At 62.7% G+C, this 56,358-nt stretch carries 55 protein-coding genes and 1 riboswitch (2 of these 56 running past the window's edge); of the genes, 25 read left to right on the forward strand and 30 right to left on the reverse strand.

Translation table 11 applies throughout. From position 1 onward, the window contains the following. Window positions 1-91 carry the end of a sulfite exporter TauE/SafE family protein gene (locus QN222_RS15430; RefSeq protein ID WP_283964229.1) on the forward strand. 656 nt of this gene lie to the left of the window's left edge, so only the last 91 of its 747 coding nucleotides appear in the window; the start codon falls outside the window, past its left edge; its stop codon occupies window positions 89-91. Between the two features lie 24 nt (window positions 92-115). Here QN222_RS15430 and trmD read toward each other — a convergent pair whose 3' ends face one another. The 7 genes from trmD to QN222_RS15465 all read right to left on the reverse strand — a co-directional run bounded on the left by trmD (window position 116) and on the right by QN222_RS15465 (window position 5,262). Continuing rightward, a complete protein-coding gene (trmD, locus tag QN222_RS15435; protein WP_283964249.1) occupies window positions 116-826 on the reverse strand; it encodes a tRNA (guanosine(37)-N1)-methyltransferase TrmD in 711 nt (236 codons plus the stop codon). A gap of 11 nt (window positions 827-837) precedes the next feature. Next, window positions 838-1,401, reverse strand: a complete 564-nt coding sequence (gene rimM / locus QN222_RS15440; RefSeq protein ID WP_283964228.1) for a ribosome maturation factor RimM — start codon at window positions 1,399-1,401, stop codon at window positions 838-840. Between the two features lie 155 nt (window positions 1,402-1,556). Then, window positions 1,557-1,931, reverse strand: a complete 375-nt coding sequence (rpsP, locus tag QN222_RS15445; protein WP_283964227.1) for a 30S ribosomal protein S16 — start codon at window positions 1,929-1,931, stop codon at window positions 1,557-1,559. Window positions 1,932-1,968: 37 nt separating this feature from the next. Further along, the gene (locus QN222_RS15450; RefSeq protein WP_283964226.1) at window positions 1,969-2,304 is read right to left on the reverse strand and encodes a chorismate mutase; all 336 of its coding nucleotides are present in this window, start codon (window positions 2,302-2,304) and stop codon (window positions 1,969-1,971) included. A 12-nt stretch (window positions 2,305-2,316) separates the two neighbouring features. Continuing rightward, window positions 2,317-3,885, reverse strand: coding sequence for a signal recognition particle protein (gene ffh / locus QN222_RS15455; protein WP_283964225.1), 1,569 nt, complete (start codon window positions 3,883-3,885; stop codon window positions 2,317-2,319). A 259-nt stretch (window positions 3,886-4,144) separates the two neighbouring features. Next, complete coding sequence (locus tag QN222_RS15460) at window positions 4,145-4,792, reverse strand: cysteine hydrolase (protein ID WP_283964224.1); 648 nt, start codon at window positions 4,790-4,792, stop codon at window positions 4,145-4,147. After that, window positions 4,789-5,262, reverse strand: a complete 474-nt coding sequence (locus QN222_RS15465; RefSeq protein ID WP_283964223.1) for a MarR family transcriptional regulator — start codon at window positions 5,260-5,262, stop codon at window positions 4,789-4,791. The genes QN222_RS15460 and QN222_RS15465 overlap by 4 nt, the downstream gene beginning before the upstream one ends. A gap of 122 nt (window positions 5,263-5,384) precedes the next feature. Here QN222_RS15465 and QN222_RS15470 point away from each other — a divergent pair, with 122 nt between their 5' ends. The 6 genes from QN222_RS15470 to QN222_RS15495 all read left to right on the forward strand — a co-directional run bounded on the left by QN222_RS15470 (window position 5,385) and on the right by QN222_RS15495 (window position 11,935). Continuing rightward, window positions 5,385-6,401, forward strand: coding sequence for an MBL fold metallo-hydrolase (locus QN222_RS15470; protein WP_284005495.1), 1,017 nt, complete (start codon window positions 5,385-5,387; stop codon window positions 6,399-6,401). Between the two features lie 93 nt (window positions 6,402-6,494). Then, the gene (gene dapF, locus QN222_RS15475; protein WP_283960948.1) at window positions 6,495-7,400 is read left to right on the forward strand and encodes a diaminopimelate epimerase; all 906 of its coding nucleotides are present in this window, start codon (window positions 6,495-6,497) and stop codon (window positions 7,398-7,400) included. After that, the gene (gene mtaB / locus QN222_RS15480) at window positions 7,397-8,671 is read left to right on the forward strand and encodes a tRNA (N(6)-L-threonylcarbamoyladenosine(37)-C(2))-methylthiotransferase MtaB (protein ID WP_283960947.1); all 1,275 of its coding nucleotides are present in this window, start codon (window positions 7,397-7,399) and stop codon (window positions 8,669-8,671) included. Before dapF ends, mtaB begins: the two co-directional genes overlap by 4 nt. A gap of 15 nt (window positions 8,672-8,686) precedes the next feature. Then, the gene (ftsY, locus tag QN222_RS15485; RefSeq protein ID WP_283960946.1) at window positions 8,687-10,480 is read left to right on the forward strand and encodes a signal recognition particle-docking protein FtsY; all 1,794 of its coding nucleotides are present in this window, start codon (window positions 8,687-8,689) and stop codon (window positions 10,478-10,480) included. 232 nt (window positions 10,481-10,712) lie between these two features. Continuing rightward, the gene (locus QN222_RS15490) at window positions 10,713-11,345 is read left to right on the forward strand and encodes a septation protein A (RefSeq protein ID WP_283960945.1); all 633 of its coding nucleotides are present in this window, start codon (window positions 10,713-10,715) and stop codon (window positions 11,343-11,345) included. Then, a complete protein-coding gene (locus tag QN222_RS15495) occupies window positions 11,342-11,935 on the forward strand; it encodes a DUF2585 domain-containing protein (RefSeq protein WP_283960944.1) in 594 nt (197 codons plus the stop codon). Before QN222_RS15490 ends, QN222_RS15495 begins: the two co-directional genes overlap by 4 nt. A gap of 160 nt (window positions 11,936-12,095) precedes the next feature. Here QN222_RS15495 and QN222_RS15500 read toward each other — a convergent pair whose 3' ends face one another. From QN222_RS15500 to ccmA, 5 genes are all read right to left on the reverse strand, one after another. Next, entirely contained in the window at window positions 12,096-12,704 is a 609-nt protein-coding gene (locus QN222_RS15500) for a DsbE family thiol:disulfide interchange protein (RefSeq protein WP_283960943.1), read from the reverse strand. Next, complete coding sequence (gene ccmD, locus QN222_RS15505) at window positions 12,701-12,877, reverse strand: heme exporter protein CcmD (RefSeq protein WP_283960942.1); 177 nt, start codon at window positions 12,875-12,877, stop codon at window positions 12,701-12,703. Before ccmD ends, QN222_RS15500 begins: the two co-directional genes overlap by 4 nt. Next, on the reverse strand, window positions 12,874-13,644 hold the full coding sequence (locus QN222_RS15510) for a heme ABC transporter permease (RefSeq protein WP_283960941.1): 771 nt from the start codon (window positions 13,642-13,644) through the stop codon (window positions 12,874-12,876). The genes ccmD and QN222_RS15510 overlap by 4 nt, the downstream gene beginning before the upstream one ends. 232 nt (window positions 13,645-13,876) lie before the next feature. After that, window positions 13,877-14,536: a heme exporter protein CcmB gene (ccmB, locus tag QN222_RS15515; protein WP_283960940.1), complete on the reverse strand. Its 660-nt coding sequence runs from the start codon at window positions 14,534-14,536 to the stop codon at window positions 13,877-13,879. Next, window positions 14,533-15,156, reverse strand: coding sequence for a heme ABC exporter ATP-binding protein CcmA (gene ccmA / locus QN222_RS15520; protein ID WP_283960939.1), 624 nt, complete (start codon window positions 15,154-15,156; stop codon window positions 14,533-14,535). The genes ccmB and ccmA overlap by 4 nt, the downstream gene beginning before the upstream one ends. Window positions 15,157-15,426: 270 nt before the next feature. On the opposite strand from ccmA, the gene acnA reads away from it, so the two are divergent. From acnA to QN222_RS15535, 3 genes are all read left to right on the forward strand, one after another. Then, window positions 15,427-18,117 (forward strand): aconitate hydratase AcnA, encoded by a 2,691-nt coding sequence (gene acnA, locus QN222_RS15525; protein WP_283960938.1) that lies wholly within the window; start codon window positions 15,427-15,429, stop codon window positions 18,115-18,117. Window positions 18,118-18,288: 171 nt separating this feature from the next. Further along, on the forward strand, window positions 18,289-19,062 hold the full coding sequence (locus QN222_RS15530; RefSeq protein ID WP_283960937.1) for a thioredoxin family protein: 774 nt from the start codon (window positions 18,289-18,291) through the stop codon (window positions 19,060-19,062). A 361-nt stretch (window positions 19,063-19,423) separates the two neighbouring features. Next, on the forward strand, window positions 19,424-19,825 hold the full coding sequence (locus QN222_RS15535; RefSeq protein ID WP_168799068.1) for a DUF2794 domain-containing protein: 402 nt from the start codon (window positions 19,424-19,426) through the stop codon (window positions 19,823-19,825). A 227-nt stretch (window positions 19,826-20,052) separates the two neighbouring features. On the opposite strand, the gene QN222_RS15540 is transcribed toward QN222_RS15535, so the two are convergent. From QN222_RS15540 to QN222_RS15555, 4 genes are all read right to left on the reverse strand, one after another. Continuing rightward, window positions 20,053-20,613, reverse strand: a complete 561-nt coding sequence (locus QN222_RS15540; protein WP_283960936.1) for an N-acetyltransferase family protein — start codon at window positions 20,611-20,613, stop codon at window positions 20,053-20,055. A gap of 149 nt (window positions 20,614-20,762) precedes the next feature. Beyond that, window positions 20,763-21,500 carry a Bax inhibitor-1/YccA family protein gene (locus QN222_RS15545; protein ID WP_283960935.1) on the reverse strand — a complete coding sequence of 246 codons (738 nt, stop codon included), beginning with the start codon at window positions 21,498-21,500 and terminating at the stop codon, window positions 20,763-20,765. A gap of 213 nt (window positions 21,501-21,713) precedes the next feature. Then, window positions 21,714-24,269 carry an ABC transporter permease gene (locus QN222_RS15550; protein ID WP_283960934.1) on the reverse strand — a complete coding sequence of 852 codons (2,556 nt, stop codon included), beginning with the start codon at window positions 24,267-24,269 and terminating at the stop codon, window positions 21,714-21,716. Continuing rightward, window positions 24,266-24,991, reverse strand: coding sequence for an ABC transporter ATP-binding protein (locus QN222_RS15555; protein ID WP_283960933.1), 726 nt, complete (start codon window positions 24,989-24,991; stop codon window positions 24,266-24,268). The genes QN222_RS15550 and QN222_RS15555 overlap by 4 nt, the downstream gene beginning before the upstream one ends. A 69-nt stretch (window positions 24,992-25,060) precedes the next feature. Between QN222_RS15555 and QN222_RS15560 the strand changes: the two genes are divergently transcribed. Both QN222_RS15560 and thpR read left to right on the forward strand, forming a co-directional pair. After that, window positions 25,061-25,702, forward strand: coding sequence for an arylesterase (locus QN222_RS15560; RefSeq protein WP_283960932.1), 642 nt, complete (start codon window positions 25,061-25,063; stop codon window positions 25,700-25,702). Window positions 25,703-25,816: 114 nt separating this feature from the next. Beyond that, window positions 25,817-26,407, forward strand: coding sequence for an RNA 2',3'-cyclic phosphodiesterase (gene thpR / locus QN222_RS15565; RefSeq protein ID WP_283960931.1), 591 nt, complete (start codon window positions 25,817-25,819; stop codon window positions 26,405-26,407). Here thpR and QN222_RS15570 read toward each other — a convergent pair. Beyond that, window positions 26,344-26,820, reverse strand: a complete 477-nt coding sequence (locus tag QN222_RS15570) for a low molecular weight protein-tyrosine-phosphatase (protein WP_283960930.1) — start codon at window positions 26,818-26,820, stop codon at window positions 26,344-26,346. The genes thpR and QN222_RS15570 overlap by 64 nt on opposite strands. 206 nt (window positions 26,821-27,026) lie before the next feature. Here QN222_RS15570 and QN222_RS15575 point away from each other — a divergent pair, with 206 nt between their 5' ends. The 7 genes from QN222_RS15575 (at window position 27,027) to QN222_RS15605 (ending at window position 33,478) form a co-directional block, all read left to right on the forward strand. After that, the gene (locus QN222_RS15575; protein WP_180939435.1) at window positions 27,027-27,344 is read left to right on the forward strand and encodes a 4a-hydroxytetrahydrobiopterin dehydratase; all 318 of its coding nucleotides are present in this window, start codon (window positions 27,027-27,029) and stop codon (window positions 27,342-27,344) included. 92 nt (window positions 27,345-27,436) lie between these two features. Then, on the forward strand, window positions 27,437-27,817 hold the full coding sequence (locus QN222_RS15580; RefSeq protein ID WP_283960929.1) for a YkvA family protein: 381 nt from the start codon (window positions 27,437-27,439) through the stop codon (window positions 27,815-27,817). 463 nt (window positions 27,818-28,280) lie between these two features. Beyond that, complete coding sequence (locus tag QN222_RS15585) at window positions 28,281-28,784, forward strand: invasion associated locus B family protein (protein WP_283960928.1); 504 nt, start codon at window positions 28,281-28,283, stop codon at window positions 28,782-28,784. A gap of 348 nt (window positions 28,785-29,132) precedes the next feature. Continuing rightward, window positions 29,133-30,368, forward strand: a complete 1,236-nt coding sequence (gene rlmN / locus QN222_RS15590) for a 23S rRNA (adenine(2503)-C(2))-methyltransferase RlmN (RefSeq protein ID WP_283960927.1) — start codon at window positions 29,133-29,135, stop codon at window positions 30,366-30,368. A 351-nt stretch (window positions 30,369-30,719) separates the two neighbouring features. After that, window positions 30,720-31,673, forward strand: a complete 954-nt coding sequence (locus QN222_RS15595; protein ID WP_283960926.1) for an ABC transporter substrate-binding protein — start codon at window positions 30,720-30,722, stop codon at window positions 31,671-31,673. Window positions 31,674-31,808: 135 nt separating this feature from the next. Then, entirely contained in the window at window positions 31,809-32,687 is an 879-nt protein-coding gene (locus tag QN222_RS15600) for an ABC transporter permease (protein ID WP_283960925.1), read from the forward strand. Further along, window positions 32,684-33,478 (forward strand): ABC transporter ATP-binding protein, encoded by a 795-nt coding sequence (locus tag QN222_RS15605; protein ID WP_283960924.1) that lies wholly within the window; start codon window positions 32,684-32,686, stop codon window positions 33,476-33,478. Before QN222_RS15600 ends, QN222_RS15605 begins: the two co-directional genes overlap by 4 nt. A gap of 13 nt (window positions 33,479-33,491) precedes the next feature. Here the strand turns inward: QN222_RS15605 and QN222_RS15610 are convergent, their stop codons facing one another. Continuing rightward, complete coding sequence (locus tag QN222_RS15610; protein ID WP_283960923.1) at window positions 33,492-34,133, reverse strand: LysE family translocator; 642 nt, start codon at window positions 34,131-34,133, stop codon at window positions 33,492-33,494. A gap of 228 nt (window positions 34,134-34,361) precedes the next feature. Here QN222_RS15610 and QN222_RS15615 point away from each other — a divergent pair, with 228 nt between their 5' ends. Further along, window positions 34,362-35,579, forward strand: coding sequence for an argininosuccinate synthase (locus tag QN222_RS15615; RefSeq protein ID WP_283960922.1), 1,218 nt, complete (start codon window positions 34,362-34,364; stop codon window positions 35,577-35,579). 22 nt (window positions 35,580-35,601) lie between these two features. Here the strand turns inward: QN222_RS15615 and QN222_RS15620 are convergent, their stop codons facing one another. The 5 genes from QN222_RS15620 to QN222_RS15640 form a co-directional block, all read right to left on the reverse strand. Further along, window positions 35,602-36,888 carry a multidrug effflux MFS transporter gene (locus tag QN222_RS15620; protein WP_283960921.1) on the reverse strand — a complete coding sequence of 429 codons (1,287 nt, stop codon included), beginning with the start codon at window positions 36,886-36,888 and terminating at the stop codon, window positions 35,602-35,604. Continuing rightward, window positions 36,885-37,376, reverse strand: a complete 492-nt coding sequence (locus QN222_RS15625) for a MarR family transcriptional regulator (protein WP_283960920.1) — start codon at window positions 37,374-37,376, stop codon at window positions 36,885-36,887. Before QN222_RS15625 ends, QN222_RS15620 begins: the two co-directional genes overlap by 4 nt. Before the next feature lie 137 nt (window positions 37,377-37,513). Then, window positions 37,514-39,340: an ABC-F family ATP-binding cassette domain-containing protein gene (locus QN222_RS15630; RefSeq protein WP_283960919.1), complete on the reverse strand. Its 1,827-nt coding sequence runs from the start codon at window positions 39,338-39,340 to the stop codon at window positions 37,514-37,516. A 4-nt stretch (window positions 39,341-39,344) separates the two neighbouring features. After that, entirely contained in the window at window positions 39,345-39,992 is a 648-nt protein-coding gene (locus tag QN222_RS15635; RefSeq protein WP_283960918.1) for a thiamine diphosphokinase, read from the reverse strand. A gap of 87 nt (window positions 39,993-40,079) precedes the next feature. After that, window positions 40,080-40,565: a GNAT family N-acetyltransferase gene (locus QN222_RS15640; protein WP_283960917.1), complete on the reverse strand. Its 486-nt coding sequence runs from the start codon at window positions 40,563-40,565 to the stop codon at window positions 40,080-40,082. A 194-nt stretch (window positions 40,566-40,759) separates the two neighbouring features. Further along, a riboswitch (TPP riboswitch) is annotated at window positions 40,760-40,875 on the forward strand. Between the two features lie 51 nt (window positions 40,876-40,926). Between QN222_RS15640 and thiB the strand changes: the two genes are divergently transcribed. The 5 genes from thiB to ampC all read left to right on the forward strand — a co-directional run bounded on the left by thiB (window position 40,927) and on the right by ampC (window position 47,535). Further along, on the forward strand, window positions 40,927-41,946 hold the full coding sequence (thiB, locus tag QN222_RS15645) for a thiamine ABC transporter substrate binding subunit (RefSeq protein ID WP_283960916.1): 1,020 nt from the start codon (window positions 40,927-40,929) through the stop codon (window positions 41,944-41,946). Between the two features lie 7 nt (window positions 41,947-41,953). Continuing rightward, complete coding sequence (gene thiP, locus QN222_RS15650; RefSeq protein ID WP_283960915.1) at window positions 41,954-43,582, forward strand: thiamine/thiamine pyrophosphate ABC transporter permease ThiP; 1,629 nt, start codon at window positions 41,954-41,956, stop codon at window positions 43,580-43,582. Continuing rightward, window positions 43,579-44,307, forward strand: a complete 729-nt coding sequence (locus QN222_RS15655) for an ATP-binding cassette domain-containing protein (RefSeq protein WP_283960914.1) — start codon at window positions 43,579-43,581, stop codon at window positions 44,305-44,307. The genes thiP and QN222_RS15655 overlap by 4 nt, the downstream gene beginning before the upstream one ends. 362 nt (window positions 44,308-44,669) lie before the next feature. Further along, entirely contained in the window at window positions 44,670-46,181 is a 1,512-nt protein-coding gene (locus tag QN222_RS15660; RefSeq protein ID WP_283960913.1) for a M48 family metalloprotease, read from the forward strand. 163 nt (window positions 46,182-46,344) lie between these two features. Further along, entirely contained in the window at window positions 46,345-47,535 is a 1,191-nt protein-coding gene (gene ampC, locus QN222_RS15665) for a class C beta-lactamase (RefSeq protein WP_283960912.1), read from the forward strand. A gap of 141 nt (window positions 47,536-47,676) precedes the next feature. Here ampC and QN222_RS15670 read toward each other — a convergent pair whose 3' ends face one another. From QN222_RS15670 to QN222_RS15700, 7 genes are all read right to left on the reverse strand, one after another. After that, window positions 47,677-48,543 carry an RNA polymerase factor sigma-32 gene (locus QN222_RS15670; protein WP_283960911.1) on the reverse strand — a complete coding sequence of 289 codons (867 nt, stop codon included), beginning with the start codon at window positions 48,541-48,543 and terminating at the stop codon, window positions 47,677-47,679. 590 nt (window positions 48,544-49,133) lie between these two features. Then, window positions 49,134-49,703, reverse strand: coding sequence for a CarD family transcriptional regulator (locus QN222_RS15675; RefSeq protein ID WP_180939455.1), 570 nt, complete (start codon window positions 49,701-49,703; stop codon window positions 49,134-49,136). Between the two features lie 410 nt (window positions 49,704-50,113). Then, window positions 50,114-50,452, reverse strand: coding sequence for a ferredoxin FdxA (fdxA, locus tag QN222_RS15680; protein WP_283960910.1), 339 nt, complete (start codon window positions 50,450-50,452; stop codon window positions 50,114-50,116). A 298-nt stretch (window positions 50,453-50,750) separates the two neighbouring features. Next, window positions 50,751-51,164 carry an RNA-binding S4 domain-containing protein gene (locus tag QN222_RS15685; protein WP_283960909.1) on the reverse strand — a complete coding sequence of 138 codons (414 nt, stop codon included), beginning with the start codon at window positions 51,162-51,164 and terminating at the stop codon, window positions 50,751-50,753. Between the two features lie 7 nt (window positions 51,165-51,171). Continuing rightward, window positions 51,172-54,147, reverse strand: a complete 2,976-nt coding sequence (locus QN222_RS15690; protein ID WP_283960954.1) for a helicase-related protein — start codon at window positions 54,145-54,147, stop codon at window positions 51,172-51,174. Between the two features lie 708 nt (window positions 54,148-54,855). Then, window positions 54,856-55,581: a beta-ketoacyl-ACP reductase gene (locus QN222_RS15695; protein WP_283960908.1), complete on the reverse strand. Its 726-nt coding sequence runs from the start codon at window positions 55,579-55,581 to the stop codon at window positions 54,856-54,858. A 178-nt stretch (window positions 55,582-55,759) separates the two neighbouring features. Beyond that, window positions 55,760-56,358 carry the 3' portion of an acetyl-CoA C-acetyltransferase gene (locus tag QN222_RS15700; protein WP_283960907.1) on the reverse strand. It continues 583 nt past the right edge of the window, so 599 of the gene's 1,182 nt are visible here — the last part of the coding sequence; the start codon falls outside the window, past its right edge; it ends in the stop codon at window positions 55,760-55,762.

Here is a 56,358-nt window from a genome sequence, read left to right on the forward strand (position 1 = left end):
GGCGGCGCGACGCGTTCCGCAGGCGATCATTCGGGCGCTTGTCGTTGCGGTCGGCCTGCTGCTTGCCGCCTATTATTTCTTCACCGGCTGACCGCCAAGCTTGATCCACGCGTGACTATTCCGAAAACCGGTTCCCACTTTTCGGATCACGCTTCAGCAGATCCGGCCGGCGCTCCGCCGTCAATTTTCGGGCTTCGGCCTCGCGCCATTTGGCGATGGCGCCATGGTTTCCCGAGGTGAGCACGGTCGGGATCTCGTGGCCTTCGAAGACCTGCGGCCGCGTATAGTGCGGGTGCTCCAGAAGCCCGCCCTCGAAACTTTCGTGCACGCCGGACAATTCGTTGCCCATCACGCCGGGCAGGATGCGTACGACGGCATCGAGGAGCACGAGCGCCGCCGGCTCTCCGCCGGAGAGAATATAGTCGCCGATCGACACTTCCTCGAGATTGCGCGTATCAATGACCCGCTGGTCGACGCCCTCGAAGCGGCCGCAGACGATGACGACGCCGGGGCCACCGGCGAGCTCCCGCACACGCTCCTGCGTCAGGGGCCGGCCGCGCGGGCTCATCAGCAGCCGCGGACGGTCATCGTCGGTCGCGACCCGGTCGATTGCGCGGGCCAGCACGTCCGGCTTCAACACCATGCCGGCACCGCCGCCGGCGGGTGTGTCGTCGACAGTGCGATGCTTGTCCTCGGCGAAATCGCGGATCTGCACGGCCTCGATCGACCACTGCCCGCGTTCCAGCGCCTTGCCGGCGAGCGAGACGCCAAGATGCCCGGGAAACATTTCCGGATAGAGCGTCAGGACCGTGGCGCGAAAGGACATCGCCGAACCGCTCACTTGCTCTTTTTCGAGAACGGGTTGCCGGCGCTTTCGTCCTTATCGTCGACAAGACCCGCAGCGACGGGGTCGACCAGCAGCCTGCCGCCCTCGAGATCGATCTCGAGCACCGACCATTCGGTAAAGGGAATCAGCACCGGTCGCCTGCCCGGCCCCTTCAACTCCAGGAGATCGCCGGCGCCGAAATCGAAGACACCGGTCACCGAACCATAGCTCTTGCCGGTGCCGTCCACCGCCTCCAGCCCTTCGAGATCGGCGTAGAAAAACTCGTCCTCGTCGAGGTCCTCGTCGGGCAGATTGTCGCGCTCGATGAAGAGCTCGAGCCCGTTGAGGGCTTCGGCCGCATTGCGGTCGTTGATGCCGCGAAAGCGCACGACCACCACGTTCTTCGCCTCGCGGATTTCGAGCACCTCGAAGACGCGCCCGTCGGCGCTGTGCAGGTTGCCGTAGTCGCCGAGCGCGACGGGATCGGCCGTAAATGATTTCACCCGCACCTCGCCGCGCAGGCCCTGGGCCGCGCCGATGGTCGCCATCAGGACTGGGTTTTCAAGCTTGCTCATAGTCTCAATCCATTTCGGGACCTACGGCGCCGCGCGTCTTATCAGACGCGCAAAGGACGCTGTAGCACTTAGAACTTCTGCGCGATCCGTGTGCACATAAAACAAAACGGGCGGCATGGAAATGCCACCCGTTTGTCACGTCCGTTTGACGGATATTATTCCGCGGCGGTCTCCGCAGCGGCAGCAGCTGCTTCTTCTGCGCGCTGCTTGGCTTCGGCGGCACGTTCCTGTGCCTTCTTGCCGGGCTGCGCCTTGGTCGGGTTGTTGCGGGCCGGGCGCTTTGCAAGACCGGCCTGGTCGAGGAAGCGCAGCACGCGGTCGGTCGGCTGTGCGCCCTGGGCGATCCAGTGCTGGACGCGCTCCCTGTCGAACTCCACGCGCTTTTCATCGTCCTTGCCGAGCATCGGGTTCCAGGAGCCGAGCTTTTCGAGGAAGCGGCCGTCACGCGGGCTGCGCGCATCGGCAACAACGATCTGGTAGTAGGGGCGCTTCTTGGAACCGCCACGGGCGAGACGAATTTTCAGTGCCATTTCAGTTACTCCTTGCAGGCTTTCTTGACCGCTTCGTTCAAGCGGAATGTGTGGCGCCGGCGTTGCTCGCGGGCTGCGAGCGATCGGCGGCGATGGCTTCATGATGCCGGATGACTTCCTTGATGATGAAGTTCAGGAACTTCTCGGCGAAATCCGGGTCCAGATTGGCATCCTTCGCCAGGCGGCGGAGGCGTTCGATCTGGTATTCCTCGCGCGCCGGATCGGCCGGCGGCAATTGATGCTTGGCTTTCAGAACGCCGACCGCCTTGGTGCAGCGGAAGCGTTCGGCCAGCATGTGGACGAGCGCGGCATCGATATTGTCGATCGACTGCCGGTAGCCCGCCAATTCCTCTCTGATCTCGGGATCAATCATTCTCTGCGATCCTCACTTCTTTTTCGGCAGGCCGGGAAGACCTGGGAAGCCGCCACCAAGACCCGGAAGCTTGGCGCCGCCCAAACCAGGCAGCCCGCCGCTGCCGAGACCGGGCAAGCCGCCGCCGGGTTTTCCGAGTCCGGCAGCCTCGGCCTGCTTCTGCAGGGCTTCGAGCTGCTTGGGGTCGAGCTTCGACAGATCCGGCATGCCGCCGCCCAGGCCCCCGAGGCCCATCTTGTTGGCAAGGCCGCCCATCATCTGCTTCATCATACCGCCTTTGCCCTTGCCGCCCATCATCTTCATCATGTCCGCCATCTGGCGGTGCATCTTGAGAAGCTTGTTGATGTCGGCGGCATCGGTGCCGGAGCCGCTAGCGATGCGCTTCTTGCGCGAATGCTTGAGGATGTCCGGGTTGGCGCGCTCGGCCCTGGTCATCGACGAGATGATCGCGAGCTGGCGTTTGAAGAGCCTGTCATCGAGGCCGGCAGCGGCCATCTTGTCCTTCATGCCGGCCATGCCCGGCATCAGCCCCATGATGCCGCCCATGCCGCCCATTTTCTGCATCTGCTTGAGCTGGTCGGCAAGGTCGTCCAGGTCGAACTTGCCCTTGGCCATCTTGGCGGCCATGGCTGCCGCCTTCTCGGCGTCGATGTTTTCTGCCGCCTTCTCGACCAGCGAAACGATATCGCCCATGCCGAGGATGCGGTCGGCAACGCGGCGGGGATGGAACTCCTCGAGTTCGTCCATCTTTTCGCCGACGCCGATCAGCTTGATCGGCTTGCCGGTGACGGCGCGCATCGACAGTGCCGCACCGCCGCGGCCGTCGCCGTCCATGCGGGTCAGCACGAGACCGGTGATGCCGACACGGTCGTCGAAATTGCGGGCGAGATTGACGGCGTCCTGACCGGTCAGCGCATCGGCGACGAGCAGGATCTCATGCGGATTGGACTTCCGCTTGATCTCCGCCATCTCGATCATCAGCGGCTCGTCGATATGGGTGCGGCCGGCGGTATCGAGGATGACGATGTCATGGCCGCCGAGCTTGGCCGCCTGGACGGCACGCGCGGCGATGTCGGTCGGAGACTGGCCGGCGATGATCGGCAGCGTATCGACGCCGGTCTGGACGCCGAGCTGGCGCAACTGCTCCTGCGCTGCCGGACGGCGCGTATCGAGCGAGGCCATCAGGACCTTTTTCTTGTCCCTGCCCGTCAGGCGCTTGGCGATCTTGCCGGTCGTCGTCGTCTTGCCCGAGCCCTGGAGGCCGACCATCATGATGACGACCGGGGCCGGCGCATTGAGATCGATCGGCACGCCCTCGGAACCGAGCATCGCGACGAGCTCGTCATGGACGATCTTGACGACCATCTGGCCGGGCTTGATCGATTTCAGGATTTCGGCGCCGACCGCCTTCTCGCGAACCTTCTCGGTGAAGGTACGCACGACATCGAGCGCCACGTCCGCTTCGAGCAGCGCACGGCGAACCTCCCGAAGCGCCGCGGAAACATCAGCTTCCGACAGGGCACCGCGGCCGGTCAGTCCATTCAATATGGAACCAAGACGGTCCTGGAGGCTCTCGAACATTCTCTCTTCCTTCTGGTTTCCGGTTTCACCAACGGTTCAGCCGGAAACGTGGGTTCCCTCGCACGGAAAACAAGGCGCAAAGTCAAAAACCACCCGAGGGCGCAACGCGCTGTCGGATGTTGACCTCCGGGCTCTCTTTATACCTCTGCGGGGCCCGGTCGGCGGCTTCGAAGTCATCACTTGCGAAGGAATTTGGCCGCGATAAACAGGAAAGCCGGTGAAAAGTCAAGGATCAGCGGCAAATTCGCTTGAGGCCGCTTCAGGTCAGCACGGCGCCCCGCCCTTCGAGCGCCTCGGCATGCTTGCGCCACCCGGCTTCATCGCGGCTCAATACGGCGTTTTCGAGGATTTCGACCCGATAGCCGCGATTAAGCGCGCCGTTGGCGGTGTTCTGGACGCAATGGCAGCCGTCGAGCCCCGTCAGTAGCAAGGTGCCGACCCTGTTTGCAGCGAGATACCCTTCGAGCTCCGGCGAGGAGAAGCCATCGCTCAGCGACTTCACCACCTCGAAATCCGGCGACAGCGGCAGTGCGAGACCGAGCCCTTTCGATCCGGGGATTCCCCGCCGCTCGCCGAAAAGCCAGATCATCAGCCTGATGAGCGGCGCGCGATAGACATGGCGGATGGCGATCACCGGTATTTCGGCCTCGCTTGCCTTGACCGTAGCCGTGCTGATCATGGCAAGGCGCGACTTCAGGTAGGCCTCGTCCCATCCGTATTTTCCGCCGATCGAGGTGAAGTCCTTCTGTATGTCGATGACAAGCAGCGCCAGGTTCGGCCGCATGGAAATGTCGATGCGCTCGCCCGTGGTCGGCGTATTCGCTCTCCGCAGTTCGTATTTCAAGCGGATGACGAAGAGGGCAGCCGCAACGATGACCGCCGCGACCACCGAGAGAACCGCAATCATCCACTTTCCTCCGTGCCCAGCTGACGCGCCAGTTCCTCGAATGCCGAGTCGATGCGCGCCATCACCCGAAGAGCCACCACCACCTCGGTCTGGTTGATATCCCCGAGGACAGCATGCAGCAGTTCGAGTTCGCGCTGGTGAACGGCGTTGAACAACTCACGGCCGGCGGTGCTCGGGACGCAGAAATAGGCTTTGCGGTGCTCGGGATTGGGCTTTTTCTCGATCAGGTCCTTTGCGAAGAGCCCAGCCGCGATGCGCTGGACGAACTGGCGCTTCATCGACAGGCGCCTTGCCGCCTCCGGCACCGTCAGCGGCTCGTCGCAAAGCATTTCGAGGACGGCTCTCTCGGCAACCGTAATCCCCGCCCCCTCGAGCATCTTCTCCACCGTCCTGTTGACGTTGAGCTGGATTGGGCGGACAAGTTTGACGGCTTTGTAGAGCCGTTCCTGTTTGTCGAAGCGGACGAGCATCGACCGATAATAGCAATCGAGTTGTCATCTTCAAGAATTTGTTAAGGACTCTTGCCCGAACCCTGTGATGAGGCGTCCAGTGCGCGTATCTTGTTGCATGACAACGGCAGCCGAGGACGGCAATGACGAAGGGTGGCAATCCCTATTATACCGGCCCCGTTTCGGATCATTTCGACGGCGTTCGCTTCTTCAATCCGGGCGGCACCGCGCCGCGCGGCCTTGGCGCTTTCTTGCGCTGGCAGCTTGGCGGTGGCCGGGCGAAATGGCCTGCGCATCGTGCCAGTCCGTTCCTACAGGCAAGACCCGATCTCAATGTCGAGGGAGACGGTCTCCGGGTAACAATGGTCGGACATGCCACGCTCCTGATCCAGGTCGGCGGCCTGAACATCCTGACCGATCCGGTCTGGTCGCATCGCGCCAGCCCCTTTATCTTTGCCGGTCCCCACCGGCGCAACGCACCCGGCATTCTGATGGACGACCTGCCGCCGATCGACATCGTCCTCGTCACGCACAATCACTACGACCACCTCGACCTCGACACGCTCATGGCATTGAACGAGGAGCACGCGCCGCACGTCGTGACGCCGCTCGGCAACGACACGATCATCCGGCGCTCGGTTCCGAATGCAGCAATATCCGTTGTCGATTGGGGCGACCGGGTCGAGCTCGACGACGGGATCATTATCCATGCCGAACCCTGCCATCACTGGTCGGCCCGCGGTTCCGGCGACCGGCGCATGGCACTTTGGGCGGCCTTCGTCATCGAGACGCCGGCCGGCAAGATCTATCATGTCGGCGACACCGGTTTTCACGACGGCATCAACTATCGTGCGGCCCGCGCCAAGCACGGTCCCTTCCGGCTGGCCAATCTGCCGTTCGGTTGCTACGAGCCGCGCTGGTTCATGGCGTCCCAGCACCAGAATCCGGAGGAGGCGGTCAGGGGCATGATCGCCTGCGGCGCTGGACACGTCGCCGGTCATCACTGGGGCACGTTCCGATTGACCAATGAAGGGATCGAAGAGCCGCTGAGAGCCCTGGAGGCGGCACTCGACAGCGCCGGCATCGAGCGGGCGCGTTTCCGGGCGATGCGCCCCGGCGAGATCTTCGACGTTCCTGCGATCTCATCGAAGGCCGAATGAAGCCGGTACTGGTAATTTTCGGGCTTTTCCGCCATATACAGCGCAAATGAAGGACGCCTCTCCGAAGTAGAGGCCAGTTTGGACAATCGTGACATGGCCGACAGCGTGCAATTTGCCAGGATGAACGGGCTTGGAAACAAGATCCTGGTCGTCGACATGCGCGGCCGCAAGGATCGCGTCACACCTCATGCCGCGATCGCGCTCAATGCCGATCCGGCAACCGAGTTCGACCAGATCATGGCGATCCACGATCCGAAGGCCGCCGGCACCGATGCCTGGATCGACATCATCAATTCGGACGGAACGATGGCACAGGCTTGCGGCAACGGCACCCGCTGCGTCGTGCAGGCACTCGCCGCCGAAACCGGCAAGAAGGCTTTCCTCTTCCACACCGTTGCGGGCCTCCTCGAAGCCAAGGAGCATGAGGACGGCACGATTTCGGTCGACATGGGAAGCCCGCGTTTCGGCTGGAACGAAATCCCGCTGGCCGAAGAATTCCACGACACGCGCCGGATCGAATTGCAGATCGGGCCGATCGACGACCCGGTGCTGCATTCGCCGTCCGTCGCCTCCATGGGCAACCCGCATGCGATCTTCTGGGTCGATGACGACGTCTGGTCCTACGAGCTCGATCGCTTCGGTCCGCTGCTCGAAAATCATCCGATCTTTCCCGAGCGCGCCAATATCTCGATCGCCCGCGTCCGGTCGCGTGATGAAATGGACCTGCGAACCTGGGAGCGCGGCGCAGGGCTGACGCTCGCCTGCGGCTCGGCGGCTTGTGCCGCCGCGGCCAGCGGCGCGAGAACCGGACGAACCGAGCGGACGGTGACCGTGAACGTTCCGGGCGGGCCGCTCCTCATCGAATGGCGCGAGCGCGACGACCACGTCGTCATGACCGGCCCGGCCGAATGGGAGTGGTCGGGCACCGTCGATCCCGCCACCGGCGCCTTTCAGCGCGACGCAGCAGCGGCTGGTGACAGCGGAGCGCGGGCGCTTTGAGCGGCGTCGAGGTCATAACCTTCGGCTGCCGCCTCAACACCTATGAATCGGAAGTGATGCGGGCCGAAGCCGAGAAGGCGGGGCTGAACAACGCCATTCTCGTCAACACCTGTGCGGTGACTGGCGAGGCCGTGCGCCAGGCACGCCAGGCGATCCGCCGCGCACGGCGCGACAACCCGCACGCCCGGATCATCGTCACCGGCTGCGCCGCCCAGACCGAGAAGCAAATCTTTGCCGAAATGGCCGAGGTCGATGCGGTCCTCGGCAACGAGGAGAAGCTCGAGAGCGCCTCCTACCGTTCGCTGCCCGATTTCGGCGTCTCGGCGGAGGAAAAACTCCGCGTCAACGACATCATGAGCGTGCGCGCCACCGCGCCGCAGATGGTGAAGCACATCGACGGGCATGTTCGCGCCTTCATCCAGGTGCAGAACGGCTGCGACCACCGCTGCACCTTTTGCATCATCCCCTATGGCCGCGGCAATTCCCGCTCCGTGCCGATGGGCGCCGTCGTCGACCAGGCGCACCGGCTCGTCGAGGGCGGTTATCGCGAGATCGTGCTGACCGGCGTCGATGCGACAAGCTATGGCGCCGACTTACCCGGAACGCCAACCCTCGGCCTGCTTGCCAAGACGTTGTTGAAGCAGGTGCCGGAAATCCGGCGCCTGCGCCTCTCGTCGATCGACAGCATCGAGGTCGACCGGCACCTGCTCGACCTGATCGCCGACGAGCCGCGCTTCATGCCGCATCTACATCTTTCGCTCCAGCACGGCGACGACCTCATTCTGAAGCGGATGAAGCGGCGGCATGCGAGCGCCGATGCCCGTGCCTTCTGCGACGAGGTCCGCCGCCTGCGGCCCGAGATCAGCTTCGGCGCCGACATGATCGCCGGCTTTCCGACCGAAACCGAAGAGATGTTCGAGAACGCCGCGCGCCTTGCGGAGGACTGCGGCATCGCGCATCTCCACGTCTTTCCCTATAGCCCGCGCCCCGGTACGCCGGCCGCGCGCATGCCGCAGCTCGATCGCGCGCTCATCAAGGAGCGTGCGGCGCGGCTGCGTGCGAAGGGGGCGGACCTCTACGCCGCCCATCTCGATCGTATGATCGGCAGCGAGCAGACGATACTGGTCGAGATGAACGGGCTGGGGCACACGGAAAACTTCACGCTCGTCGATGCGGCCGCCCTCAAACCGCGGTCGCTCGTTGCTGTCACAATTACCGGCCACAATGGCAAGCATCTGACGATGCAACAAAAACAGATGGCTGCGGCCTGAAATCCGGACATTCCCATGGCGATTGGTTTCATCAAGAAGATCTTCTCCTTCGGCAAGGGCGCCGTCGAGGAGAAATCCGCGCCACCGCAGGAGGCGCCGGAAGCGGAGACGATAACCCCCTCTGTCCCGTCGGAAGATATACACGACAAAGAGCGAGAGCCGGCGCCCGAAGCGACCGCCGAGGATCGGGCCGCCATCGAGGAGGCGAAGGCCGGCACGGAAGATTTGGGCGTTTCGCCCGAGACCGCGGCGCCGGAGAGTGAAGCCGCGGGCGAAGGCGTATCGGAAAGCACTGGTCCAGCAGCAGACGAGAACGTCGCCGTGGAGGACGAGGGCGCGCCGCGTCCAATCTCCCCCCTTGCGGGGGAGATGCTCGGCGGAGCAGAGGGGGGTGAGCACCCTTCCGAGAATGTTGAGCTTCGCGATGAGGGCGTGACACCCCCCTCTGTCCCTTCGGGACATGTCCCCCACAAGGGGGGAGATCAGAGGGAGACCGAGGTCACCACCGAGGACGACCGCACCGCCTCACGTGAGGAACCGGCGGGCGGGGACGACCTGCCCGCTTCGACCGAGACGGAGACCGAGACCGAGGATAGCAAGCACCAAGAGCCGGAGGCAAACGCGGAGCTCGCCGCCGACGAAGCCGTCGCGATGGACGACGAGAGCGTGCCTCCTCCAATCTCCCCCCCCGTGGGGGAGATGCCCGGCAGAGCAGAGGGGGGTGAAGCCTCCTCCGATCACGCCGCGCTTCGCGATGACGCCGCGACATCCGATTCTGTCCCTTCGGGACAGCTCTCCCCCAAGGATGAGACGGGCGCACCAAGCCTGCCCAAAGGGTTCGCCACCGCCGACCAGCGTCCGAAGGAAGCAGCGCCAGCCCCTCAGCAGAAGCTTTCCTGGTATCAGCGGCTGCGCCGCGGCCTCGCCCGCACTTCGTCGCAACTCACCGGCCAGATCGCCAGCCTCTTCACCAAGAGGAAGCTCGACGAGGCGACGCTGCAGGATCTCGAAGATCTGTTGATCCAGGCCGACCTCGGCGTCGAGACGGCGATGCGCATCACCGATACGCTCGCCTCCGAGCGCTATGGCAAGGACGTCTCCGGCGAGGATGTGTCGCGCATCATGGCCGGCGAGATCACCAAGGTGCTGGCCCCGGTCGCCAAACCGCTTGAGCTCGATCTCAGCCACAAGCCGCACGTGATCCTCGTCGTCGGCGTCAACGGCACCGGCAAGACGACGACGATCGGCAAGCTCGCCGCCAAGCTTTCCGGCGCCGGCCTGAAAGTGATGCTTGCGGCCGGCGATACCTTCCGCGCCGCAGCCATCGAACAGTTGAAGATCTGGGCCGAGCGGACGAAATCCGACATCGTCTCCTCGAAGCTCGGCGCCGACGCAGCCGGCCTTGCCTATGAAGCGTTCCAGCTCGCTCGCGAGAAGAAGTCGGACGTGCTGATCATCGATACTGCGGGGCGACTGCAGAACAAGGCCGAGCTGATGGCGGAACTCGAAAAGATCGTCCGCGTGCTCGGCAAGCTCGATCCCGATGCGCCACATACGGTCCTGCAGACGCTCGACGCGACGACCGGGCAGAATGCCCTGCAGCAGGTCGAGATCTTCCGCAACGTCGCGGGCGTCAGCGGCCTGATCATGACCAAGCTCGACGGCACCGCGCGCGGCGGTATCCTGGTCGCGATCTCCGCCAAGCATAAGTTGCCGGTCTACTTCATCGGCGTCGGCGAGGGTGTCGACGATCTCGAGCCCTTCGAGGCAAAGGATTTCGCCGACGCGATCGCTGGCGTGGCTGCCTGATGCCCTGCATGTTTCCGTAAGTCGGACCCGGAGTGCTGCTGCGCGTCCGAAAGGACGCGCGCCGCAGTAGGGCCGCCCATCTCGGAAGAACGTTTGGACGCCGTCCGCCTCGTTGATATGGTTTTGCCGCAATGCTGGTGTTATGAGCAGCACTCAAGTGCTACAGCGACCCTTGCGCGTCTCGGACGCGCGGCGCGGTAGAAGGCGCGATATGCAAGAACAGGATCCGCATATGTCGACAATCGAAGCCGCCAAACCGCGGACAGAGGTGAGCCCGCTCCTGAAGCTCGTGCTGGAGCTCGGGCCGCTCATGGTTTTCTTCTTCGCCAATTCCCGCGGCGATTGGCTGGCCGGCCGCTTTCCCGTGCTTGCCGAACTCGGCGGACCGATCTTCATCGCCACCGGGCTCTTCATGGCGGCAACGGCGATCGCGCTTGTCGCTTCCTGGATCATGACTCGGACGCTGCCGATGATGCCGCTCGTTTCCGGGATCGTCGTCTTCGTCTTCGGTGCGCTGACGCTCTGGCTGCAGAACGACACCTTCATCAAGATGAAGCCGACGATCGTCAACACGCTCTTCGGCGCGATCCTGCTCGGCGGTCTCCTGTTCGGCAAATCCCTGCTCGGCTACGTCTTCCATTCCGCCTTCAGGCTGGACGAGGATGGCTGGCGGAAGCTGACGATCCGCTGGGGCCTGTTCTTCCTGTTCCTCGCCGTGCTGAACGAAATCGTCTGGCGTACCTTCTCGACGGATTTCTGGGTGGCCTTCAAAGTCTGGGGAACGATGCCGATCACCATTCTGTTCACCTTGGCCCAGATGCCGTTGATCATGAAGCATTCGCTCGAACAGGATAGCGCCGAGTGACCATCGCGGCCGGGACCGACGACAACAGACAACGCTGGGCCCGGTTCTGGCTGATCGCCTGCCTTGGTGTGCTCGCGGTCCAGATATTGGCGCAGCATTTCATGGGCCGGCTGTGGATCTGCGAATGCGGCTACGTCAAGCTCTGGGAGGGCGTGGTCAAGTCCAGTGGCAACTCGCAGCACCTCACCGACTGGTACACGCCGTCCCACATCATTCACGGCTTCCTCTTCTACGGCCTCGGTCACTTGGCTCTGCGCGGCAAGCCGCTGAGCGCGCGCCTCTTCCTTGCGACCATGATCGAATCCGCCTGGGAGATTGCCGAAAACACGCCGATGGTGATCAACCGCTACCGTTCGGCGACGATCTCGCTCGACTATTTCGGTGACAGCATCCTGAACTCCACCATGGACACGCTCGCTATGGCCACGGGTTTCCTGCTCGCCTCGCGGCTGCCGGTGGCGTTGACCGTCGTGATCGCGATCGTGCTCGAGCTCTTCACCGCCTGGACGGTGCGCGACAACCTGACCTTGAACGTGCTGATGCTCGTCTGGCCGCTCGATGCGGTGAAGGGCTGGCAGGCGGGGCTTTAGCGGCTCACGCGCGCATTCGCCCCTCATCCGGCCTGCCGGCCACCTTCTCCCCGCACGCGGGGCGAAGGAGACTTGCGGCGCCCAGTCCCCTCGCCCGCTTGTGGGGAGAGGGTTAGGGTCAGGGGCAATAACGCCCGCGCTTCACTGCTCGAATCGCCGCTCATGACGCAGCCAGCGCCTTCTCGATCGCTGGCATCAGCCCTTCCTTGAGGCTGCGTTCGTCAAACGGGCCGACGCGCTTGTAGAGGATCGTGCCGTCGGCGCCGACGAGGTAGGATTCCGGGATGCCGTAGACGCCCCAGTCGATCGCGGCCTTGCCGCGCGGGTCGACGCCGATCGCCGAAAACGGATTGCCGAGCTCGCCCAAGAAACGCAACGCGTTTTCGTTCTGGTCCTTGTAGTTGATGCCGACGACCACAAGCCGCGGATCCTTGGAGAGCTCAAGGATGATCGGGTGCTCCTGGCGGCACGGCACGCACCAGGAGGCCCAGACATTGACGAGCGTCAGCCTGCCCTTGATCGCCGCATCGTTGAGCGCCGGCATCGGCTGGCCGGCAAGCGTCGCACCCTCAAGCGGCGGCAGATCGAGCTTCGGCGCCTTCGTGCCGATCAGCGCCGACGGAATTTCGCTGACATCCTTGCCGGAGTTCAGCTGGCTCCAGAAGATCAGCGCCAGAGCCGCGAAAATGATCAGCGGCAGCGCCGCAAATACGAAGCGCAAGGCGCCGGGCTTGCGCTCGTCGGGCTGAGGCGCCTGGGTGCTGCTCATCGGCCGGCCCCGCCAGGGGCTTCCGCCGAGCGGCGTCGGATGCCCGCCGCCTCGAGTTCCTTCAACTCACGCTGGCGGGCGCGGCCATCGCCGATGACCCATGACACCAGTCCCGCGACCGTGACGGCGGCGACGGCATAGCTGGCAAAAACATAAGCGGCGTGGCTCATCATAGTGCCTGTGCCTCCCGGCCGGCGTTGCGTACAGCCTGACGGCGGAGCGACGTGACCCGGCGGCGCCAGATCTCGTTGCGCATCGCGGCGATGTGCAGCGTGAAGAACAGCAGCGTGAAGGCGACCGCCATGACGAGAAGCGGCCACAAGAACTCGGAATCGATCGTCGGCCCACCGAGACGCATGACGCTCGCCGGCTGATGCAGCGTGTTCCACCATTCGACCGAGAACTTGATGATCGGAATGTTGACGAAGCCGACCAGCACCAGCACGGCCGAGACGCGCGCCGAACGGGCGGGATCGTCCATGGCGCGATTGAGTGCAATCAGCCCGAGATACATGAGGAAGAGCACGAAGACCGAGGTCAGTCGCGCATCCCAGACCCACCAGGCTCCCCACATCGGTTTGCCCCAGAGCGAACCGGTCACAAGCGCGAGAAAGGTGAAGCAGGCGCCGATCGGCGCGGCCGCCTTGGCGGAAACGTCGGCGAGCGGATGGCGCCAGACGAGGGTGCCGAGCGCGGAAATCGCCATCACCGTATAACACATCATCGACAGCCAGGCTGCCGGCACATGCACATACATGATACGGACGGTCTCGCCCTGCTGGTAATCGCCTTCGGTGGTGAAGGAAAGCCAGAGGCCAGCAACGAAGAACAGGGTGGTGGCGGCGGCAAGCCAGGGCAGGACACGATCCGCCAGCGCCAGAAACCGGGTCGGGTTGGCGAGGTCGCTGAATTTGCGGATAGCCAGGCTGTTTTCGCTCATGACGGCTCTTTAACGCGGAAGCATCCCTTCCGCAATTGACCTACGGCGCCGCGCGTCCTTTAGACGCGCAAAGGTCGCTGCAGCACTTTGAATTGCTGATAATTTTGGCCCTAGATCGAATTCGATCCAAGCAATTGTGCAGTGGCCAATCACGATTGCGTTAACGCCTGTCGTGCCTTTGACTTACGCATGTCGTTATCCCGAACCGCTGCGCACTTTTGAGCGACATGCATTAATCGGCCGAATGCCTGAGCGCGGCGGCGGCGGCGACCGGACCGATCACTGCGAAGAACAGGGTTATCGCCATCAATATCATGAAAGGCGGCAGAAACGGGGCGGGATCCTCGATCGCCGCATAAACCGCACTGACGCCGAAGATCAGCACCGGGATGGCAAGCGGCAGAACAAGGATCGAGACGAGCAATCCGCCGCGCGGCAAGGCGACCGCGACGGCGGCACCGACGGCGCCGATGAAGGTGATCGCGGGCGTTCCGGCAAGAAGCGTGAGCATGGTGGCGCCGATAGCCAGCTCGTTCATATTCATGAAAAGGCCGAGCAGCGGCGAGGCAATGACAAGCGGCAGGCCGGTTGCGGCCCAATGGGCGGCACACTTGACGAATATGGTCAGAATGACCGGCGTCTCCTGCATCAGCAGAAGATCGAGCGAGCCGTCCTCGCGCTCCGCCTGGAAAAGACGGTCGAGACCGAGCAGCGAGGCGAGCAGCGCGCCGATCCAGAGCATCGCCGGGCCGATGCGCGACAGCAGGTTGAGATCCGGTCCGACCCCGAAAGGGACGACGGCAACGACGGTCATGAAGAACAGCACGCCGATCATCGCGCCGCCGCCGGCACGCACCGAGAGTTTGAGGTCGCGGAAGAAGAGGGAGATCAATGGGTGAACCCCTTCATCTGCAAGCTCTGCGTCGACCCGAGCCCCAGAGGCTGATGGGTGGCGGCAATGACGATGCCCCCGTGTTCGAGATGCGCCGTCACGAGCCCGGCGAACAGCCTGTCCGCCCCCGCATCGAGCGCCGCGGTCGGCTCGTCGAGCAACCAGATCGGCCTGTAGGCGACGAGGAGCTTCGCCATCGCCATGCGCCGCTGCTGGCCGGCGGAAAGATAGCCGAAGGGCAGGTGCGTGATGCCGGCAAGCCCGACGGCTTCGGCGGCTTCGTTGACGTCGATGCCGGAACCTCCGGGCGAATCACCCATGAAACGCTGCCAGAAGGAAAGATTTTCCCGGACGGTCAGCTCCCGCTTCATCGCGTTGCGATGGCCGAGATAATGGCTGAGCTCGTAGGGATGCGCGATTTCCGCCGGTCCTCCCTCGATTCTGAACCTGCCCGATTCGGCCCGCAGGAGCCCCGCAAGAACGCGAAGCAGGGTCGACTTGCCGGAGCCGTTCGGCCCCGTCACCACGAGGGCCTCTCCGGCTCCGAGAGCAAAGGAAATATCGTTAAAAATCAGGTCCTCGCCGCGCCTCGCACTCAAACCTTCAGCCAGCAGGCGCATGTATTTTCAGCTTCCCTTGACGCTCTCTGCCGCACACCAAAAAAAGTTCCGATTGAACCTTGGTTGGTCTGGCACCATCTGGAGAAATTATCTATAACGCGGCCAACACGCCAGCGGTCGGCGTGAATTTCATCCAAGCGCCGAACATGGAATGACATTCCGCGTACGGACAGCGGAAATGGCCGCACCCGCATCCCATTTCGCGCTTCACAGGCGCTCGGGCGTTCGTACGTCAGCTTTTGGCGATCAGACGGAACGGGGTATTATCCAGTGTCCAAATCCCTAGACAGCTTCAATTGTCGCTCCACGCTCACCGTCAATGGCGTGGATTATGTCTATTACAGCCTTCCGAAGGCGGAAGCGAACGGCCTTGCCGGCGTTTCGAAGCTTCCCTATTCGATGAAGGTGCTGCTGGAGAACCTGCTGCGCAATGAGGATGGCCGCTCGGTCACCAAGAAGGACATCGAGAACGTCGCCGCATGGCTCAGCGACAAGGGCACCGCGGAAAACGAAATCGCCTACCGTCCGGCACGCGTTCTGATGCAGGACTTCACCGGCGTCCCGGCCGTCGTCGACCTCGCGGCGATGCGCGACGCCATGGTCTCGCTCGGCGGCGATCCGGAGAAGATCAATCCGCTCGTCCCCGTCGACCTCGTCATCGACCACTCGGTCATCGTCGACGAATTCGGCACGCCTCAGGCCTTTGCCCGCAATGTCGAGCTGGAATACCAGCGCAACGGCGAACGCTACCGCTTCCTGAAATGGGGCCAGCAGGCCTTCAAGAACTTCCGCGTCGTGCCGCCCGGCACCGGCATCTGTCACCAGGTCAATCTGGAGTATCTCGGCCAGACGGTCTGGACCCGCGAAGAAGACGGCGAAGTGACCGCCTACCCCGATACCTGCGTCGGCACCGACAGCCACACGACGATGATCAACGGCCTCGGCGTGCTCGGCTGGGGGGTCGGCGGCATCGAAGCGGAAGCCGCGATGCTCGGCCAGCCGGTCTCCATGCTGCTGCCGGAAGTCATCGGCTTCAAGCTGACCGGCAAGCTCAAGGAAGGCGTCACCGCGACCGACCTGGTGCTGACGGTCGTCCAGATGCTGCGCAAGAAGGGCGTGGTTTCGAAGTTCGTCGAATTCTTCGGCCCGGGCCTCGACAACATGACGCTCGCCGACCGCGCGACGATCGGCAACATGGGTCCGGAATACGGCGCGACCTGCGGCTTCTTCCCGGTCGATGCCGAAACGATCAATTATCTCACCATGTCGGGCCGTGAAGAGAGCCGCATCGCGCTGGTCGAAGCCTATTCGAAGGCTCAAGGCATGTGGCGCGAAGGCGACGGCTCCGATCTCGTCTTCACCGACACGCTGGAACTCGACCTCGGCGACGTGGTGCCGTCGATGGCCGGCCCCAAGCGCCCGGAAGGCCGCATTGCGCTCGAAAACATCGGCTCCGGCTTCGCAACCGCGCTCGAAAGCGACTACAAGAAACCCGGTCAGCTTTCGAACCGTTATGCCGTCGAAGGCACGGATTTCGACATCGGCCATGGCGACGTTGCGATCGCAGCCATCACCTCCTGCACCAACACCTCGAACCCGTCGGTCCTGATCGCCGCCGGCCTGCTCGCCCGCAACGCGGTCGCCAAGGGCCTGAAGACGAAGCCGTGGGTCAAGACCTCGCTCGCGCCCGGATCGCAGGTCGTCGGTGAATATCTGGCGAAGTCCGGCCTGCAGGCCGATCTCGACAAGCTCGGCTTCAACCTGGTCGGTTTCGGCTGCACCACCTGCATCGGCAACTCCGGTCCGCTGCCGGGCCCAATCTCGAAGACGATCAACGACAAGGGCCTGATCGCCGCCGGCGTTCTCTCCGGCAACCGCAACTTCGAGGGCCGCATCTCGCCGGACGTCCAGGCGAACTACCTCGCCTCGCCGCCGCTCGTCGTCGCCTACGCGCTTGCCGGCACGGTCCAGAAGGATCTGACCAAGGAGCCGATCGGCGAGGACAAGGACGGCAAGCCGGTCTACTTGAAGGACATCTGGCCGACCTCGCAGGAAATCCAGGACTTCATCTTCAAGTATGTCACCCGCGAACTCTACGCGACGAAATATGCCGACGTGTTCAAGGGCGACGCCAACTGGCAGGCGGTTCAGGTTCCGGCGGGCCAGACCTATGCCTGGGACGAGGCTTCCACCTATGTCCAGAACCCGCCCTACTTCGTCGGCATGGGCAAGAAGGGCGCCGGTATCTCCGACATCAAGGGCGCCCGCGTCCTCGGCCTCTTCGGCGACAAGATCACCACCGACCACATTTCTCCGGCCGGTTCGATCAAGGCCCAGTCGCCGGCAGGCTCCTACCTGCTCGGCCATGGCGTCGGCGTCGCCGACTTCAACCAGTACGGCACCCGCCGTGGCAACCATGAAGTGATGATGCGCGGCACCTTCGCCAACATCCGCATCCGCAACCACATGCTCGGCCCGAACGGCAAGGAAGGTGGCTACACCATCCACTATCCGTCGAAGGAGGAGATGTCGATCTACGACGCGGCCATGCAGTACAAGGAAGAGGGCATTCCGCTCGTCATCTTCGCCGGTGTCGAATACGGCAACGGTTCCTCGCGCGACTGGGCGGCCAAGGGCACCAACCTGCTCGGCGTCAAGGCGGTGATCGCCCAGTCCTTCGAGCGTATCCACCGTTCGAACCTCGTCGGCATGGGCGTCATCCCCTTTGTCTTCGAGGAAGGCATGACCTGGGAGTCGCTGGGCCTGAAGGGCGACGAGGTCGTGACCATCGACAACCTCGCCAATGTCCAGCCGCGCGAAAGGCGCCTGGCCCGGATCACCTATGGCGACGGCTCGGTCAAGGAAGTTCCGCTGATCTGCCGCATCGACACGCTTGACGAGGTCACCTACGTCAACAATGGCGGCATCCTGCAGACGGTTCTGCGCGACCTCGCAGCCTGATTGCTGGTCACACGCGCACGGGAAGCCGGGACATCGAAAGATGCCCCGGCTTTTTCACATCTCCGTACCGGCAGGTGGCGAAATGCTCACTCCAACGTGACTTTCCGTTGAAGTGCGGCCGTCGTATGTATGAATTCCAGCATTCGAGCCTGCCTACAATAAAGTGACGCCATGACATTCGCCTATAGAACAACCATCCGGCGTCTCGCCCTGACGATAGGGTTTCTGACGGCAGGCTGCGGAGCGGTTACGGCGGACGACGGAAGGACAATCAAGGGCGTCGTCGAACTCTTCACCAGCCAGGGCTGCTCATCCTGCCCGCCGGCGGATGCGGCGCTCAAAAAGCTCGTCGATGAGGGCGACGTCGTCGCGCTCGCCTATCACGTCGACTACTGGAACTACCTCGGCTGGGCCGACACGCTCGCTTCCAAGGAAAATACCGAACGGCAATATGCCTATGCCCGCATGCTCGGCCGCAACGGCGTCTATACGCCGCAAGCAGTCCTCAACGGGCGCGATCATCTCAACGGCGCCAATCTGCAGGCGATCAGGAGCCGGCTCGACGCGATGAACACGGAGGGCCGGGGACTGGCCGTTCCGGTCGAGGCGGCGATCGGCGACGATGGAATCTCGATCAAGGTCGGCGCCGGCGAGGGCAAGGCCAATGTTGTCGTCGTCTATTTCGAGCGCGCCAAGGTGGTCGATGTCGAGAAGGGCGAAAACAGCGGCAAGCAGATCGCCTATTGGCATGCCGTGCGCGACATACAGACCATCGGCATGTGGGATGGCAAGCCGGCCGAATTCACACTGCCTGCCTCCGTCCTTATCGAGGGAAATGGCAACAGTGGCTGCGCCGTCCTGCTGCAATCGATGAAGGATGCGGAAACGCCGGGGGCCATTGTCGGGGCGGCAGCCGTTCTTGCCGGCCCGCAGGGCAAGCTTTGAACCCGCTGATTTCCGGATGTTCCTTATTTTGCGCGTCTGACAAGACGCGCGGCGCGGTGTGACGGGGGTGGTTCGGCCCGGCAGCATCGAGGGGCTGGGGCTGAGGGTTCGAAGTTACCGGACCGAACCGGTCATGTCTGCGTTCGTAATATCTCCCGCAGCATGACGACCTGTCCGGACATACGGTGGCAACGACTCTGTCCGGCAGCGGTCGAAGTCTTGCCGTGAATTGGGGCGCCGATTTGACTGAATTGCGGCAAGGACAAGAATTGCCGGCATTGTTCACCGGCTTCCGACTTGCTTTTCCGCTCGTGTCAGGCACACTGTCGTAGTCCTGTCACATCAGAAGGCCGAAATACTGATGACTGATCAACCGGATTTACCGGAAGGCGAGACGCGTCGCCAGGGCCAGGCCACGTCGCAAGTGGTCGATTTTCACGAATACAAGAACGCCAGGAATCCCCCACCCGTTACATTTCATCGCCGCGAGCTGGACCAGATTTTGCGGGTCTATGGCCGTATGGTCGGCGAGGGCGAATGGCGCGACTATGCGATCGACCACACGAAGGATCGAGCTGTGTTCTCCGTGTTCAAGCGATCGGGGGAAACGCCGCTCTATCGGATCGAGAAAAACCCGAAGCTTGCGGCAAAGCAGGGCGCCTATAGCGTGCTCAACGCCCACGGCACTATATTGAAGCGCGGCCATGAGCTTGCCCTAGTGCTCAAGGTGTTCGACAAGGTGCTGAAGCTCGTCGAGACCTGACGCGATATCTCCTTTGGAATTGCCGCTCATCCGCCCGCCGGCACCTTTCTCGCCGCAGGCGGGGCGAAGAGTGGTGCGCGCGGAGCAGGTGAGGGCGATCCTACCACTTCGAGGGAAATTGAAGCGCCGCTCGTCTTGTCGGACGCGCAAAGATCGCTGCAGCCCTTTGAATTGCTGCTTGTCTTTCCCCTTAAATCGAGGTCGATTTTAAGGAGACGCGCAGTACCTCAGGTCCGGTAGAGCGTATCGGGATAAACGCCTTCGGCGGGGTCGGTTGCCGTCCCGTCTCCGAGCGCGAGTTGCATGATCGCCGTGTCCAGCCAGCGGCCGTGCTTGAAACCGGTCGCCTTCATGAACCCCTGATGCTCGAAGCCGAGAGCGCGATGCAGTGCGATCGATGACGGGTGCGCGCCGCCGATCACCGCCACCATCTGGCGAAAGCCAAGCGCCGTGCATCGCCTGATCAGTTCCGCGAGCAAGGCCCTGCCAACGCCTTTGCCTCGCGCCTCCGGCGCGAGATAGATGGAATCCTCCACCAGGAAGCGGTAGGCCGTCCGCGTGCGGAATGCGGACGCATAGGCGTAGCCGATGATCGCTCTGCCGTGATCCTCCTGCGCCACGATATAGGGATAGCCGTTGCCGGTTATCGTCGAAAAGCGCAGCGCCATCTCCGCCTCGGAGGGAGGCATTATCTCGTAGGTCGCCACGCCGTTCAAAACGGACTCGCGGTAGATCTCGGTAAGTGCGGGAAGATCGGCAGCGACGGCGTCGCGGAGAATGACAGACATGGGACTTCGTGATGTTGGCTTGTCGCGATCAAATCGCATGGATCGGACGGCGCGATCAAGGCCTGACTTTGCGCGTCTAACAAGGACGGGCGGCGCTGCAACAAACAAAAAAGGCGGCCGAAGCCGCCTTTTCTGTGATGCGCGTCCGACTACTCGTTCCTGTTGCCCAGGAACTGCAGCAGGAACATGAACAGGTTGATGAAGTCGAGATAGAGCGTCAGGGCGCCCATGATGGCCTTGCGGCCAACAACCGCGACGTCATCGGCCTCGTAGTACATTTCCTTGATCTTCTGCGTGTCGTAGGCGGTCAGGCCGGCGAAGACCAGCACGCCAATCACCGAGATCGCGAATGCGAACGCCGAAGACGCCAGAAAAATGTTGACGATCGAGGCGATGATCAGGCCGAAGAGGCCCATGATCAGGAACGTGCCGAAGCCCGACAGATCCTTCTTCGTCGTGTAGCCGTATAGCGACAGGGCGCCGAAGGAGGCGGCCGTGACGAAGAACGTCTGCACGATGCTCTGGCCGGTGAAGACCAGGAAGATCGAGGACAGGGAAAGCCCCATCAGGGCGGCGTAGATCCAGAACGTCGTCTGCGCTGCGGAGACGCTCATCGAATTGATGCGGAAGCTCATGAAAAAGACCAGCGCCAGCGGCGCCAGCATCACGACCCACTTCAAAGGCGAAGCGTAGATGAGCTGGGCGAATGCCGGATTGGAGACGGCAAGCGCATAGGTTCCGTAAGCTGCTACACCTGTGATCGCCAGCCCGAGAGCCATCAGGTTGTAGACCTTCAGCATGTAAGCGCGAAGGCCTTCGTCGATCACGGCACCCGCCTGAGCGCCGGCGGGCGACATTCGGGTTTGGTAGTTTCTCAGATCAGCCATTGTTTCCTCATTTAAGCCCCGGTTGAATTGACGGTGTCGGGCGGTAAGTGTTTGTCATCCTTCAAGCGCCCAGGCGCCGCTGCGGGGCTCCAGCATGCCTGTGGACAAATATGATGTTGAATGCGGTCACGCACAAGACCCAGAAGGGCCGGAATCGCGCAAAGCCGGGCCTCGAGCCATCAAACAAGGGTGATTTACGGTTAATTTGCCGCCTCACAATTCGCGCAGCACCGGAGCGGCTTTCTGGCCGAGAATGCGCCAGGTCCCTGCAAGACCGATGCCGACGGTCATGACGAGTGCTACGACGATCGTGGCGATCGCGACATCCGGGAGGAAATCGGACGGCAGCGTCATCACGCGGCTGACCACGAACCAGGCGGAGACACCTCCGGCGAACAGCGCGAAGACGGCGGTTGCGAAGCCGAGAATAATGTATTCGTAGCTGAAGGCGCGAATCAGCGTGCCGCGCGTGGCACCCAGCGTCTTCAGGACAACTGCATCGTGGATGCGCGCACGGTTGCCGGCGGCGAGCGCCCCCGCAAGAACGAGAACCGACGCGACAAGGGCGACCGCGGCGGCGGCGCGGATGGCCGTGGCAAGCTGCGCGAGAAGCGTATTGACGATATCGAGCGCATCCTTGACGCGCACGCTGGTGATCGTCGGATAGGTATTGGTGACCGACTTCAAGACCGCCGCCTCCTCCTTGGCCGTGGCATCCGGATCGATGACGGTTGCGAGCCAGGCATGCGGCGCGCCGGCAAAGGTGTTCGGCGAGAAGACCATGACGAAGTTGATCGACAGCGATTCCCATTCGACGTTGCGGAAATTGACGATCTTCGCGGTGATGTTGCGGCCAAGCACGTTGACGGTCACCGTGTCGCCGAGTTTCAGGCCGAGTTCGCGGGCTTCCTCTGCCGAGAACGAAACCAGCGGTTCACCCTGGTAGTCCCCAGGCCACCAGGTGCCTTCGGTGAGCGTCGAGTTCTCCGGCCGATTTTTGGCATAGGTGATGCCACGGTCGCCGCGCAGCACCCATTGCCCGCCGGGCGGTACGTTGCGGCTGTTCACGTCTTCGCCGTTGAACGCCACGATGCGCCCGCGCAGCATCGGCACTTCGACGACCTTACCCTTCGGCATCGCCTGGGCAAGCAGCGACCGAAACCCTTCGATCTCGCTGCCCTGGATGTCGACGAAGAAGAAATTGGGAGCCCGTTCGGCCATGTCGCCGGTGAGTTCGCGCCGAAGATTGCCGTCGATGAGCGCCAGTGTCACGAGCAAGGCGAGACCGAGACCGAGCGAAAGCACCACCGACGGCGTCAGGGCGCCGGGGCGATGGATGTTGCCGATCGCCAATCTCAGCGCCGGCGAGCTGACCCGCGGGCTGCGCCGCGCCAGCCAGGAAATGAGCCACGACACGCCGCGCAGCAGGATGAAGGCAAAGGCGATTGCGCCAAGGAAGATCAGCGAAATGCTGCGATCGTACGCGGTCCAGACGGCAAGTCCGGCGAGCGCCGCAAGGCAGGCAAGCGCCCCTGCGAGATAGGGCCAGGCCGGAAAGCCGGTGGGCTCGAACCCCTGTTGCCGGAAGAGCGCTGTTGCCGGCACCCGGCGCGCGCGGCCGAGGGGCAGGATGGCGAAGGCGAGCGCCGTCAAGAGGCCGAAAAGCGCCGCGAGGCCGAGCGCCGACGGGTAGAGCTGGAACGACGTCGGGACGGGCAGCACATCGGCGAGAAACTGGGCCGCGACGAAAGGGATCAGCGCGCCGAAAACGAGGCCGATGCCGATGCCGATCAGCGCTATCATCAGGATCTGCGCGAGATAGACCATGGCCACCAGTGACGCCGGGGCGCCGAGGCATTTGAAGGTTGCGATGACGCTGCGTTTGCCATCGAGATAGGCGCGCACGGCGTTGGCGACGCCCACGCCACCGACGATCAGCGCCGTCAGGCCGACGAGCGTCAGGAACTGCGAGAAACGCGTGATGTTGGCGTTGAGCGACGGCGCGGCATTGCCGCTCGTCCGGATCGACCATCCGGCCGACGGGAATCGCTTCTCCGCCTCGGAGCGAACGGATGCGACGCGCTGAGGATCGGCAAGCTTGACCTTGTAGCCGTGCTCGACGAGGCTGCCGGTCTGCACGAGGCCCGAGGCGGCAAGCGCATCAGCAGAGACCATCAGCCTCGGCGCAAAACCAAAACCGTCGGAAAGCGCGTCCGGCTCTCGCACGATCGTGGCGTTGATGCGAACCCGCGCATTGCCGAGGAGGATTTCTTCGCCGGGGCGGATGTCCAGACGCTCCAGCAGCAACGGCGCGGCCACCGCGCCGAACACCTCCCCCTGCTTGGACAAAAGTTCGCCGAGCGGCCTGACCGGCTCGCTTTCGAAAATGCCATAGAGCGGGTAGGCATTGTCGACGGCCTTCAATTCGACGAGCGCCTGGTTGGAGCCATCGGGGAGCCGGGCCATGGAGCGGAGCCGCGAGGAAACGGAGACGCTGCCGAGGCTGTCGAGGAAGGCGCGCTCCTCGGCCGTCGCCACGCGATTGTTGAGTTCGAAGCGGATATCGCCGGCAAGGAGCTCCTGCCCTTGCGACGCGATCGTGGCGCTGATCGACTGCGAGAGGGAATTGACGCCGGCGATCGCCGCCGTGCCGAGCGCGATGCAGGCAAGGAAGATGTAGAAGCCCCTGAGCCCGCCGCGCATTTCGCGCAACGCCAGTCGGAGGGCGAGAAGCGGGCGAAAGCGCCTGGTTGCGCCCGTCTCGCTCATGCCGACGCCGCCTCCTGATGAACGGAAGCGGCCCTCGAGTCGGGCTGTCCGCCGGAGACGATCTCGCCGGAGCGCACCTGAACCTGCCGCGCGCAGCGCCCGGCAAGCGCGGCATCATGCGTAACGAGAACCAGCGTCATGCCGCGTTCGCGCTGTTCCGCAAAGAGCAGATCGGTGATCTGACGGCCGGTCTCGGCGTCGAGATTGCCGGTGGGCTCGTCGGCGATCAAGAGCTTCGGTGACGGCGCCAGCGCACGGGCGATCGCGACGCGCTGCTGCTCGCCGCCTGAAAGCTGCCCGGGATAATGCGTCAGCCGGTCGCCGAGGCCGACCGCGACGAGTTCCTGGCGCGCCACGTCGAAGGCGTTGTGGACATTCGCAAGCTCAAGCGGCACCGCGACGTTTTCAAGCGCGGTCATGTTGGGAATGAGGTGAAAGGACTGGAAGACGATTCCGACGTTGCGGCCCCGGAAATCCGCAAGCCTATCCTCGCTCAGACCGTGCAGAGGCGTACCGTCGATGACGATCTCGCCGCTGTCCAGCCGCTCCAGGCCGGCGAGCACCATCAGCAGCGTCGACTTTCCCGATCCGGACGGGCCAACGATCCCGACGGATTCGCCGGCGTCGACCGTGAGGCTCACGGCCTTCAGCACATGGACTGCGGCCGCGGCCTCACCCAGCGTCAAGTCGGCATTTTTCAGCTCGATGATGGTTTTTGCCACGCGAAACAGCCCTATATGAAAACCGACTGGATGACGAAATGATTGCCTCGGGGATTTAGGAACGAGCCTATGGCATTAAAAGATTTTCTGCGCTTTTTCTTGAGCCTGGCAATGACAATTGCGTTATCGTCAGCGGTGCGCGCCGAGAGTGTGAGCCTCGTCGGCTTCGGCGACAGCCTCATGGCCGGTTTTCAGCTCCCGCCCGAGGACGCCTTTCCTGCCCGCCTCCAAAAGGCCTTGAAAGACAAAGGCTTCGACGTCACGATCGCCAATGCCGGCGTTTCCGGCGACACGACCTCCGGCGGCCTTTCCCGCATCGACTGGTCAGTGCCGGATGGAACGAAAGGCGTCATCCTCGAGTTAGGTGCGAACGACGCATTACGCGGTATTCCGCCGGAACAGTCGCGGAAAAATCTAGAGGCAATGATCTCCCGGCTGAAGGAGCGCGGCATCGCCGTGCTGCTCGCCGGCATGATGGCGCCGCCCAACATGGGAACCGACTATGCCGCCCGCTTCAACCCCATCTACCCGGAACTGGCAGCGAAATATGATCTCGAACTCTATCCGTTTTTTCTCGACGGAGTGGTGACGGACGGCGCGCTGAAACTCGAGGACGGAATGCATCCGAACAGCCAGGGCGTCGGCAAGATGGTCGAACGCTTCCTGCCTGTCGCGGAACGATTCATTGCTACACTTGCGAAAGGAGACTGATCAATCGGTCCACAGTTAAGAGAAAGTTAACGCTCTGTCGCGCTAAATAACAGTTGCGTGCAGACTCGATGCGTGATTCGCTAAGACATCTGCAAGAGATTCGGGGAGCTCGCCATGCCGAGACTGTTCACCGCCCTCGAAATTCCGCGCAATGCAGCAATGAGCCTTTCTTTGCTGCGCGGAGGTCTTCCCGGAGCTCGATGGATTGATGTGGAGAACTATCACATCACTCTGCGTTTCATCGGCGATGTCGACGGACGGACCGCCGACGAGATCGTTGAAAGGCTCGACCGGATCGAACGTCCCGAATTCCAGCTGCAATTGACGGGCACCGGTGCCTTCGGCTCGAAAAAGCCGCATTCGGTCTGGGCAGGCGTCAGCAACGAGCCGGAAATGTTCGCGCTCCAGGCGGAAATCGAACGCATCTGCCAGCGCCTCGGCCTGCCGCCGGACCCGCGCAAGTTCACACCCCACGTGACGCTCGCGCGGCTACGTTCCTCGCGCGTCGAGGACGTCGTGAATTATCTTTCCGGGCGCGGCAATTTCCTCACCTCACCTTTTACGGTCGCCCGCTTCGTTCTCCTGTCGTCGCGCGATTCGGTCGGCGGTGGTCCGTACTTGACCGAAGAGGTTTTCCCGCTTCACGAGGCGCGGTCCTCGAGCCTTGCCAGCAGGGACAAGCACCCTGCTTCCAGCATCTGGTAGAGCGCTTCGAAGACTTCCGCCGCTTCGTAGTAGGGATCCGGAACGTCGCCCGCCTGACCTGTGGCGTAGCGCATGAATAGATGCACCTTGCCCGCCATTGCGGGCGGCGCGAGCGCACTGAGGTCGCGGACGGTGCTCGTGTCCATGCCGAGGATCAGGTCGAACGCCGCAAAATCCGCCGTGCTGACCTGGCGCCCGCGCAGGGCCGCAACATCGATGCCGTGCGCCTTCGCCACTGAAATCGACCGCTGATCCGGCGGAGCGCCCACATGCCATGCGCCGATGCCGGCGGAATCGACCGAAATCGCGTGCCCGTGACCAGCCTTGTGCGCCAGATCCCGCATGACGCCTTCGGCCAGCGGCGAACGGCAGATATTGCCAAGGCAAACGAAGAGAATTCTGACCGGCTTCATGTTACCCAGTTGGCATCGAGAGTTGTGCGGCACGGCACGGGCGGAGTTTATCTGCGACGACAGCGCCGCGTGTCTTTTCAGACGCACAAAGGCCGCTGTAGCACTTTGAATTACGGCATGTTTTTATCCTTATATCGGAACCGATTTAAGGATAAAAACTTGTTGTAGGCCGTTGTTAAGCACGAAAGATCACAGGGAGAAACAACATGAGGCCGGAAAAACTGGACGCCGAGGCTGTCGCCGAGCATTTGCACAAGATGGAAGGTTGGGTTCTTGCCGAGGACGGCGCATCGATCTGGAAGGCGTTTCGGTTCAAGAATTTTGCGGAGGCATTCAGCTTCATGACGCAATGCGCGCTTGCCGCAGAAAAGCTCGACCACCATCCCGAATGGTTCAACGTCTACAACAGGGTCGACGTCACGCTTTCGACGCATGATGCGAACGGGCTGACGGAGCTCGACTTCAAGCTGGCGGCAAAAATGGACCACGCGGCCGCCGGCCGGATGCCCGACCATTTGAAATAGCAGACACCCTTCCCATATCAGGCTCCTGCATGTTTCTCTGCGCGTCTGAAAAGACGCGCGGCGCTGTAAGGCCCAAATCGGAAACGGACGCGATGGACGATATCAAGATCGGTGAAATTCTCCTTCCCGGCGAGGAATCCGAACAGGAGCGCCGGGAGCGCAAGGTACGCCGCCGGTTCTGGCCGACCTTTCGCCGCGCAGCCCGCCAGATTCCCTTCAGTCGCGACCTCGTCGCCGCCTATTATTGTGCGGTGGATCCGAAGACCCCGACGCGTACGCGCGGCATTCTGCTTGCAGCCCTTGCCTATTTCGTCCTGCCGCTCGACTTCGTGCCGGACATGCTGGCCGTCGTTGGCTTTTCCGACGACATCGCCGTGTTGACGGCCGCCTTCGCCGCGATCAGCGGCCAGATCAAGGAAGCGCATTACGCCAAGGCCGACGAAACCCTGCGTGACAGGCCGGATGAGGAATGATCGCTACAGAGCCGCGCGTCTAATCAGACGTGCAAAGGTCGCTGTAGAACTTTGAGTTTCTGCGTGAGTGCGGGACCGCCGCATTTCTGCCTGAAAGACAAACTCTTGCCTGATTCTTTGTGCCATAGATTCCGCAAACGCCGCGGCTGTGGGCGAATAGGCTGCAGGACAGTGCGTTGCGCGAGATTTGAGACAGGGGACTCCTACCGGCCACGGCCCTCCAGAATTGACGATCGACCGAACCGGCAAATCCGCAGACACGAAGAAACGGCCCGCCGGACAAGCGCGCCGGCTTCGACTGCCGGGTGTGTCGCTGGCCCGTTTCGGGGCGGAAACGAGCGGATTGCAGTGATCGTTGACGGTTTAGTAACCTGAATTAAGTCAAAATAAATCAAATCGTGACTATGCGTTGCCCGTCTCACCTGTTTCGGGCAGTCGCAAGCAAGACAAGCGGCAGGACCTCATGTTTGTAAGAAAGATCGCAACTGCAATCGCACTCGTCATGGCAGCAGCCGGCGTTGCTTCCGCTCAATCTCCGACACGGATCCAGCAATTCAGCGCCTGGGGAGCCTATTCCTACCAGGCCGGCGGCGGCAAGGTCTGCTACGTCCTGTCCGTTCCACAGCAGAAGAGCCCCGCCGGTGTCGACCATGGCGATATCTTCTTCCTCGTCTCGCAGCGCCCGGGGCAGAACATCAGCTACGAACCTCAGGCGATGATGGGTTATCCGCTGCAGGACAATTCCAAGGTCAATGTGGTCATCGACGGCAAGACTTTCGTGATGTTTACCAAGGGCAATTCCGCCTGGGTGGAAAACGCTGCCGAAGAACCGGCGCTGGTGGCGGCGATGAAGTCGGGCAAGGACATGTCGGTCAACGCGAAGTCGCGCAAGGGAACCGCGACGTCCTATTCCTATTCTCTCTCCGGCATTTCTGCCGCGCTGAAGCAGATCGAAGCCTGCAAGTAACGTTAGATGCTTGAGCTATATCGCGAAGGCCGGCCCTCTGGACCGGCTTTTTTTGCGTTGGTAATTGCCCCTCACCCTAGCCCTCTCCCCGTTCTGACGGGGAGAGGGGATTGGGCGCGTGCGGCTTGTCCCTTCTCCCCGCCTGCGGGGAGAAGGTCGCGGCAGCGGGATGAGGGGCAAAAAAGCCCATGTCGACTCGCGGCGAAAAGAATGCTAAAGCGCCGCCAAATTTAGAGCCCCGCGCCCATTGCCGCGCTCGAAGGCTCGCCAGTTTTCAATTCGAGCATCGGAACATGATCCGGAACTTTCTCCGGACGGGCCGTCGCTGTTTGACAGGACATCGCAAGCATGGCAGCCACTGAGATCTTGAACAGGGCGGACATTGTCAAGGCGCCACAGGTGCGCCTGGCGCCCCAGGCCGAGAAGCCATCGCTGATCGGTCTTGTGCGCGAAGACATGGCCAGGCTGCTCGTCGAACGGGGCGTGCCCGAGCGCCAGGTCAAGATGCGCGTGAGCCAGCTCTGGCACTGGCTCTACGTTCGCGGCGTTTCCGATTTCGATCAGATGTCGAACGTCTCCAAGGACATGCGCGAGATGCTCAAGGAGCATTTCACCATCGCCCGGCCGGAGATCGTCGAGGAGCAGATTTCGAACGACGGCACGCGCAAGTGGCTCTTACGCTTCCCGCCGCGCGGCGCTGGTCGCCCCGTCGAGATCGAGACCGTCTACATCCCGGAGGAAGGCCGCGGCACGCTCTGCATCTCGAGCCAGGTCGGCTGCACGCTCACCTGCTCCTTCTGTCACACCGGCACCCAGAAGCTGGTGCGCAACCTGACGGCGGAAGAAATTCTCGCCCAGTTGCTGCTTGCCCGCGACCGGCTCGGCGATTTCCCCGAACGCGATACGCCGCAGGGCGCCATAGTGCCTGCGGAAGGCCGCAAGATCACTAATATCGTGATGATGGGCATGGGCGAGCCGCTCTACAATTTCGAGAACGTCAAGACCGCGCTCCTGATCGCGTCCGACGGCGACGGTCTCTCGCTCTCGAAGCGCCGCATCACCCTCTCGACTTCGGGCATCGTGCCGGAAATCTACCGCACCGGTGAGGAGATCGGCGTTATGCTGGCAATCTCGCTGCATGCCGTGCGCGACGACCTGCGCGACATGCTGGTGCCGATCAACAAGAAGTATCCGCTGAAGGACTTGATGGAGGCCTGCCGTGCCTATCCGGGCCTGTCGAACGCGCGCCGCATCACCTTCGAATATGTGATGCTGAAGGATGTCAACGATAGCCTCGAGGACGCCAAGGAACTGGTGAAGCTGCTGAAGGGCATTCCGGCCAAGATCAACCTCATCCCCTTCAATCCGTGGCCGGGCACCAACTACCAGTGTTCGGACTGGGAGCAGATCGAGGCTTTCGCCGATTTCATCAACCAGGCCGGCTATGCCTCGCCGATCCGCACCCCGCGCGGCCGTGACATTCTCGCCGCCTGCGGCCAGCTCAAGTCGGAATCCGAACGCATGCGCAAGGTCGACCGCCTCGCCTTCGAGGCGATGATGATTGCCAATCACGGCGAGGACTGAGCCGGGAAGGAGATGCGCGGGGCGGGTCGCGCTCAGGTTCGCCCCTCATCCGGCCTGCCGGCCACCTTCTCCCCGCAGGCGGGGAGAAGGGACGATGCCGCGCTGTTCCAGTCCCCTCTCCCCGCGAGCGGGGAGAGGGTTAGTCCTCGGATTAAACCCGAGGAGAGGGGCAGAACCGGAGCGCGACGCGCAATCTCGATCGATGAAGAAGTTTGATGGATGAAGCTCTTTCCATCGATTGATTTCATTGCTCCGCTTTCCTAAGAAGGCGGCGAATTCATCTGGAGCGGGATGAGAAACATGCGAAGCGGTTCATCCGCCGGCATCCCGTTCGCCAAACGGAGGACATCCATGCGCTCACTTCTCATAGCTCTTGCCGCCACGGTGGCGCTCTCCCTGCCGGCGCGCGCAGACGAAGTTACGGTTGCCGTGACGGCAATCGTCGAGCATCCCGCCCTCGATGCTGCCCGCGACGGCGTCAAGGACGCGCTCGCTGCCGCCGGCTACAAGGAAGGCGAGAACCTCAAGTTCATCTACGAGTCGGCGCAGGGCAACCCGGCGACGGCGGCACAGATCGCCCGCCAGTTCGCCGGCGAAGCGCCGAGCGTCATCGTGCCGATCTCCACGCCCTCGGCGCAGGCGGTGGTTTCCTCGACACGTGACATCCCGGTGGTCTTCACCGCCGTCTCCGACCCGCTCGGCGCGCAGCTCGTCAAGGACATGGACAAGCCCGGCGGCAACGTCACCGGCCTTTCCGACATGTCGCCGGTTGCCGAGCATGTGAAGCTGATCAAGGAGATCCTGCCGAACGTGAAATCGATCGGCTATCTCTACAATTCCGGTGAAGCGAACTCCGTATCCCTGCTTGCGGCGCTCAAGGCCGAAGCCGAAAAAGCAGGCCTGATCGTGGTCGAGTCCGCCGCAACGAAATCCGCAGAAGTCCAGGGTGCGGCCCGCGCCCTCGTCGGCCGCGCCGATGCGATCTACGTTCCGACCGACAACACGATCATCTCCGCGCTCGAAGGCGCCGTTGCCGTCGCCGAGGAAAGCAAGCTGCCGCTCTTCACCGCCGATACGGACTCCGTTTCGCGCGGCTCGGTTGCGGCCCTTGGCTTCAACTACTACGACGTCGGCAAGCAGACCGGCGACGTTGTTGTCCGTATCCTGAAGGGTGAAAACCCGGGCGACATCGCGGTCAAGGTCGCGGCGGGCACCGACCTCGTGATCAACAAGGCTGCCGCCGCCAAGATGGGCGTGACCCTGCCGGAGAGCGTGGTCAAGCGCGCAACCCGCGTTATCGAATAACGACGGCGTTCCCTCGCGAACGCAATTTGGTTGCCTTTTTGCCGCCCCCGTTCCATACGGGGGCGCTTCACTATTAACCAGATACGTTGCGCGGCAGGGCCTTGCGCGCAACACGATCGAAGAGGGCCGACAGCCTTGAGTCAAATCGCTTTTTGGGGAGCCGTGGAACTGGGGCTCGTCTATGCCTTTGTCGCCGTCGGCGTTTTCCTTGCCTTCCGCGTGCTCGACTTTCCTGACCTGACGGTCGACGGGTCGTTTCCGCTCGGCGCGGCGGTCACGGCGGTCCTGATCATTGCGGGCGTCAATCCGTGGCTCGCCGCAGCCGTCGCGATGGTCGCCGGTGCCGCGGCCGGCATGGTCACTGCACTCCTCAACGTGCGGTTCCGCATCCTCAACCTGCTCGCCTCGATCCTGACGATGATCGCGCTCTTCTCGGTGAACCTGCGCGTCATGGGCAAGCCGAACGTCGCGCTGATCAATGCCGACACCATGCTGTCGCCGTTCTACGGATCGGGGCTCAGGGACTTCTACGTTCGCCCCCTCTTCGTCGGCATTCTTGTGCTGGTCGCCGTCGTCATCGTTTGGCGTTTTCTTGAAAGCGACGCGGGCCTCGCCATGCGGGCGACCGGCGCCAATGCGCGCATGGCCCGCGCGCAAGGGGTCGATACCAGCCGCCAGATCTATCTCGGCATGGCGATCTCCAACGCGCTTGTTGCCTTCGGCGGCGCACTCTTCGCCCAGACCAACGGCTTTGCCGACGTGACCTCGGGCGTCGGCACGATCGTCGTCGGGCTCGCGGCCGTCATCATCGGCGAAACGCTGTTCGGCGCCCGCGGCATCCTGATCGCACTCGCCGGCTGCGTGCTCGGCTCGATTCTCTACCGCATCGCCATCCAGCTCGCGCTCTCGACGGACATGCTCGGTCTGCAGGCCTCCGACCTCAACTTCGTGACCGCAGCGCTCGTCACCGTAGCGCTCGTCCTTCCTCGTCTGCGTCGCAGAGGTGCCGCATGATCAGCGTCAAGAACATCAAGGTCGTTTTCGGCAAGGGCACACCCTTGCAGAAGCAAGCATTGAACGGCGTAAGCCTGACGATCGAGCAGGGTTCGTTCGTCACCGTGATAGGCTCGAACGGGGCCGGCAAATCGACGCTGCTCGGCGTGCTCGCCGGAGACGTCCTGCCGAGCGAAGGCGAGGTAACGATCGGGCACACGGACGTCACCCGCAAGGGAACGGCGGCGCGCGCCGGCCTCGTTGCGCGCGTGTTCCAGGATCCGCTTACCGGCAGTTGCGGCACGCTCTCGATCGAGGAGAACCTGGCGCTCGCCGCCAGGCGCGGTGAAAGCCGCGGCCTGACGCCGGCGCTGGGCGCGAAGCGTCGCGAGCATTTCCGCGAGCGGATCGCCGAACTCAATCTCGGCCTCGAAAATCGCCTCGGCGATCGCATGGATCTCCTGTCCGGCGGCCAGAGGCAGGCAGTGTCGCTGGTGATGGCGACGCTGGCCGGATCGGAAGTTCTGCTTCTCGACGAACACACCGCGGCGCTCGATCCGGGCATGGCGGAATTCGTCATGAATCTCACGCAGAAGATCGTCACCGAGCGCAAGCTGACGACGATGATGGTCACCCATTCGATGCGTCAGGCGCTCGACTATGGCCACCGCACGATCATGCTGCACGGCGGCGAAATCGTGCTCGATGTCGCCGGCGACAGCCGCAAGACGCTGCAGGTCGAGGATCTTATTGCCATGTTCCGCCGCATCCGCGGCCAGACGCTCGACGACGACGCGCTGCTGATCGGGTAAAAGGCCGACCGGCTCAGCGCGCCTGCGTCAGAAAAATCTTGACCGCGAAGATCGAGAAGACGCCGGCGAAGCTGAAGTCAAGAGCGCGCATGAAGCGCTTGTTCTTCTGCAGCCAGGCGGCGAGCCAATCGGCGGCAAGCACCACCATCGCATTCACCGGCATGCCGATGACGATGAAGAAGAAGCCCAGGAACAGGAGCTTGCTCGTGACCGACGGATCGGTCGCGCTGACGAACTGCGGCAGGAAGGTCATGAAGAAGATCACGACCTTCGGGTTGAGGATGTTCACCCAGAAGCCGGTCGCGACGTTCGCAAAGGCGGTTCCTTTCGCCCCGTCGATCTTCTTTACCGAAAGCGTCGAGCCGTGGCGCATTGCCTGGACGGCAAGCCAGAAGAGGTAGGCAGCACCACCTGTCTTCAGCACCAGGAAGGCGGTCGGCGACGCGGTGATCAGCGCCGAAATGCCGAAGGCGACGAGCATCGTGTGAACGACGATTCCGAGGCCGGTGCCGAGCACGACGAAAAGTGCGGCCTTCCTTCCTTGCGCCAGGGACCGGCTGATCGAAAGCGTCATGTCCGGTCCGGGCGTTGCCGCCAGAAGCAGGCTGGCGGCGGCAAAGGCGAGCAGCGTCGGCAGGCTGGGCACGAAGTCCATGAGAGGTTTCCTCCATGAGATGATTGCCGGTGATACCGCCCGTCAGGCTCTTTTGCCAGCGGATTCGCATGTCCGCGCGCGATAGCGGCCGTTGCGGCGTCTCCCGGCATGTCAATTTTCGCCGGGCGCCGCTGTAATGCTTGTATCCCTTCAAGTTCTGGCTAAAGTGCCGCAGATTTTGCACGCGGCATTGCCGCCCTCCCCAGAGCAAGCAGACGGACAAAAACCATGGCATCGCATAAAGACGTGAAGAAGGTCGTTCTCGCCTATTCCGGCGGTCTCGACACCTCGATCATCCTCAAATGGCTGCAGACGGAACTCGGCGCCGAAGTGGTAACCTTCACCGCCGACCTCGGCCAGGGCGAGGAACTGGAGCCGGCGCGCAAGAAGGCCGAAATGCTCGGCATCAAGGAAATCTATATCGAGGACGTGCGCGAGGAGTTCGTGCGTGACTTCGTCTTCCCGATGTTCCGCGCCAATGCCGTCTATGAGGGCGTCTACCTGCTCGGCACCTCGATCGCCCGTCCGCTGATCTCCAAGCACCTGATCGACATCGCCAAGAAGACCGGCGCCGACGCGATCGCCCATGGCGCAACCGGCAAGGGCAACGACCAGGTCCGCTTCGAGCTTTCGGCCTATGCCTTGAACCCGGACATCAAGATCATCGCGCCCTGGCGCGACTGGTCGTTCAAGAGCCGCACCGACCTGCTCGAATTCGCCGAGAAGCACCAGATCCCGGTCGCCAAGGACAAGAAGGGCGAAGCGCCCTTCTCCGTCGACGCCAACCTGTTGCACTCCTCCTCCGAGGGCAAGGTGCTGGAGGATCCGGCGCAGGAAGCTCCCGAATATGTGCATATGCGCACGATCTCGCCGGAAGCTGCACCCGACAAGGCGACCGTCATCAAGGTCGGCTTCGAGCGCGGCGATGCGGTTTCGATCAACGGCGTGCGCATGTCGCCGGCGACGCTTCTCGCCAAGCTCAATGAATATGGCCGCGACAACGGCATCGGCCGCATCGACCTCGTCGAGAACCGCTTCGTCGGCATGAAGTCGCGCGGCGTCTACGAAACACCCGGCGGCACCATCCTGCTGGCCGCGCACCGCGCAATCGAAAGCGTCACGCTCGACCGCGGCGCCGCGCACTTGAAGGACGAGCTGATGCCGCGCTATGCCGAGCTCATTTACTATGGCTTCTGGTTCTCGCCGGAACGCGAAATGCTGCAGGCGGCGATCGACAAGAGCCAGGAGCATGTCGAAGGCGAAGTGACGCTGAAGCTCTACAAGGGCAATGTCATGGTTACCGGCCGCGAGAGCGCGAAGTCGCTCTATTCCGACAAGCTCGTCACCTTCGAGGACGACCAGGGCGCCTACGACCAGAAGGACGCCGCCGGCTTCATCAAGCTCAATGCGTTGCGCCTGCGCACGCTTGCGGCGCGTAATCGCTAAACGTTGGCTATAGCAGTTGGAATTAGCCGCGGCGGGCAACCTGCCGCGGCTTTTTCATATGCGGCTCTCCTTCTCCCTCTGCTTCGCGCAGCTTGTCGTCGGACGCCGCCGGCGCGCACAGCGGCCGCGCACGAACGGTCTTGCGGTACCAGAAATAGCTGACGATCGCGGCAAGCCCGAAGCCTGGGATAATCGTGCCGAGCGCCACCGCCGGCACGCCGACGAGCGCAGCAAGCGCGCCGCCGAAAAGCCCCGCGCTCATCTGGATGAAGCCCATCATCGCCGATGCCGTGCCGGCGATATGCGGAAACGGAGCCATCGCCCCGGTCATCATGTACGGCATGACGAAGGCGATGCCGAAAGCATAGATGCCGACAGGGCCCATGACCGACAGGAAGCTGGGCGGGAGGACGTGCATGGTAATGGCAAGCAGAAGGCTGGCCGTGCCAATGAAGCAGAGGCCGGCCGGCACCAGTCCTTGCGGCGAGAAACGCCGCATCAGCAGACGCATGGTGACGGTACCGGAAAAGAAAAGACCCGATTGCATCAGCATGCCGACGCCGAACTGGGTCGGCGTCAGGCCGACCTGGTCGATCAGTACGAAAGGCAGCATCGTCGCCTGGGCATAGAGCGCGCCGACGGCGCCGGCGATCACCAGCGTCGATGACAGGAAGCGACTGTCCGTCAGCAGTTCGCCGTAGGCTCTCAGGATCGGCCGCAAGTGCCCCTTGCTTCGGTCCGGCATTACCGTTTCCACCATGAAGAATTGCACGGTGAAGCACGCCATCAGGGCGAAACCGACCATCAGGAAGAAGATCGACTGCCAGCCGAAGAGGCCGAGCGCGATGCCGCCGAGCGTCGGCGAAACCGCCGGACCGAGCGCCAGCATCATGCCGATCATGTTCATGATGCGGGCGGCGGGGGTGCCGGTGAACTGGTCGCGCACGATGGCGCGCGCCACCGTCATTCCGACGGAGGCGCCGGCTCCCTGCACCAGGCGCCCGGCCAGCAACACGCCGACCGAGGGAGCGAAGGCGGCCATCAGGCTGCCGGCGAGATAGATCGCCATGAAGATCAGCGTCGACGAGCGGCGTCCGATGACGTCGGAGAGCGTGCCGGAGACGAGCTGCGCAAAGGCGAAGCCGCCGAAATACAGCGACAGCGTCATCTTGATCGCCGCCTCGCTGGTGGCAAAAGCGCGAACGAGTTCCGGCATCGCTGGCGTATAGAGCGCCATCGAAACGGGACCGAGCGCCACCAGGAACGCGCCGATGATGCTCGTACGCCGCTCGCTCATCCTGAGCGTCATTCGGCCGCCCCTTTTTCCCTATTGCTTTCCTTGCCGGCAACGCAGGGATCGAGCCGGCGAAGGTTATCGCGCAGGACCCGGAGATTGCCACGCAACAGTTCCAGCCCCCCCTCGCCCAGGCCTTCGGTATAGGCGCCCATCATTTCGCGCAGGCCCGCCATCATCTCATCGATAAGCGGATCGGCCCGGTCACTGACGACGACGTTCTTGGCGCGCCGGTCGGCCGGGTCCGGCACCCGCACGACGAGCCCCAGCGCCTCCAGGCGATCGAGATAGGCCGAGAGCGTCATCGGCTCGATACCCATGCGGGTCGCAATTTCCGCCTGCTTGATGCCTTCCGTGGTGGCGACCTGGATCAGCGTGCGCGCTTCACCGGGCGTGATCCCGAGCTGCATGGCGTTGACCTTGCGGTCGAAGGCGCCGCGGAGCAGCCGGGAGACGTCGTTGAGCAGCATCCCGATCGTTTCGGATTCAAGTTTTCTCGGCATTTCAATCGTTCACAGGGAATATAGTAAGTTTTCCTTATCATATTCCTTGAACGCATTCAACGTCGGGGAAACGCAAATGCCAAGCCTAAGGCCCCAATCAAGCCCTTCCCCTGCCGACTCTCATGATCCGCGCAACCTCAGCCTTCGAGCTCTTCGCGCAGCATCTCCAGCTCCAGCCATTCCTCTTCCATCCGCGCGAGCCCATTCTTCAGCTTTTCCAGTTCTGCGGCAATCTTGGCAAAGCCGTTCGGATCCTTCGAAAACAGGTTGGGATCGTGCATTTTCTCCTCGTGCCGGGCAATCTCGGCTTCGGCCTTGGCAATCTCCTTCGGCAGGTTTTCCAGCGCGAACTTCTGCTTATAGGAGAGCTTGCCCTTGGCCTTCGGCGCTTCGGATGCGGCCGCCGGAGCGTCGGTCGATTTGGCCTTCTCGGCCTTCTCGACCTTCCGCCTGTCCTCGATCGCGCCCCTGCGCTGCGCCATCATGTCGGAATAGCCGCCGGCATATTCGATCCAGCGACCGTCCGGCGCCTCCGGATTGGCCGGCGCGATGGTCGAGGTCACGGTCCGGTCGAGAAAGTCGCGATCGTGGCTGACGAGGATGACCGTGCCAGCGAAGCCGGCGACGATCTCCTGCAAGAGGTCGAGCGTTTCTATATCGAGATCGTTGGTCGGCTCGTCGAGGATCAGCAGATTGGTGGCGCGCGCGAGAATACGCGCCAGCATCAGCCGCGCACGCTCGCCGCCTGAAAGCTCGCGGATCGGGGTGCGAGCCTGCTCCGGCTGGAAGAGAAAATCCTTCATGTAGCCGGTGACATGCCGCTGCTCACCATTAACGAGCAGGGTCTCGCCGCGCCCGTCTGTCAGATAGTGCGCCAGAGTATCGTCGATGCTGAGCTCATCCCGCTTCTGGTCGAGCGTCGCCATTTCGAGATTGGTGCCGAGCTTGACACTTCCGGAGTCCGGCTCGATCTGGCCGGTCAGAAGCTTGAGCAGCGTCGTCTTGCCGGCGCCGTTCGGGCCGACGAGGCCGATCCGGTCGCCGCGGTGCACGCGGAGCGAGAAGGGCGCGACGATCGTGCGATCGCCATAGGCCTTGGTGACCTTTTCCGCCTCGATGACCAGCTTGCCGGACTCCCTGGCATCGGCGGCCGTTGCCTGCACCGTGCCCTGCGGTCCCTTGTGGCCGCGATAGCGCGCCCGCATGTCCTGCAGCTCGCCGAGACGGCGCATGTTGCGCTTTCGCCTTGCGGTCACCCCGTAGCGCAGCCAGTGCTCCTCGCGCTCGATCGCCTTGCCGAGCTTGTGCTGCTCCAGCTCCTCGGCCTCGAGCACCTCGTCGCGCCATGCCTCGAAATGGGCGAACCCGCGATCGAGCCGGCGCGACTGGCCGCGATCGAGCCAGACGGTCGCCGTCGAAACCTTTTCGAGGAAGCGCCGGTCGTGCGAGATGAGCACCAGCGCCGAGCGGCTGCGGACGAGTTCGTCCTCCAGCCATTCGATCGTCGGAAGATCGAGATGGTTGGTCGGCTCGTCGAGGAGCAGGATATCGGGCTCCGGCGCCAGCACCCGGGCAAGTGCGGCGCGCCGCGCCTCGCCGCCCGAAAGCCGCCGCGGATCCTCTTGCCCCGTCAGCCCCAGATGCTGCAGCAGATAGGCGACGCGATAGGGATCATCGCTTGGGCCGAGCCCCGCTTCCGCATAGGCCTGGACCGTGTCGAAGCCTTCGAAATCGGGCGCCTGGTGCAGGTAGCGCACCGTCGCCGAAGGATGGCGGAAGATTTCACCCGATTGCGGCTCGACGAGGCCGGCGGCCATCTTCATCAGGGTCGACTTGCCCGAGCCGTTGCGGCCCACGAGGCAGATGCGGTCGCCGGGCTCGACCTGCAGGTTGGCGCCGGCGAGCAGCGGCGTGCCACCGAAGGTCAGGAAAATGTCATCAAGCTTCAGAATCGGTGGCGCCAAGGTTTCAGGCTCCGGAAAGATCATAGGGTCGGGCGAGAATGACCGCCCGGCCGGATTTCAAGGAAAAGCGGACCGGCCCCTCTGCAATGTTGGAAATGGTCCGTGACGAGCCGAAGGGCAGCGCGAAATCGTCGAGCGGATAACGCGCATTTTCGATGGAAAGGCCGGAAAGCGCGCTGAGCCCGAGAATCGAGAAGAGGCTGCCCTTGGGAAGGTCGATCTCCTCAGATCCTTCCAGCAAGGGATAGGCTTCCTCCTCGCCGGAGGTCATCAGCACCGGCAACCCCTCTTCGGCGATCGCCACGGCGCGCAAAAGGTGCAGGAAGGCATGGTCGCTTCTGGTGCCGCCGAGGGCACCGACGAAGATCAGCGACGTTGCGCCCCGCGCGAGCGCCGCCTCGACCCCGATTTCGCCGTCGGTCGCGCTCTTGGCCGGCGGATAGCTCTCGCGCGGCACCGCGGCGAATGCGGCCAGCAACGCGTCGTCGGTCGAATCGAAGTCGCCGACCCAGAGTTCAGGAACGACACCAAGCGCCTTCGCATGGCGCATGCCGCCGTCAGCCGCGATGAAGCGGCTCCCCGAAAGTTGGCTCGCAAGTCGCTCGGTGCGGGTGAGCGCACCCCCGAGAAGGATGGTGAATGATCCAGTCATGGCAGAAGCCCATAGCGCAAAGCAGCAAGCGAGGAAAAGGCCGAAAGCAGTTTCCAGCCTCCGTTTCGCCAACGCAATTTGCGCGGATCAGGTTCCGGACGGGTCGTCGCCGGGAAAAAGCATGCCCGCATAGATGCCCGGCGTCGAATCCGGTATCTCCACCGCGCCGACGGCGCGGGCGTAAAAATCCGCAGGACCGACACCGCCGATGACGGCGTAGCCATAACCGGCGGCGCGCATCGCCATCAGGCTTTCGACAAGGAGTGCCTCGCCGATCCCTTGGCCCCGCATCGCTTCATCGACGCCTGTGGGCCCGAAGAAGCCAAGCGCCGTCACGTCGTGGCAAGCGAATCCGACGATCCGCTTCTCGTGAACGGCGACATGGATCCGCGTCGGGGTTGAGGAGAAGGCGGCCTCGGCCTCGCCTGCCCAGCCGGCGCCGAACCGTTCTTCGATCCAGGCGAGCACGACCCTGCGTTCCGCGGCCATCGCCCGGCGAATGCTGATGCCAGGGCCGAGCCGGGAAGCACGCCTTTCAGGCAAGGCATAGAGACGAACGAGCATGTCTGGCATGAGAACTCTCCCCACTACAGCGTCCTCTGCGCGGCTCATCAGACGTACAAGGGATGCTGTAGCACCTTGAATTGCTGCGGAAGGCGAACAAACGCCGCCGACAAGTGTTTGGTCTAATAGCGCAGATGGCTTGAACGGCAAATGTTTCCGTCGAAACTCGGCTTGCCAGACCTGCTGCCGAAAGCTAAATCTTTGCTGCTCTAACGGGGTGCCTTCGGTTCGCTTCATGGAACCAAGGCTGAGAGGCTCGAGCCAACCCGCGGAACCTGATCCGGCTCATACCGGCGGAGGGATTAGAAGCGATCGGACCGATGCGCCTCCTTTTCCCGCAACATCAACAACAGGGAGAGAGGTGCCCGTCATGTCCATTTACAGCAAATTGCTTCGCCGGCTGGCGATTACGGCGATCGCCGCGGCTTTGCCGTTCGGCGCCAGCGCCGCCGAAAAGACGCTGACGATCTACACCTATGAGAGTTTCATCAGCGAATGGGGCCCTGGCGCGAAAGTCGCCGAGGCCTTCGAGAAGACCTGCAACTGCGAGGTCAATTATGTCGGCGTCGCCGACGGCGTCGAGCTTCTGACGCGGCTGAAGCTCGAAGGCGAGCAATCAAAGGCGGACATCGTACTCGGCCTCGACACCAACCTCGTCGCGGAAGCCAAGGCAACGGGCTTCTTCGCCCCGCACGGTCTCGACACCGCGGCCTTGAAGGTCCCGGGCGGCTTTTCCGACGACACCTTCGTTCCCTATGACTACGGCCATTTCGCCGTGATCTACGATACCGAAACCCTGAAGACCCCGCCGAAGAGCCTGAAGGAACTGGTCGACGGCGATCCTTCGCAAAAGATCGTCATCGAGGATCCGCGCACCTCGACGCCGGGCCTCGGGCTGCTGCTCTGGGTGAAATCGGTCTATGGCGACGAGGCGGCCGCTGCCTGGGCCAAGCTCAAGGATCGGGTGCTGACCGTGACCCCCGGCTGGTCGGAAGCCTACGGTCTCTTCACCAAAGGCGAAGCGCCGATGGTGCTGTCCTACACCACCTCGCCCGCCTACCACATGGTGGCGGAAAACACCGAACGCTATCAGGCCGCGCCCTTCGCCGAGGGCCACTATATCCAGATCGAAGTGGCCGGCGTGACGAAGAACGCCAAGGAGCCGGAACTCGCCAAGGAGTTTCTGGCCTTCATGACCGGCCCGGAATTCCAGTCGATCATTCCGACGACCAACTGGATGATGCCGGTTGCGGCGACCAAGGAACCCCTTCCGGATGCCTTCGGCAAGCTCGTCAAGCCGGAAAAGACATTCCTGATGTCTTCCGAGGAGGTCGCCGCCAACCGCAAGGCCTGGATCGACGAATGGCTGGCGGCCATGAGCAAGAACTGAGGCAGGCTTGTCCAGTGCGGCCGAAAGACGAATGACGATTGCCGCCGGGGCCTTCAGCCTCGGCGGCATTCTGCTGTTCGTCGCCCTCGCCATCGTCGCGCTCCTCGCCCAGTCCGGCAGCGGCTATGCCGGCGCCCCGTTCGACGCCTATGTCTGGCGCGTCACCCGCTTCACGCTGCTTCAGGCGTGCCTCTCGACGATCCTCTCCGTTCTCTTCGCGATCCCGGTGGCGCGTGCGCTCGCCCGGCAGGCAAGCTTCCCCGGCCGCATCTGGTTGCTTCGGCTGATGGCGCTGCCGCTCGGCCTGCCCGCACTCGTCGCAGCGCTCGGCCTCATTCAGGTCTGGGGCCGGCAGGGCTTTCTCAATACTGTCCTCGTCGCGATCGGACTCGAAGACCCGATCAGCATCTATGGTCTTTTCGGCATTCTTCTCGCCCACGTGTTCTTCAACATGCCGCTCGCGGCGCGGTTGATGCTTGCGGGGATCGAACGGATTCCGGGCGAATACTGGCGTACCACCGCCAATCTCGGCATGCCCTCGAGCGCAATCTTCCGCTTCATCGAGTGGCCGGCGATCCGCGGGCTGTTACCGGGCATCGCCGGGCTGATCTTCATGCTTTGCGCCACCAGTTTCACGCTCGTGCTGATACTCGGCGGGGGACCCGCGGCAAGCACGATCGAAGTGGCGATCTACCAGGCGCTGCGCTTCGATTTCGACCCGCCGCGCGCGATCGCCCTTTCCGGCCTTCAGGTCGCCCTGACGGGCGCGCTGCTTCTCGTTCTGAAGATGCTGGCACCACCACCGCCGGAGAGCGAGACGATCGGAAAAGCAATGAAACGGTTCGACGGCATGAGCGGACACTCACGATTAGCCGACGGGCTTTGGCTCGTCCTTGCGCTCGCCTTCGTCGGGCTGCCGTTCGCCGCGATCGCCTATTCCGGTCTGCAGGCGGATTTGCCGAGGCTTGCCCGCGATGCTGCCGTCCACCGTGCATTCGCCACCAGCGCCGTGATTGCCCTTCTTTCAGCCGTGATATCCGTTGGGGCGACCGCCGTGATGATCCGCGCGCAGCAGGTTACCTTGATGCGACCGCAGGCGGGGGCCGCCGCCCGCGGGTTTACCGGCATGATCAGCGTCAGCACCTCCTTCGTCTTGCTGGCGCCGCCGGTCGTCCTCGGCGCAGGCTGGTTCCTGCTGCTGCGCCCCTTCGGCGATGTCGCGCGCTTTGCGCCGGCCGTCGTCATCGCCATCAATGCGCTGATGGCACTTCCCTTCGTCTATCGCGTGCTCGCTCCGGCAATGGCCACGCATGCGGCACGCACGGATCGGCTGGCGGCGAGCCTCGGCATCGCAGGTTTTCATCGCCTGCGATGGATCGACTGGCCACCGCTGCGCAGACCCTTGCTCATGGCCTTCTCTTTCGCCATGGCCCTGTCCCTCGGCGATCTTGGAGCAGTGGCCCTGTTCGGATCGCAGGACATGTCGACCTTGCCCTGGCTTCTCTATAGCCGCATGGGAAGCTACCGCACCGCCGACGCTGCGGGACTTGCATTGCTGCTCGGCCTCATCTGCCTGGTCCTGACCGTGCTCGGCACGGCGGGAGAGGACGGCGCGCGCGAAGGAGGAGACGCATGAATTCGCCAGCCTCCGTTTCCGCGGCTGTTTCGCTCAGACACGTCGAAGTCCGTTTCGAAACGATGACGCTCGCGTTCGACTGCGCGATTCCGGCCGGGCAGATCGTCGCGGTCGTCGGTGCCTCGGGGTCGGGGAAATCGACACTGTTCAACGTCATCGCCGGCTTTGAAGAGCCGGAGCAAGGCGCGGTCCATATTCTCGGCAAAGACATGGCGGGCCGCCTGCCGGCCGAACGCCCGGTGTCGGTCATCTTCCAGGAGCACAACCTCTTTGCCCATCTCGACGCCGCGACGAATGTCGGCTTCGGTATCAACCCGGCGCTGCACCTGTCCGACGTCGACCGCGCCAAGGTGGCCGATGCACTGAAGCGTGTCGGCCTCGACGGCTTCGGCGGGAGGTTGCCGCCGACGCTTTCCGGCGGCGAACGTCAGCGCGTGGCACTTGCCCGCGCGCTCGTCCGCCACCGTCCGCTGCTCCTGCTTGACGAGCCCTTTGCCGCTCTCGACCCAGGCATGAGAGCGGAAATGCGCGAACTTTTGCGCGACCTCCACGACGAGGAAGGCAATACGATCCTGATGATCACGCATCATCCCGATGACGTGAGGCTACTCGCCGACAGCGTGCTTTTCCTCGACCGGGGGCGTATCATCGCTCACGATCCTGTCGATCGTTTTGTCGAACGGCGCGACATCACGGCGATCAACCGCTTCCTCGGCCGCGAATGAGGCTTGCCGTCGGCCGCCACGGCAGCGGTTCAAAGCGCTCCGGCGGCCCTTGCGCCTCTGAAACACGCACGGCGCAGGAGGGAATTTTTCGCCAAATTGCCGTTCGCCACAATTTGACCGCCGCGTTGTGCGACGCGCGGGATATCCGACGGTTGGCGCGATGTTCGCGCATCCGTTGCTGTGATACCACGGGGCAACTATTTCTACCGTGATCAGCTATGCAGACGGCGCTGAAATCGCTACAGCACGATGATGGCTGAAACACCCAGGCTGGGACACTGTATCCGGCTGAAAAAGTAGGATTTTTTCGACGTCGGCGCTCAAGTTGTGGCACGCGCCGGCGGAGGGGAACGGGCTGAGGCATGGTTAGGCATACAGTCATCGACGGCCGGATTCCGACGCGACGCGGCGGCAAGAATGCACGATTAATGGTTGCATTCCTGGCGACTGCGCTCCTGTCTGCCTGCCAATCGGTGATCGAACAGACCTACGAGCCGACCGTTTCGCCGTCGTCGAATCCGCAGATCGTCGAGGAAGTGCAGAAGAATGATCCGCGCGCCCAGCTCGGCGCGCGCGAACACCCGCGGATCGTCGCGAGCTACGGCGGCGAATACAAGGACGCCAAGACCGAGCGACTGGTGGCGCGCATCACCGGCGCGCTGACGGCGGTTTCAGAAAATCCGCAGCAATCCTATCGCATCACCATTCTCAATTCACCGGCGATCAACGCCTTTGCGCTTCCCGGCGGCTACCTCTACGTCACGCGCGGTCTTCTGGCGCTTGCCAACGATGCCTCCGAGGTCGCTGCCGTGCTCTCGCACGAGATGGCGCACGTCACCGCAAACCACGGCATCGAGCGCCAGCAGCGTGAAGAGGCCGAGGTGATCGCGAGCCGGGTCGTCTCCGAAGTGCTTTCCTCCAATCTGGCTGGGAAACAGGCGCTTGCCCGCGGCAAGCTGCGGCTCGCCGCCTTCTCGCGCAATCAGGAGCTTCAGGCCGACGTGATCGGCGTGCGCATGCTGGGCGAGGCAGGATACGACCCTTATGCCGCCGCCCGTTTCCTCGATTCGATGGCGGCCTACGCCCGCTTCACGGCGGTCGACCCGGAAGCCGACCAGAGTCTCGACTTCCTGTCGAGCCACCCCAACGCGCCGCAGCGCGTCGAACTGGCGCGCCGCCACGCGCGTGCCTTCGGCGTCGAAAGCACGATCGGCGACCGCGGGCGCGATTACTATCTGGCCGGCATCGACGGCATCCTCTACGGCGACAGCCCGCAGGAGGGTTATGTCCGGGGCCAGACATTCCTGCACGGCCAGCTCGGCATCCGCTTCGACGTGCCGCTCGGCTTCCAGATCGACAACAAGGCCGAGGCGGTGCTCGCGACCGGCCCGGGTGACATCGCGATCCGTTTCGACGGCGTCGCCGACACAGCGCAGCGCAGTCTCACCGACTACATCGCCAGCGGCTGGGTCACCGGCCTGCAGCCGGATACGATTCATCCGATCTCCGTCAATGGCCTCGAGGCAGCAACGGCGCGGGCATCGGCCGATCGCTGGGATTTCGATGTCACCGTGATCCGCATCGACAACCGCATCTATCGTTTCCTGACCGCCGTCCCCAAAGGATCGAACGCTCTGGAAAGCACGGCGAGCCAGTTGCGCAGCTCGTTCCGCCGCATGACGCAGGCCGAGGTTCAATCGCTGAAACCGCTACGCATTCGCGTGGTTACTGTCAGGTCCGGCGACACGATGGCGACGCTGGCTGCCCGGATGATGGGAACGGACCGCAAACTCGATCTCTTCCGCTTGATCAACGCGATGCAGATCACCTCCACCGTCAAACCCGGCGACAAGGTGAAGATCATTTCCGAATAGAGTGGTGGATTGCTTTTCTCCGTGGCCAGAGTGCTACTGCGTGTTTCCGATTCAAGGATAAAACAGGCAGCCGTTCAAAGTGCTACAGCGTCCGTCTTTGCGCGCCCGACAGGACGCGCGGCGCTGGGCTATCGATTGTCACAGCCACGAGGGCTTGTCTTCAATGAGAAACATTCGCCTGACAGCGTTCAAAATTTTCGCGGCCACATCCCTCTTCTTTAATCCATGGACCCACGCGGCCGCCAGCGATGGTCAAGGTGCGCTCGAACGCGTCGTGAACGAAGCGATCCGCCCCTTGATGGAGCAATACGACATTCCCGGGATGGCTGTCGCTGTCACAGTTCAGGGAAAGAGATACGTCTTTAACTATGGCGTTGCCTCGAAGGAGGGTCGGCAAAAAGTCACCGACGCGACGCTCTTCGAGATCGGCTCGATCAGCAAGACGTTCGCAGCGACCCTTGCCTCCTACGCCGAAGTGCGCGGGGCCCTCTCGCTTTCCGACCACGCCAGCAAATATTTGCCAACGCTTGTCGGAAGCAGTTTCGATAGGATCACCCTGCTCGAACTCGGCACCTATACGGCCGGAGGCTTGCCCCTGCAGTTTCCGGATTCCGTCGCGGACCAGAAGGAGGCGATCAGCTATTTCAGAAGCTGGCGTCCGAGCTACGAACCCGGCACGTATCGGATCTACTCGAACCCCAGTATCGGGCTGTTCGGATACCTGGCCGCCGAAAGCATGAGCGAGCCGTTCGACGATCTGATGGAAAAGAAGCTCTTCCCGGAGCTTGGCCTGACGCAGACCTATATCCGAGTTCCTGAGGATCGCATGCGCGATTACGCCTATGGCCACTCGAAGGAGGGTAAACCTATCCGGGTGAACCCGGGTGTTCTGGATTCGGAGGCCTACGGCGTGAAGACGACTGCGGCCGATCTGCTTCGTTTCGTCGAGGCAAATATTGACGCATCAAAGCTCGACGAAACGCTCCAGCGGGCGATCGCCGCAACGCATGTCGGCCATTACAAGGTGGGCGACATGATGCAGGGACTCGGGTGGGAGATGTATGCCTATCCGACCGATCTCGAGCAACTGCTGGCGGGAAACTCGGCTGAGCTAAGCTTCAAGCCAAACAAGGTGGCCAAGCTTGCGCCGCGACTGCCACCGCGAGACGACGTGCTGATCAACAAGACCGGCTCGACAAACGGCTTCGGCGCCTATGCCGCCTTTGTCCCCGCGAAAGGCATCGGCGTCGTTTTGTTGGCCAACAGGAATTACCCTATCCCGGCTCGCGTAAGGGTCGGCTATCGAATCTTGGCGACCTTGGACAGTGAGCTCGGAACGGCGAGCACACGCTAGACTTCGCCAGCGCATCCGCTTTCACGTGGATTCACTGAAAGCGAATACGATGCTCTGGAATGAAGGTACGGGAGTGTCCTTTGTGCGGTCATTTGAACGCACGGCGCTCCCGATTTTTCTGCAGTCGATTTCGCATTGCGTTCAGTGCATGCCGGAAGCCAATGCCGGCGCCTTGGCGGCGAGCGCGGCGCGCAGCTTTTCCAGCGCCCGGGTCTCGATCTGCCTGACGCGCTCCTTCGAGATGCCGAGGTCGACGCCCAGTTCCTCCAGCGTCGCGCCGTCTTCCGACAAACGACGCGCGCGGATAATCTTCATCTCACGCTCACTCAACTCCCCAAGCGCGATATGAAGCCAGCGGCGAGCACGTTCGCCGTCGATCATGTCGCTGACCTGTTCGTCGGGCAGCGGCGCTTCGCTCGCAAGGAAGTCGAGCCGCTCGCCGCTGTCAGAATCTCCGTGGCCGACAGGGGCCTGTAGCGATGCGTCGCTTCCGGACAGGCGCGCATCCATCGTCTGCACGTCGGCAAGGCTGACGCCCAGCGCCGCGGCAATCTCCTCGTGCATCGCCTGCGAGGTCAGTTGCCGGTCGCCTTGGGCAAGACGCGCCCGCAATCTCCTCAGGTTGAAGAACAGCGCCTTTTGCGCCGAGCTTGTTCCCCCGCGCACGATCGACCAGTTGCGCAGGACATAGTCCTGCATCGATGCGCGGATCCACCAGGTGGCATAGGTCGAGAAGCGAACGTCCCGACTTGGCTCGAAACGCGCCGCCGCCTCCAGCAGGCCGACATGGCCCTCCTGGACGAGATCGCTCATCGGCAACCCGAAACTGCGGAATTTGGCCGCCATGGCGATCACCAGCCGCATATGCGCCATGGCGATCTTGTTGCGCGCCTCCTGATCGTTGTTTTCCCTCCAGGCCTGCGCCAGGGCATGCTCCTCGTCGCGTTCGAGATAGGGCGCATCCATGGCAATCTTGATCATGCGCCTGTCTGCAGTAAGGGTCTTCATCGGTCGCTCCGTAGCTGGCGCCGGGGCGCCGTTAACGATTGAACACGAAGGGCCAAACGCTTGTCGGAGCATCCGGCAACAGGAACGGCGAGCGCCAGGATCGTACTTGAAGAACCGGTGCAGCGCCCTAAATCGAAGATACGAACCTGAAACGGTGAAAGATCACAGAACCAAGATCGTCCGGGCAGCAAAGGCGAACGCCTTCGTACCGGCTATATCCAACGCGTGCCAGCGCAAAAAGTTCCCCCACTTGCGATGATTTCCGAACGCTTGCTTCTGCAATAAGCCTTTGTTCGGCTCCTGAGCCTATAGCGCCGCCCGTCCTATAGGACGCGCAAAGGACGCTGCAACACTTTGAAATACTGCATGTTTTATCGTTGATCTGGGCACGATCTAAGGAACCGTTGCAGCAGCGGACAAAGAAAAAGCCCGGCGCGAGGGCCGGGCTCTTGGGTCGTGGCTTCCGGGTCGTGTCCTACAGCGCCGCGCGTCTTATCCGACGCGCAAAGGACGCTGTAGCACTTTGAATTGCTGCATGTTTTTATCCTTAAATCGGCTACGATTTAAGGAAACATGCAGTAGGCTGCGGCTTAAGCGGCCTCGTCCTGGGCGTCGTCTTCGTCGATGGCCTTGCCGCGCTTCGGCCCCTTGTTCAGGTTGGCTTCGACGAGGCGCACCGCCTCCGTTTCCGACATCTTGTTCACGGCAGCGATTTCGCGCGCCATGCGATCAAGAGCGGCCTCATAAAGCTGGCGTTCGGAATAGGACTGTTCGGGCTGGTTTTCCGCGCGATAGAGATCGCGCACCACTTCCGCGATGGAGATGAGGTCGCCCGAGTTGATCTTGGCATCGTATTCCTGGGCACGACGGGACCACATGGTCCGCTTCACGCGTGCCTTGCCCTGCACCACCTTCAGCGCACGATCGACGAAATCGGTTTCGGACAGCTTGCGCATGCCGATGCTGACGGCCTTCGCCACCGGCACCTTGAGACGCATCTTGTCCTTCTCGAAATCGATGACAAAAAGCTCGAGCTTCATGCCAGCGACTTCCTGCTCCTCAATCGCAACGATCTGGCCAACACCATGAGCCGGGTAAACGATCGATTCACCGGTCTTGAAGCCTTGGCGCGTTGAAGATTTTTTCTGCTGGGTCGTCATTCGTTTCAAAAACTCCCTATTGCGCACCCGGCCTCTCAAAGGCCGGGGCCGGGTCGGTCAGGCCCGGGATAGACGGGGATACCGCCGGGTGGGGTCAATCCTGGTCCGTCCAACGGAACGCAAACGCCTCATATATCGCGGTCACAGGCAACGGAACGTTGCGTATTTGGGAAGAGCCGCGCCGTGGAGATCGTTTGCTTTCGTGATGGTTTTCGGGCGCGCAAAAACACCCTCGGTGGATCAGTAACAGGAAGCTATCACAAAAAAGTGCGCAAATCAATAATTTGCTGCATGGCAGCGATCAAGCTGCCACGCACACAATTGTGAGGCTGAGGCCGGATTTCCCCAGATTTCGGCCCTTGCTTTGTATCCGTTCGTCAGCGCCGGCGAACCAAACGCGGACGATTGCGTCAATCGCCCTGTCCCGGCTCGGCAGAGAAGTACTTCTCGTATTTTCCCTCGACGCCGTCCATCTCCTTGGCCTCCGGCAAAGGATCCCGCTTCACCGTGATATTCGGCCACTTCGTCGCAAAATCAGCGTTCAATTTCAACCACATATCGAGGCCCGGCTCGGTATCCGGCTTGATCGCCTCGGCGGGACATTCCGGCTCGCACACCCCGCAATCGATGCACTCGTCGGGGTGAATGACGAGGAAATTCTCGCCCTCATAGAAGCAGTCCACCGGGCAGACTTCCACGCAGTCCGTATACTTGCAGCGTATGCAATTGTCGGTCACGACATACGTCATGAGGTACTCCAGCCAATGCTCACATTTGATGGCAGACGGCAATCAACGGTGATGCCCATCGTCCGTGCATGCTAGGAATGTCCGACGCGCATAGCTGCCGAAGCAGACCCGAATGCCATTCAACGTGGCTTGTGAGGTAACGGCTTTGAGTGCCCTTTGCAAGAATAATCCATGCGCCGTTGGCCGGGAAGCGGGCAGAGTTTTCCAGAGTGGAATGATTTTCGATCGCTTCGATCCAAAATCGCGGATTTGACCGCTTTTCATGGGGCGAGGCGGCCCGGACACCGCCGCTCGCTCCTCAATCTTCCCCCTCGCCGAAATCGGGTTTGAGGCGATCCGTGTCGCGCCGCTCCCGCTTCGTCGGGCGCCCGGCACCCCGTTCACGCGTCGCCTGTTCGAAGGCCGTGAGCCTCTGGGAGGGGGCTGGCGGGGTCAAGTCGTCGTAGAGCAGGCGGGCCTCCTCATAGGGCCCGCGCCGCACACCGGGTAAGAGCACGCGAACGACAAGATCCCGCCGCTCGAGCGACAATTCGAGCGTATCGCCGGTCTTTACCTGAGCGGAGGACTGCGTCACCCGCGCGCCATTGACCGCGACATAACCGGCCTCGATCGCCTTCTGGGCGAGCGAGCGCGATTTGATCAGCCGCGCGAAGAACAGCCACTTGTCGAGCCGCTGACGAGATGCAGGCGCGGACACTGGCTGTTTCTCCATTGCCTTCCTACTTTTTCAGCTGCTCCTTGAGAGCGGCAAGTTTCGCAAAGGGCGAATCCGGATCCAACGGCTTTTCCTTGCGCGGCGGGCGCCCCTCGAACTTCGGACCGCCCGGCTTGCCGCCCCGATCGTGGCGATCGGGCCGATCCTTGCGCTGGCCGCCACCCGGCCTGCTCTCCTGTGCCTTGCCGCGCATGGGCGCTCCGCCCTTGCGGCCGCCCTCCCGGCCTTCACCCTGGCCATGCCGCTGGCCACCACGCCGATGATCGCCCTGATGGCGGCCACCCTGGCGGTGGTTGTCCTGGCGCGTGCCAGGACGCCAGAGGAGCACGGGCCTGGCTTCGGCAGGCTCTTCTGCCGGGATTGCTTCAGCCGGACTTGCTTCAGCCGGCGCGTCGCTGGTCGCTTCAGCCGTAGGCGCCTCCGTCTGCGTTACGCCGACAGGCTCGCTCTCGGTATCCGCGTCGACATTCTCGACCGCGGCACTTTCGACCGGCGCCTCCGCCGAGGTCGCCTCTGCCCTCTGGCTTGCGAGGAACACTGCCGCCTCCTCCGCGGTCACGCTATCGGCGCGATAGCCGAGCCCCTTCAGGATTTCCTCCATGTCGTCGGGCGTTGCGCCGAGAATGGACAGCATCGCGGTCGTCGCCATGAAGCGGCGGCCGTCATATGCGCCGTCCGGACGCGGCTCGGCGCCCGGCTTCCACTGCAGCAGCGGACGAATGAGATCGGCAAGCCGCTCCAGGATGTCGATCCTTACGGCCCGCTTGCCGAGGAAGCGGAACCCCGCGAGCTTGTAGAATGTCCGCTCGAACGACGGATCGGTGACGACGGAGGTGCGGCCGGCGGCAAGCATCGGAATGAGTTCGCCGTAGCCGGGCTTGTCGAGCCCGTCGTTCTTCAGTGCCCAGAGCAACGTGATGAGCTCCGCCGGCGCCGGTTTCAACAGAGCCGGCAGGAAGATGTGATAGGCACCGAAGCGAACACCATATTTGCGGATGGACGCGCGGCCATCCTGATCGAGCGACTTCACCTCCTCGGCGACGTCGCGGCGGAAGAGCACACCGAGATTCTCGACGAGCTGGAAAGCCAGACCCTTGGCGAGACCTTCGAGGTCCTCCGCCCGGGAAATATCGTCAAGCGGCTTTAAGATCGTGCCGATATGGTGGTTCACGAACCGTTCGATCCGGGCGAGCACATGCTCGCGGGCATTGGCCTGGAGCTGCTCGTCGGCGAGCAGGATGACGCGGGGACGCATGACGTGATCGCTCGCGGCAAGGCGCGCCACGGGATCGCCGAGCCAGCGCACGAGGCCGTCCGACGAAAGCGCCAGATCACCGTTGCCGGCCGCATGCAGACGCGCGGCGCGCGCCTCGAACTCCAGCGCGAGCGCCTTCTGGGCAGCGCCCTGTACGGCCTTCGCATCCGACCCTTCGCCACCGGCCGCCAAAGTGAACCGGAAACCGGTTAATTGGCCTACGTGGTGTCCCTCGACGAAGACATCACCATTCACACTGATTTCAGCTTCCAGCATCGCATTCTCTCTCAGGCGCTTCATGAGCACAGATGTCCTGCGATCAACAAAGCGTTTCGTCAACCTTTCATGTAGCGCGTCGGACAATCGATCTTCAATTTCCCGCGTCTTTTCTTGCCAGTGTGTCGGATCGGCAAGCCATCCGGGCCGATTTGACACATAGGTCCAGGTCCTGATCTGCGCAATTCGCGCCGAAAGTGTGTCAATCTCGCCATCAGTGTGATCTGCGCGGCGGACCTGCTCGGCCATGAAGTCTTCGTTGACGGCGCCCTCGCGAACGAGATCGGCGTAGATCGTCGAAATCAGGTCCGCGTGCTGCGCCGGCGTTATGCGCCGGTAGTCGGGCAGGGCGCAGGCCTCCCAAAGCGTCTCGACCCGCTCGGCCGTGGTCGCGACGTCCACGACTTCGGGATAACGCGTCAGGTGCTCCAGTGCCTGCTGGTCGACGGCCGGAAGGGCACGCGTCAGGCCGGCAACGGCCGGCGCTGCCTCGAGACTTTTCTTGAGCGCCTTCAACGAGGAATAGTCGACCGCCTTCGAGCGCCACTGCAGGACTTTGACCGGATCGAATTCATGCGACTCGATGCGATGCACCAGTTCATTGTCGAAGGGATCGACGCGCCCGGTGACGCCGAACGTCCCGTCCCGCACATGCCGGCCCGCGCGCCCCGCGATTTGCGCAAGCTCTGCCGGGTTGAGATTGCGGTACTGGTAGCCGTCGAACTTGCGGTCCTGCGCGAAGGCGACATGATCGACGTCGAGATTGAGGCCCATGCCGATGGCATCGGTCGCCACGAGGTATTCGACATCACCCTCCTGGTAGAGCGCGACCTGGGCATTGCGGGTGCGCGGCGACAACGCCCCGAGCACGACTGCCGCGCCGCCGCGCTGTCGCCGGATGAGTTCGGCGATGGCATAGACCTCGTCGGCCGAGAAAGCGACGATGGCGGAACGATGCGGCAGCCGCGTGATCTTCTTCGATCCTGCATAGAGAAGCTGCGACAGGCGCGGCCGTTCGATGATCGTTATGCCCGGCAGGAGCTGTTGGAGTATCGGCCACATCGTCGCCGCACCGAGCAGCAGCGTCTCGCCGCGGCCGCGCAGATGCAGCAGCCTATCGGTAAAGATGTGGCCACGCTCCAGATCGGCGGCAAGCTGCACCTCGTCGATCGCGACGAACGATGCCGTCGTCTCGCGCGGCATGGCCTCGACGGTGCAGACCGAATAGCGCGCGCGATGCGGCGTGATCTTCTCCTCGCCCGTGATCAGCGCGACGTTATGGTGGCCCACCTTTTCGACCAGACGCGTATAGACTTCGCGCGCAAGCAGGCGCAGCGGCAGGCCGATGACGCCACTGTCATGCGCAACCATGCGCTCGATCGCATAGTGGGTCTTGCCGGTGTTGGTTGGCCCGAGCACCGCGGTCACGCCGCGACCACTCAGGATCATGGATTGAAAGGACACTTCATCGATCCTGGGCATTCTCAACGCGCCGGCCCACGTTCGCTTTCGCCTGGCCGGCGGGCAACACATGCCCACGCTGCGGGCCAAACGCAAGGGGCGCGGGCAATTAAAACCGCTTTCGGCCTCCTCCCCGCGCCATATTTCGTGCCTCCGGCATTAACACTCGGAACAGCGGTGGAACGAATCAGCGACGAATCGCTGACTCGCCTCGATTCACTGTATGTTCACGGCTATATCTAGATTACTGCAGCAAGAGTCGCACCATATGCTGAATCTGCCGGAACATCGCACAAACGAACATCGCCGGCGCCGTTAACTTTCCCTTCCAGAGCGTTAATTGTCATCAAGGATTCGGAATCCAAGACTCTGGAAAGTTTAGAAAATTTTAACTCCGATTCGTTTTGGGACTCGGCGAATCAAGGAATAAGAATCGCCGCATTAACTTCTCGATCAAAGCGGGAACGAATCGGCGACGAATCGCTGATACAGCCATTTTCTCGTTTTGTTCACCACAACATATAGTGTCTCCGGTGAACGCAGATCAATAGAATCACGGGTCGATTTTCGCAATCGGTGCATCGCAAGGCAGCATCGTTAACCATTGCATCGAGCCCGGTGAATTCCGCTGCCGCAAACAAAAGCGGCGCCCCGGAAGGCGCCGCGAGAGATGACATGGTGTAACCGCTGGCGGGGTCAGGAGAAGAACTGGCCACCATTTGCCGAAATCGTCGAACCAGTGATGAAGCCGGCATCGTCGGATGCCAGGAACACGACGCAGCGCGCGATTTCTTCCGGTTCACCGAGGCGACCGACGGGAATCTGCGGAATGATCCGTTCGTTGAGCACCTTTTCCGGCACGGCCCTGACCATCTCGGTGCCGATATAACCCGGGCAGATCGCGTTGACGGTGACGCCTTTTGCCGCCCCTTCCTGGGCGAGTGCCTTTGTGAAGCCGAGATCGCCCGCCTTCGCCGCGGAATAATTCGCCTGGCCCATCTGCCCCTTCTGACCGTTGATCGAGGAGATGTTGATGACGCGCCCGAAGCCGCGGTCACGCATGCCCGACCAGAGCGGATGCGTCATGTTGAAGAGGCCGGTCAGATTAGTGCTGATCACTTCGCCCCATTGTTCCGGCGTCATCTTGTGAAACATCGCGTCACGGGTGATGCCGGCATTGTTGACGAGAATGTCGACCGGCCCGAGATCGGCTTCCACTTTGGCAATGCCTTCGGCGCAGGCCTGATAGTTGGAGACATCCCACTTGTAGACCGGGATGCCGGTTTCCTGCTTGAAGGCCTGAGCCTTCTCGTCGTTGCCGGCATAGTTTGCGGCCACATTGTAGCCCGCCGCTTTCAGGGCCATCGAAATGGCTGCACCGATGCCGCGGGATCCACCCGTAACCAACGCTACCCTGCTCATGCTCGCCTCCCACAAGGTTGGTTTCAATTTTACATAGTTAATCCGCATGTGGCCCGGCATAAGCGGGGCACATGCGCTCGATCAATTTCGCAGATGTCACATAGGAACAGCGGGCCAGCGGACCGGCGAATGCACCGGAAAACTGTTCGGCCGGCCTGCTGCATAGGATTGCGGCCGGCTACAGGCGCTCGACGCACATGGCGACACCCATGCCGCCACCGATGCACAAGGTGGCAAGCCCCTTGGAAACGCCGCGGCGCTTCATCTCGAAGAGCAGCGTATTGAGAACGCGGGCACCGGAAGCGCCGATCGGATGGCCGATCGCGATCGCTCCGCCATTGACGTTGACGATCGACGGATCCCAGCCGAGATCCTTGTTGACGGCGCAGGCCTGTGCCGCGAAGGCTTCGTTGGCCTCCACGAGCCCGACGTCGCCGACGGACCAGCCCGCCTTCTCCAGCGCCTTGCGCGACGCCGGGATCGGCCCCGTCCCCATGATCTGCGGATCGACGCCGGCCGTCGCCCAGGAAACGATGCGGGCAAGCGGCTGGATGCCGCGCCTGCCGGCTTCCGCCTCGGTCATCAGCAGCGTCGCGGCGGCACCGTCATTGAGCCCGGACGCGTTGCCGGCAGTGACCGTTCCTTCCTTGTCGAAGGCGGGGCGGAGCTTCGCCATGGAATCGAGCGTGGCGCCGTGGCGGATATATTCGTCCTGGTCGACGGTCACGTCGCCCTTGCGGGTCTTGACGATGAACGGCACGATCTCGTCGGCGAAAC

This window comes from Sinorhizobium sp. 6-70, from assembly GCF_030124375.1.
Taxonomy (GTDB): domain Bacteria; phylum Pseudomonadota; class Alphaproteobacteria; order Rhizobiales; family Rhizobiaceae; genus Sinorhizobium.

Bases quoted from the DNA above. Each gene is read 5' to 3' on its own strand.
- rlmN (WP_283960927.1), top strand. From the start codon at position 29,133: ATGGCAGCCACTGAGATCTTGAACAGGGCGGACATTGTCAAGGCGCCA.
- QN222_RS15465 (WP_283964223.1), bottom strand. From the start codon at position 5,262: ATGCTCGTCCGCTTCGACAAACAGGAACGGCTCTACAAAGCCGTCAAA.
- QN222_RS15575 (WP_180939435.1), top strand. From the start codon at position 27,027: ATGAGGCCGGAAAAACTGGACGCCGAGGCTGTCGCCGAGCATTTGCAC.
- QN222_RS15585 (WP_283960928.1), top strand. From the start codon at position 28,281: ATGTTTGTAAGAAAGATCGCAACTGCAATCGCACTCGTCATGGCAGCA.
- QN222_RS15580 (WP_283960929.1), top strand. From the start codon at position 27,437: ATGGACGATATCAAGATCGGTGAAATTCTCCTTCCCGGCGAGGAATCC.
- ffh (WP_283964225.1), bottom strand. From the start codon at position 3,885: ATGTTCGAGAGCCTCCAGGACCGTCTTGGTTCCATATTGAATGGACTG.
- trmD (WP_283964249.1), bottom strand. From the start codon at position 826: ATGTCCTTTCGCGCCACGGTCCTGACGCTCTATCCGGAAATGTTTCCC.
- QN222_RS15690 (WP_283960954.1), bottom strand. From the start codon at position 54,147: ATGATCCTGAGTGGTCGCGGCGTGACCGCGGTGCTCGGGCCAACCAAC.
- QN222_RS15535 (WP_168799068.1), top strand. From the start codon at position 19,424: ATGACTGATCAACCGGATTTACCGGAAGGCGAGACGCGTCGCCAGGGC.
- QN222_RS15695 (WP_283960908.1), bottom strand. From the start codon at position 55,581: ATGAGCAGGGTAGCGTTGGTTACGGGTGGATCCCGCGGCATCGGTGCA.
- QN222_RS15620 (WP_283960921.1), bottom strand. From the start codon at position 36,888: ATGACGCTCAGGATGAGCGAGCGGCGTACGAGCATCATCGGCGCGTTC.
- QN222_RS15670 (WP_283960911.1), bottom strand. From the start codon at position 48,543: ATGAAGACCCTTACTGCAGACAGGCGCATGATCAAGATTGCCATGGAT.
- QN222_RS15605 (WP_283960924.1), top strand. From the start codon at position 32,684: ATGATCAGCGTCAAGAACATCAAGGTCGTTTTCGGCAAGGGCACACCC.
- QN222_RS15470 (WP_284005495.1), top strand. From the start codon at position 5,385: ATGACGAAGGGTGGCAATCCCTATTATACCGGCCCCGTTTCGGATCAT.
- QN222_RS15655 (WP_283960914.1), top strand. From the start codon at position 43,579: ATGAATTCGCCAGCCTCCGTTTCCGCGGCTGTTTCGCTCAGACACGTC.
- QN222_RS15560 (WP_283960932.1), top strand. From the start codon at position 25,061: ATGGCATTAAAAGATTTTCTGCGCTTTTTCTTGAGCCTGGCAATGACA.
- QN222_RS15685 (WP_283960909.1), bottom strand. From the start codon at position 51,164: ATGGAGAAACAGCCAGTGTCCGCGCCTGCATCTCGTCAGCGGCTCGAC.
- QN222_RS15530 (WP_283960937.1), top strand. From the start codon at position 18,289: ATGACATTCGCCTATAGAACAACCATCCGGCGTCTCGCCCTGACGATA.
- QN222_RS15675 (WP_180939455.1), bottom strand. From the start codon at position 49,703: ATGACGACCCAGCAGAAAAAATCTTCAACGCGCCAAGGCTTCAAGACC.
- QN222_RS15625 (WP_283960920.1), bottom strand. From the start codon at position 37,376: ATGCCGAGAAAACTTGAATCCGAAACGATCGGGATGCTGCTCAACGAC.
- ccmA (WP_283960939.1), bottom strand. From the start codon at position 15,156: ATGCGCCTGCTGGCTGAAGGTTTGAGTGCGAGGCGCGGCGAGGACCTG.
- QN222_RS15570 (WP_283960930.1), bottom strand. From the start codon at position 26,820: ATGAAGCCGGTCAGAATTCTCTTCGTTTGCCTTGGCAATATCTGCCGT.
- QN222_RS15545 (WP_283960935.1), bottom strand. From the start codon at position 21,500: ATGGCTGATCTGAGAAACTACCAAACCCGAATGTCGCCCGCCGGCGCT.
- ampC (WP_283960912.1), top strand. From the start codon at position 46,345: ATGAGAAACATTCGCCTGACAGCGTTCAAAATTTTCGCGGCCACATCC.
- fdxA (WP_283960910.1), bottom strand. From the start codon at position 50,452: ATGACGTATGTCGTGACCGACAATTGCATACGCTGCAAGTATACGGAC.
- rimM (WP_283964228.1), bottom strand. From the start codon at position 1,401: ATGAGCAAGCTTGAAAACCCAGTCCTGATGGCGACCATCGGCGCGGCC.
- rpsP (WP_283964227.1), bottom strand. From the start codon at position 1,931: ATGGCACTGAAAATTCGTCTCGCCCGTGGCGGTTCCAAGAAGCGCCCC.
- QN222_RS15610 (WP_283960923.1), bottom strand. From the start codon at position 34,133: ATGGACTTCGTGCCCAGCCTGCCGACGCTGCTCGCCTTTGCCGCCGCC.
- QN222_RS15540 (WP_283960936.1), bottom strand. From the start codon at position 20,613: ATGTCTGTCATTCTCCGCGACGCCGTCGCTGCCGATCTTCCCGCACTT.
- QN222_RS15635 (WP_283960918.1), bottom strand. From the start codon at position 39,992: ATGACTGGATCATTCACCATCCTTCTCGGGGGTGCGCTCACCCGCACC.
- QN222_RS15510 (WP_283960941.1), bottom strand. From the start codon at position 13,644: ATGAGCGAAAACAGCCTGGCTATCCGCAAATTCAGCGACCTCGCCAAC.
- QN222_RS15460 (WP_283964224.1), bottom strand. From the start codon at position 4,792: ATGATTGCGGTTCTCTCGGTGGTCGCGGCGGTCATCGTTGCGGCTGCC.
- QN222_RS15660 (WP_283960913.1), top strand. From the start codon at position 44,670: ATGGTTAGGCATACAGTCATCGACGGCCGGATTCCGACGCGACGCGGC.
- ftsY (WP_283960946.1), top strand. From the start codon at position 8,687: ATGGCGATTGGTTTCATCAAGAAGATCTTCTCCTTCGGCAAGGGCGCC.
- QN222_RS15500 (WP_283960943.1), bottom strand. From the start codon at position 12,704: ATGAGCAGCACCCAGGCGCCTCAGCCCGACGAGCGCAAGCCCGGCGCC.
- QN222_RS15640 (WP_283960917.1), bottom strand. From the start codon at position 40,565: ATGCCAGACATGCTCGTTCGTCTCTATGCCTTGCCTGAAAGGCGTGCT.
- QN222_RS15550 (WP_283960934.1), bottom strand. From the start codon at position 24,269: ATGAGCGAGACGGGCGCAACCAGGCGCTTTCGCCCGCTTCTCGCCCTC.
- dapF (WP_283960948.1), top strand. From the start codon at position 6,495: ATGGCCGACAGCGTGCAATTTGCCAGGATGAACGGGCTTGGAAACAAG.
- QN222_RS15595 (WP_283960926.1), top strand. From the start codon at position 30,720: ATGCGCTCACTTCTCATAGCTCTTGCCGCCACGGTGGCGCTCTCCCTG.
- QN222_RS15615 (WP_283960922.1), top strand. From the start codon at position 34,362: ATGGCATCGCATAAAGACGTGAAGAAGGTCGTTCTCGCCTATTCCGGC.
- QN222_RS15450 (WP_283964226.1), bottom strand. From the start codon at position 2,304: ATGATTGATCCCGAGATCAGAGAGGAATTGGCGGGCTACCGGCAGTCG.
- thpR (WP_283960931.1), top strand. From the start codon at position 25,817: ATGCCGAGACTGTTCACCGCCCTCGAAATTCCGCGCAATGCAGCAATG.
- thiB (WP_283960916.1), top strand. From the start codon at position 40,927: ATGTCCATTTACAGCAAATTGCTTCGCCGGCTGGCGATTACGGCGATC.
- QN222_RS15490 (WP_283960945.1), top strand. From the start codon at position 10,713: ATGTCGACAATCGAAGCCGCCAAACCGCGGACAGAGGTGAGCCCGCTC.
- ccmD (WP_283960942.1), bottom strand. From the start codon at position 12,877: ATGATGAGCCACGCCGCTTATGTTTTTGCCAGCTATGCCGTCGCCGCC.